This window comes from Granulicatella seriolae (assembly GCF_024543085.1).
GTDB lineage: Bacteria > Bacillota > Bacilli > Lactobacillales > Aerococcaceae > Granulicatella > Granulicatella seriolae.
The window spans coordinates 1-57,671 of record NZ_JANHNZ010000001.1; the positions used below are offsets into that span (position 1 = coordinate 1).

The 57,671-nt window shown below is 37.2% G+C and carries 50 protein-coding genes; 6 read left to right on the plus strand and 44 right to left on the minus strand.

Annotation, left to right across the window (positions count from 1 at the left end; genetic code table 11):
- Positions 1-286 precede the first annotated feature (286 nt).
- From NPA36_RS00005 to lspA, 16 genes are all read right to left on the minus strand, one after another.
- A complete protein-coding gene (locus NPA36_RS00005; RefSeq protein WP_256944067.1) occupies positions 287-622 on the minus strand; it encodes a GNAT family N-acetyltransferase in 336 nt (111 codons plus the stop codon).
- Positions 623-810: 188 nt separating this feature from the next.
- The gene (lacC, locus tag NPA36_RS00010) at positions 811-1,749 is read right to left on the minus strand and encodes a tagatose-6-phosphate kinase (RefSeq protein ID WP_256944068.1); all 939 of its coding nucleotides are present in this window, start codon (positions 1,747-1,749) and stop codon (positions 811-813) included.
- 102 nt (positions 1,750-1,851) lie between these two features.
- Positions 1,852-2,148 carry an ArsR/SmtB family transcription factor gene (locus tag NPA36_RS00015; protein ID WP_256944069.1) on the minus strand — a complete coding sequence of 99 codons (297 nt, stop codon included), beginning with the start codon at positions 2,146-2,148 and terminating at the stop codon, positions 1,852-1,854.
- A 10-nt stretch (positions 2,149-2,158) separates the two neighbouring features.
- Positions 2,159-2,977: a Cof-type HAD-IIB family hydrolase gene (locus tag NPA36_RS00020; protein WP_256944070.1), complete on the minus strand. Its 819-nt coding sequence runs from the start codon at positions 2,975-2,977 to the stop codon at positions 2,159-2,161.
- A gap of 269 nt (positions 2,978-3,246) precedes the next feature.
- A complete protein-coding gene (locus NPA36_RS00025) occupies positions 3,247-4,089 on the minus strand; it encodes a GNAT family N-acetyltransferase (protein ID WP_256944071.1) in 843 nt (280 codons plus the stop codon).
- A 316-nt stretch (positions 4,090-4,405) separates the two neighbouring features.
- Positions 4,406-5,686 (minus strand): dihydroorotase, encoded by a 1,281-nt coding sequence (locus tag NPA36_RS00030; protein ID WP_256944072.1) that lies wholly within the window; start codon positions 5,684-5,686, stop codon positions 4,406-4,408.
- A 32-nt stretch (positions 5,687-5,718) separates the two neighbouring features.
- Positions 5,719-6,357, minus strand: a complete 639-nt coding sequence (locus tag NPA36_RS00035; RefSeq protein WP_256944073.1) for a YrrS family protein — start codon at positions 6,355-6,357, stop codon at positions 5,719-5,721.
- 172 nt (positions 6,358-6,529) lie between these two features.
- Positions 6,530-6,730 (minus strand): cold-shock protein, encoded by a 201-nt coding sequence (locus NPA36_RS00040; protein ID WP_256944074.1) that lies wholly within the window; start codon positions 6,728-6,730, stop codon positions 6,530-6,532.
- Between the two features lie 386 nt (positions 6,731-7,116).
- Positions 7,117-7,458, minus strand: coding sequence for a DUF2187 domain-containing protein (locus NPA36_RS00045; protein WP_256944075.1), 342 nt, complete (start codon positions 7,456-7,458; stop codon positions 7,117-7,119).
- Positions 7,459-7,565: 107 nt separating this feature from the next.
- Entirely contained in the window at positions 7,566-8,939 is a 1,374-nt protein-coding gene (locus NPA36_RS00050; protein ID WP_256944076.1) for an Nramp family divalent metal transporter, read from the minus strand.
- A 154-nt stretch (positions 8,940-9,093) separates the two neighbouring features.
- Positions 9,094-9,780, minus strand: coding sequence for an orotate phosphoribosyltransferase (gene pyrE, locus NPA36_RS00055; protein WP_256944077.1), 687 nt, complete (start codon positions 9,778-9,780; stop codon positions 9,094-9,096).
- A complete protein-coding gene (gene pyrF / locus NPA36_RS00060; protein ID WP_256944078.1) occupies positions 9,770-10,522 on the minus strand; it encodes an orotidine-5'-phosphate decarboxylase in 753 nt (250 codons plus the stop codon). Before pyrF ends, pyrE begins: the two co-directional genes overlap by 11 nt.
- Before the next feature lie 33 nt (positions 10,523-10,555).
- Positions 10,556-11,479: an aspartate carbamoyltransferase catalytic subunit gene (locus NPA36_RS00065; protein WP_256944079.1), complete on the minus strand. Its 924-nt coding sequence runs from the start codon at positions 11,477-11,479 to the stop codon at positions 10,556-10,558.
- A gap of 160 nt (positions 11,480-11,639) precedes the next feature.
- On the minus strand, positions 11,640-12,179 hold the full coding sequence (gene pyrR, locus NPA36_RS00070; RefSeq protein ID WP_256944080.1) for a bifunctional pyr operon transcriptional regulator/uracil phosphoribosyltransferase PyrR: 540 nt from the start codon (positions 12,177-12,179) through the stop codon (positions 11,640-11,642).
- Between the two features lie 310 nt (positions 12,180-12,489).
- Positions 12,490-13,407 carry an RluA family pseudouridine synthase gene (locus tag NPA36_RS00075; protein ID WP_256944081.1) on the minus strand — a complete coding sequence of 306 codons (918 nt, stop codon included), beginning with the start codon at positions 13,405-13,407 and terminating at the stop codon, positions 12,490-12,492.
- Positions 13,397-13,861, minus strand: a complete 465-nt coding sequence (lspA, locus tag NPA36_RS00080; RefSeq protein WP_256944082.1) for a signal peptidase II — start codon at positions 13,859-13,861, stop codon at positions 13,397-13,399. The genes NPA36_RS00075 and lspA overlap by 11 nt, the downstream gene beginning before the upstream one ends.
- 314 nt (positions 13,862-14,175) lie before the next feature.
- Here lspA and NPA36_RS00085 point away from each other — a divergent pair, with 314 nt between their 5' ends.
- From NPA36_RS00085 to NPA36_RS00100, 4 genes are read left to right on the plus strand one after another with little or no spacing between them, the layout of a single operon-like run.
- Positions 14,176-14,814, plus strand: coding sequence for a YkyA family protein (locus tag NPA36_RS00085; RefSeq protein WP_256944083.1), 639 nt, complete (start codon positions 14,176-14,178; stop codon positions 14,812-14,814).
- Positions 14,815-14,827: 13 nt separating this feature from the next.
- Entirely contained in the window at positions 14,828-15,640 is an 813-nt protein-coding gene (locus tag NPA36_RS00090) for a polysaccharide deacetylase family protein (RefSeq protein ID WP_256944084.1), read from the plus strand.
- Positions 15,637-16,857, plus strand: coding sequence for a putative glycoside hydrolase (locus NPA36_RS00095; protein ID WP_256944085.1), 1,221 nt, complete (start codon positions 15,637-15,639; stop codon positions 16,855-16,857). Before NPA36_RS00090 ends, NPA36_RS00095 begins: the two co-directional genes overlap by 4 nt.
- Positions 16,857-18,149 (plus strand): putative glycoside hydrolase, encoded by a 1,293-nt coding sequence (locus NPA36_RS00100; protein WP_256944086.1) that lies wholly within the window; start codon positions 16,857-16,859, stop codon positions 18,147-18,149. The genes NPA36_RS00095 and NPA36_RS00100 overlap by 1 nt, the downstream gene beginning before the upstream one ends.
- An 81-nt stretch (positions 18,150-18,230) precedes the next feature.
- Here the strand turns inward: NPA36_RS00100 and addA are convergent, their stop codons facing one another.
- The 15 genes from addA to truB all read right to left on the minus strand — a co-directional run bounded on the left by addA (position 18,231) and on the right by truB (position 41,697).
- Positions 18,231-22,043 carry a helicase-exonuclease AddAB subunit AddA gene (gene addA, locus NPA36_RS00105; RefSeq protein ID WP_256944087.1) on the minus strand — a complete coding sequence of 1,271 codons (3,813 nt, stop codon included), beginning with the start codon at positions 22,041-22,043 and terminating at the stop codon, positions 18,231-18,233.
- A complete protein-coding gene (locus tag NPA36_RS00110) occupies positions 22,033-25,686 on the minus strand; it encodes a PD-(D/E)XK nuclease family protein (RefSeq protein WP_256944088.1) in 3,654 nt (1,217 codons plus the stop codon). Before NPA36_RS00110 ends, addA begins: the two co-directional genes overlap by 11 nt.
- Positions 25,687-25,854: 168 nt before the next feature.
- Positions 25,855-26,922, minus strand: coding sequence for a recombinase RecA (recA, locus tag NPA36_RS00115; protein WP_256944089.1), 1,068 nt, complete (start codon positions 26,920-26,922; stop codon positions 25,855-25,857).
- Between the two features lie 133 nt (positions 26,923-27,055).
- The gene (locus NPA36_RS00120; protein WP_256944090.1) at positions 27,056-28,303 is read right to left on the minus strand and encodes a competence/damage-inducible protein A; all 1,248 of its coding nucleotides are present in this window, start codon (positions 28,301-28,303) and stop codon (positions 27,056-27,058) included.
- 157 nt (positions 28,304-28,460) lie between these two features.
- The gene (pgsA, locus tag NPA36_RS00125; protein WP_256944091.1) at positions 28,461-29,036 is read right to left on the minus strand and encodes a CDP-diacylglycerol--glycerol-3-phosphate 3-phosphatidyltransferase; all 576 of its coding nucleotides are present in this window, start codon (positions 29,034-29,036) and stop codon (positions 28,461-28,463) included.
- 13 nt (positions 29,037-29,049) lie between these two features.
- Positions 29,050-29,949, minus strand: a complete 900-nt coding sequence (locus tag NPA36_RS00130; protein ID WP_256944092.1) for a helix-turn-helix domain-containing protein — start codon at positions 29,947-29,949, stop codon at positions 29,050-29,052.
- A 291-nt stretch (positions 29,950-30,240) separates the two neighbouring features.
- A complete protein-coding gene (lepA, locus tag NPA36_RS00135) occupies positions 30,241-32,070 on the minus strand; it encodes a translation elongation factor 4 (protein ID WP_256944093.1) in 1,830 nt (609 codons plus the stop codon).
- A 77-nt stretch (positions 32,071-32,147) separates the two neighbouring features.
- Positions 32,148-33,479: a magnesium transporter gene (mgtE, locus tag NPA36_RS00140; protein WP_256944094.1), complete on the minus strand. Its 1,332-nt coding sequence runs from the start codon at positions 33,477-33,479 to the stop codon at positions 32,148-32,150.
- Between the two features lie 90 nt (positions 33,480-33,569).
- Positions 33,570-34,745, minus strand: a complete 1,176-nt coding sequence (gene dnaJ, locus NPA36_RS00145) for a molecular chaperone DnaJ (protein WP_328516865.1) — start codon at positions 34,743-34,745, stop codon at positions 33,570-33,572.
- A gap of 152 nt (positions 34,746-34,897) precedes the next feature.
- Positions 34,898-36,721 carry a molecular chaperone DnaK gene (gene dnaK, locus NPA36_RS00150; RefSeq protein WP_256944096.1) on the minus strand — a complete coding sequence of 608 codons (1,824 nt, stop codon included), beginning with the start codon at positions 36,719-36,721 and terminating at the stop codon, positions 34,898-34,900.
- 49 nt (positions 36,722-36,770) lie between these two features.
- Positions 36,771-37,325 carry a nucleotide exchange factor GrpE gene (gene grpE, locus NPA36_RS00155; protein ID WP_256944097.1) on the minus strand — a complete coding sequence of 185 codons (555 nt, stop codon included), beginning with the start codon at positions 37,323-37,325 and terminating at the stop codon, positions 36,771-36,773.
- Positions 37,326-37,338: 13 nt separating this feature from the next.
- Positions 37,339-38,385, minus strand: coding sequence for a heat-inducible transcriptional repressor HrcA (gene hrcA, locus NPA36_RS00160; RefSeq protein ID WP_256944098.1), 1,047 nt, complete (start codon positions 38,383-38,385; stop codon positions 37,339-37,341).
- 187 nt (positions 38,386-38,572) lie between these two features.
- Positions 38,573-39,706, minus strand: coding sequence for a radical SAM family heme chaperone HemW (gene hemW, locus NPA36_RS00165; protein ID WP_256944099.1), 1,134 nt, complete (start codon positions 39,704-39,706; stop codon positions 38,573-38,575).
- Between the two features lie 11 nt (positions 39,707-39,717).
- Positions 39,718-40,665 (minus strand): riboflavin biosynthesis protein RibF, encoded by a 948-nt coding sequence (gene ribF, locus NPA36_RS00170; RefSeq protein WP_256944100.1) that lies wholly within the window; start codon positions 40,663-40,665, stop codon positions 39,718-39,720.
- Positions 40,666-40,791: 126 nt separating this feature from the next.
- Positions 40,792-41,697 carry a tRNA pseudouridine(55) synthase TruB gene (truB, locus tag NPA36_RS00175; protein ID WP_256944101.1) on the minus strand — a complete coding sequence of 302 codons (906 nt, stop codon included), beginning with the start codon at positions 41,695-41,697 and terminating at the stop codon, positions 40,792-40,794.
- Between the two features lie 205 nt (positions 41,698-41,902).
- On the opposite strand from truB, the gene NPA36_RS00180 reads away from it, so the two are divergent.
- Positions 41,903-42,751 carry a DegV family protein gene (locus tag NPA36_RS00180; protein ID WP_256944102.1) on the plus strand — a complete coding sequence of 283 codons (849 nt, stop codon included), beginning with the start codon at positions 41,903-41,905 and terminating at the stop codon, positions 42,749-42,751.
- A 266-nt stretch (positions 42,752-43,017) separates the two neighbouring features.
- On the opposite strand, the gene NPA36_RS00185 is transcribed toward NPA36_RS00180, so the two are convergent.
- The 11 genes from NPA36_RS00185 to ulaG all read right to left on the minus strand — a co-directional run bounded on the left by NPA36_RS00185 (position 43,018) and on the right by ulaG (position 52,835).
- On the minus strand, positions 43,018-43,908 hold the full coding sequence (locus tag NPA36_RS00185; protein WP_256944103.1) for a YitT family protein: 891 nt from the start codon (positions 43,906-43,908) through the stop codon (positions 43,018-43,020).
- Positions 43,905-44,807: a VOC family protein gene (locus NPA36_RS00190; protein ID WP_256944104.1), complete on the minus strand. Its 903-nt coding sequence runs from the start codon at positions 44,805-44,807 to the stop codon at positions 43,905-43,907. The genes NPA36_RS00185 and NPA36_RS00190 overlap by 4 nt, the downstream gene beginning before the upstream one ends.
- Before the next feature lie 108 nt (positions 44,808-44,915).
- A complete protein-coding gene (locus NPA36_RS00195) occupies positions 44,916-45,845 on the minus strand; it encodes a manganese-dependent inorganic pyrophosphatase (protein ID WP_256944105.1) in 930 nt (309 codons plus the stop codon).
- Positions 45,846-46,563: 718 nt separating this feature from the next.
- On the minus strand, positions 46,564-46,812 hold the full coding sequence (locus NPA36_RS00200; RefSeq protein ID WP_256944106.1) for a DUF3781 domain-containing protein: 249 nt from the start codon (positions 46,810-46,812) through the stop codon (positions 46,564-46,566).
- A gap of 373 nt (positions 46,813-47,185) precedes the next feature.
- Positions 47,186-47,899, minus strand: coding sequence for an L-ribulose-5-phosphate 4-epimerase AraD (araD, locus tag NPA36_RS00205; RefSeq protein WP_328516863.1), 714 nt, complete (start codon positions 47,897-47,899; stop codon positions 47,186-47,188).
- Entirely contained in the window at positions 47,892-48,749 is an 858-nt protein-coding gene (locus NPA36_RS00210) for an L-ribulose-5-phosphate 3-epimerase (RefSeq protein ID WP_256944107.1), read from the minus strand. Before NPA36_RS00210 ends, araD begins: the two co-directional genes overlap by 8 nt.
- 43 nt (positions 48,750-48,792) lie before the next feature.
- Positions 48,793-49,431 carry a 3-keto-L-gulonate-6-phosphate decarboxylase UlaD gene (locus tag NPA36_RS00215; RefSeq protein ID WP_256944108.1) on the minus strand — a complete coding sequence of 213 codons (639 nt, stop codon included), beginning with the start codon at positions 49,429-49,431 and terminating at the stop codon, positions 48,793-48,795.
- 12 nt (positions 49,432-49,443) lie between these two features.
- Positions 49,444-49,734, minus strand: a complete 291-nt coding sequence (locus tag NPA36_RS00220; RefSeq protein WP_256944109.1) for a PTS sugar transporter subunit IIB — start codon at positions 49,732-49,734, stop codon at positions 49,444-49,446.
- 36 nt (positions 49,735-49,770) lie between these two features.
- Positions 49,771-51,267 carry a PTS ascorbate transporter subunit IIC gene (locus NPA36_RS00225; RefSeq protein WP_256944110.1) on the minus strand — a complete coding sequence of 499 codons (1,497 nt, stop codon included), beginning with the start codon at positions 51,265-51,267 and terminating at the stop codon, positions 49,771-49,773.
- 14 nt (positions 51,268-51,281) lie between these two features.
- Entirely contained in the window at positions 51,282-51,746 is a 465-nt protein-coding gene (locus NPA36_RS00230) for a PTS sugar transporter subunit IIA (protein WP_256944111.1), read from the minus strand.
- A gap of 18 nt (positions 51,747-51,764) precedes the next feature.
- Complete coding sequence (gene ulaG / locus NPA36_RS00235; RefSeq protein ID WP_256944463.1) at positions 51,765-52,835, minus strand: L-ascorbate 6-phosphate lactonase; 1,071 nt, start codon at positions 52,833-52,835, stop codon at positions 51,765-51,767.
- A 146-nt stretch (positions 52,836-52,981) separates the two neighbouring features.
- Between ulaG and NPA36_RS00240 the strand changes: the two genes are divergently transcribed.
- The gene (locus NPA36_RS00240; RefSeq protein WP_256944112.1) at positions 52,982-53,761 is read left to right on the plus strand and encodes a DeoR/GlpR family DNA-binding transcription regulator; all 780 of its coding nucleotides are present in this window, start codon (positions 52,982-52,984) and stop codon (positions 53,759-53,761) included.
- 282 nt (positions 53,762-54,043) lie between these two features.
- Here NPA36_RS00240 and NPA36_RS00245 read toward each other — a convergent pair whose 3' ends face one another.
- Together NPA36_RS00245 and NPA36_RS00250 are read right to left on the minus strand one after the other, a co-directional pair.
- Positions 54,044-55,834 carry an ABC transporter ATP-binding protein gene (locus NPA36_RS00245; protein ID WP_256944113.1) on the minus strand — a complete coding sequence of 597 codons (1,791 nt, stop codon included), beginning with the start codon at positions 55,832-55,834 and terminating at the stop codon, positions 54,044-54,046.
- Complete coding sequence (locus NPA36_RS00250) at positions 55,834-57,588, minus strand: ABC transporter ATP-binding protein (protein ID WP_256944114.1); 1,755 nt, start codon at positions 57,586-57,588, stop codon at positions 55,834-55,836. Before NPA36_RS00250 ends, NPA36_RS00245 begins: the two co-directional genes overlap by 1 nt.
- Between the last annotated feature and the right edge of the window lie 83 nt (positions 57,589-57,671).

Below are 57,671 nucleotides of genomic sequence, written 5' to 3' on the forward strand. Positions count from 1 at the left end.
CACCAGGTAGCTAAAAAGAACTAAAAAACTGACGCCTTTTGATTTTTGTGCATTCGATTTTCTAGCAATAGCTGATGCATTAAAGCGTTTGAAAAAATGATCGATGGATGACGAAATATCGTTTTTATTTGAGTTATTTGATGGTATAATAGACATGGCATGAACACTCCTTGGTAGATGGTTTTTGAACAACTCTATTTTACCAAGTTGGAGAGGTTCATGCTATTTTTATGGCGTAAAAGTTAGGTATATCAAGGGTTAGACACGCTTTTTGATGTTTCAAGTTTTAGTCACTAATTAATATGCTTCCCAATTTTTGTCCTCGATAAGACTTCAAAATAGCAATATTTAATTCCGGTGTATTGGTATCAATATGCCCATAGCCCTTAACCAATCTCACCCATACTAAACCAACAATAGTATCTCCGTCTAAAACTCCGATTGCATAGTCCCCTTTTTGCTCGCCAAAATTATCAATATACTTTCTCAAATCTGGTTGTTCTACAATTGAAAAAGGAATGATATTTTTAGGATCAGGTTGAAAAATTGCTTCATATAAAAATGTTTGAAGAATATCATAGTCAAGTTGGTACAAGCGTTCTATTGAAAATTTTTTGTCCATAAATACTTTACTCCTAAAGTAACTGAAATTATCTAAAAATTTAGTCTGAGTTTAACTGATAAGTCGTTTAAGTAGTTTAAGTATATCATAGAATGAAAGAGAAATTTCATCTAAGTAAACTGAAGATGTTAAAAAAATACCCAGCTCTTAAGTCCACAAAGGAAACTTTAAGAGCTGGGTACAATCTATTAATCTAAATAATCAACCACATCAATAAGTTGATAATATTCATCAAACTTACCTTTATTGATGTGTCCTGTTTCTTTTTCCAAGGTATTTAGAATTCCTGTTGTCATTCCGTACTTGAATACGTCAGTAACATCTAAATCATCATAGATAGCTGCTGCTAGACCAGCTACTGTTGAATCACCTGAGCCTACCGGATTGACAACTTCAATAGTAGGTATATTGGCTTTATAGAACTTATCCTTGTGTTTTATAAAAGCACCATCAGCACCTAGTGACACCACAATCCATTCCACACCATCAAACAACGGAGAATTCAAGTCTGCTTTTAACTCCTTATAATCTGAAGCAATATTTTTGTGGAGAAGTTGACTAATTTCTTCTTGATTAGGTTTGATTAAGAATGGTTTATTATTATTTTTTAAACTCTCCTCCAAAGTAGTGCCAGAAGTATCTAGCAGTACTTTTTTACCCGCATTATCCGCTAAATCAATTAGATGAGCGTAAAAATCTTTGTTTAAGCCATTTGGCAAACTTCCAGAAATGGTGATGACATCCACCGTATCCAATAAGGAAGTGAAGTGCTTTAAAAAGCCAGCAGCTTCTTCTTTGGAAATTGTTGGTCCCCCTTCTAGAATTTCTGTCTGCTTGCCATCGTGTAAAATAGCGATACAATTTCTAGTTTCTTGACTGATTTGATAAAAAGAGTGGTTAATATCGACCTTTTCTAAGGCATTTTCTATGAACTTGCCTAAGTATCCTCCTAGAAATCCTGTTGCAAGAACTGGTTTGTCTAATTCTTTCAAAACTCTTGTGACATTCAAGCCCTTTCCACCAGCTGTTTTTGATACACGGTTGGTTCGGTTAACGGTGTCTACCTTAAATGAGTCCATTGGATAAGAAATATCAATGGATGGATTCATTGTAATTGTTAAAATCATGGTTTATCCTCCTAAAATTTATTATACCCATGATTAAGTATAGCATATGACTTGAAATGATAATGTGAAAATAAAAAAAAGAACCACTTAAAGAAAAAGTGGTTAAATGTCTTCTGCAACGTGCTCTCTTGCTTGAGACAACAATTCAAAAATGTGGTGGTCCTTTAAGGAATAGATCACTTGTTGGCCTTGTTTACTACTAGAAACGATTTGATGGTCTTTTAAAAGCTTTAATTGATGTGAAACAGCTGATTGTGTCATCTGAGTTAGTTCCGTTAATTCACCTACCGAACGTTCTTTTTCAAAGAGAAAATGTAAGGTTTTGAGTCTGTTCTCATTGCTGAGAATTTTAAAAATTTGGCTCATTTTAAGTAATTCTTGACTAGTAATACTTTGCATGGCAGACTCCTTATTCTTTTTCTAATTGTAACCAGTCAACAATGGCATTGGCGACTCCATCATTATCGTTTGAGCTTGTCTGCGCTTGGGCGATGGCTTTTAATGCAGGAACAGCATTTTCCATAGCTACTCCATACCCGACTTCTTTAATCATCTCGATATCATTCATACCGTCTCCAATGGCCATCATGGAGGATAAAGGTATTGAGAGGTAGTCTCCCAGTTCTTTGAGTGCTTCTGCCTTGTTTATCCCCTGGTTCATCATTTCTAAGAGATTTCCTTGGCTACGAACGATGTAGAAATTTTCTCTCCAAGTTTGAGGTAGTATCTGTTCAAAAGCATCTAATGTTTCTGGGGTCTCTATAAAGAGTAGTTTATGGAATTTGGTTTGCAATGCTTCTTCTAATGAAAGTTCAATCAGTGGTGCGTCTACAATTCTTGCTTCTAGTACCATCATGTCAGTTGGAACCATAGCAATACTATAGCAAGCTGCCTCTCCTACTCCCATAAGCCCAATATGGTGTTTTTGAGCTAGTTCTACTATTTCCGAAAGTTTAGTCGTATCCAAAACTTTTTCAGCTAATACTTGTTTGGTTTTAGATTGAAAAATATAGGCACCATTTTGAGAGATTACATATTCATCTTTATCAGTTAACTGTAATTCTTCTAGATACGGGAGAATCCCTGTAGCCGGACGTCCTGTACATAAAACGATGGACACCTCTGGCAGCGTTAAAGCTTTAGCAATAACAGACTTATTCTTTTGCGAAATGGTGCGGTCACTGGATAATAGTGTCCCGTCCATGTCTATTGCGATTAGTTTGATCATCCAATTTGTCCTTTCTTGCTTCTATTTGGTGAATGTATTATTGGCAAAAAAATATTGATATTACGCCTTATTGTAATGTACTCTATATTGTACCAAAAATGTATCTCTTATTCCATAGACGTAAAGAAGCCGTATCACAAGGATACGACTTGGATTTTTCTTGAGATGAACTTTTATTTCTCAAGTTATACTATTTTCCTGGATTATTCACAGCATTCAAAATTACACAAAAAAGTCTACCCATCACTAGTCAGGATTTTTCCTAGCTATTATTCAAGTCTATCGAGTAATCGAAACATCTCATATTGCTCTACTTCTTCCTTCATAAAATTCAGTTTCATTAGAAAATCTCTCATATCTATATTGTCTGACATCCCTATGTTCAATTTTTCAGGTTTGAGCTGGTAGATAGAAAAATTCAAAAGGCTGCTGGCAACCATTTTTCTTCGATATTTTTCAACCACAAACAGGTTATATATCTTACCAGATGTTGTGATAACTAACGTACCCACCAAATTATCTTTGTTGTAAGCAGCAAAACAACGAGCTTCCTTATCCAAGGAAAAATAATCTGTCTCATTCTGCCAATTGATATGGAGATTTGAAATTTCATCACGTAGCTTTATAGCAGCCAAACAGTCCGTTTCTACTATTCGAATATTGTCGTTTAATGCTAAGCAGTTTAAGACATCGGGTGTATTTGCACTGTAGTAAAGCAGCTTGTTTTTCTTTTCAAATCCTCTTTTTTCATAAAAGCGTATCGCTCGTTTATTATGGGATAAAACTTCCAAACTAAGCCGTTCACATTTATTTTTTACTGCATTTTCTAAAAAAAGATCAAATAGCTTTCCACTAACTCCGCTTCCCCTATGTTTTGGTGATACACATAAGGTTCCACATCTCATGTTTTTATATCCGTCAAATTGCCGAATTCCACCTAATATTAACCCTATAGGCTCTTCATCTTCAATGGCAATGACGGAATGTTCCAATCTGTTTCCCTCTAATCCAAAAAATCGTTCAAAAAAAGAATCCATTCCAAAATTTATTGGCACTGAGTAATCTGAAAACCCAATTTTAAAGGCTTCATAGATTTGTTCTTTTTGAATCATTAAACAGCTTTTGTAGTACATTTTTCCTGACCTTTCTATTAATATCTCAACTTCTTTTGTAAGCAATGTATCACAATCTAATGTTCAATTCTTATCGGCAACTGTATTTATCTTTTTTTATCTTGCTCAACATTAGCCTGATGGTCCTAAGCGCAGACAAATTTCTCACTTATTAGCAGTAAAGTTAACTCCCCTAAGCACTCTTTGGACTATCGTAGGAAACTAATCATTTATCGATTACAAATAGTTTAACGATACAAAAAAGCTTTCCAGCAAATGTGATATACCCTTAATTATTAATTATAATAGTGATCTTTTAGGCACGATAAACCACGCAACCATTCACCATGGTTAAAAGCGTCTTCCCATAAACAGTTTTCCCTTTGAATGGTGTGTTGTTCGCTTTAGACATGAATTGATCTGGATCAATCTCATATGAATCATTCAGATTAAAAACAGCAATATCTGCTACAGAACCGACTTGCAAGCTTCCATAAGGTAACTTAAACAACTTTGCAGGAATGCTACTTAACCAGTCAACCAGCTGTTGCAAAGTGCAAATGCCATTTAAAACTAATTCAGTATAAAGAAGTTGAAAGGCCGTTTCACTACCCACAATGCCAAATGGCGCTCCAACCATTCCACCCTCTTTTTCTTGGTCAGAATGAGGAGCATGGTCGGTTGCGATACAGTCAATCGTTCCATCCAGTAAGCCCTCTAATAAGGCATCTCTGTCCTGACGAGAACGTAAAGGCGGATTCATCTTCCATTGTGCGCTATCGCTAGGAATATCGTCTTCTGACAGCAATAAATGATGTGGAGAGACTTCCGCTGTAACATTGATACCTGCTCGTTTTGCATCACGGATAACTCGTACACTTTCTTTTGAGGATACATGACAGACATGGTAATGAACCCCTGTAGCTTCTGCTAGAAGAATATCACGTGCGATTTGGGTAGACTCTGTTAAAGCCAGCATACCAGGTAGGCCTAGCTCTTTAGCACGGTAGCCAGCATGCATAACGCCATCATAGAGTAAGGAATCCTCTTCCGTATGCGCCACAATAGCCATATCAAGTTTAGCAGCCTCAAACATGGCTTCATACATAACTTTTGCTGTCTGCACGCCAACACCATCATTGGTAAAGGCAAAAGCGCCATGTTCCTTTAAAGCCTTAAAGTCAACAAGCTGTTCACTACGCAAACCTTGCGTAATGGTTGCATAAGGTAGAACACGAACATGCGCACTTTCTTCAATACGTTTTTGAATACTGTCTAAAATTTCTGTGTTTTGAGGACATGGATTTGTATTTGGCATTGCACAAACCGTTGTAAAGCCACCCCTTGCCGCAGCCGCACTACCAGTCTCTATGGTTTCTTTATACTCAAATCCTGGTTCCCTTAAATGGACATGAACATCTACTAATCCAGGACTTACAAAATGTCCTAGGCAATCAATCACTTGATCAACATCATTAGAATTGTTTGTGTCTGGAAGTGAAATGGACGCAATTAAATCCTCCTCAATGAGGATTTCTCTTAGCTCTAATTGATTATCCGCCACTAGTATAGCTGCATTCTTTAACAATATTCTCATGTGTTCGCTCCTTATCTAGAATATTTACTAAATTAGTCGATTTTTTTATACGATTCTGGTTTCCAACCTTTCCCATCAACCCACTGCATGAAAACAATATACTTATTCCCACTTCTGGTATCCGTTACGGTAGCTTCTACACGATTGTCACCACCATTACCAATCCAATTCTCAAAAACGGTATCAGCTGTAACTCGATTACCTAAAGCAGCTAGATAAGCTTTCTTAATCTCAATACGATCTTGAGAGCCATCTTCGTAATTGGTTACATGTTCACCGGTTTGGGCTGTTCCCACTGGGGCTATGTTTAATGAACTTGCTTCTGTTGCAGATGAGGAACTAGAAGAACTATGAGAGCTTGAAGAACTAGATTCCTTACTTGATGAACTTTCTATCTGAGCTGAACTAGAACTACTACTACTTACTTCTTGAGCTTGACTTGTTGAACTAACATCAGCTTGCCCCACTTGAACCGTAGCTTCCGCTTCACTAGATGTAGAGCTTACAGATTCTTCTACAAGTGAACTACTACTTTCTTCTTTGGCTTTTCCTTGCGAAACGACACGCTGATAAAAAACGAATGCAATGGCTATCGTGCATAAAAATAATAAGACAATCAGCCAGTTATTCAGTTTCTTTAATTGCTCTTTATCGTTAGGATTGCTAGACATGTCATACCTCCTTAATTAGATTACATAAACTTTATACCTGTTTATTTTACCATGAAAAGAACGTGGTATGCATGATTATGACTAGTTTTCTTAAATTTATTGCTAGGAAAAAGTACAAAAAAAGAACCGAGAAAATAAATTCTCGATCCTCTAAACTTTTAATTTAAATGAATTATAGTTTAACTACGTTAGCAGCTTGTGGTCCACGAGCTCCGTCTTCAACTTCAAATTCAACCGCTTGGCCTTCTTCTAAAGTTTTGAATCCGTCACCTTGGATAGCTGAGAAATGTACGAATACGTCGTCTCCGCCTTCACGTTCGATAAATCCGAAGCCTTTTTCTGAGTTAAACCATTTTACTGTACCTTGTTCCATGTTTGTTTCCTCCTCGTGCCGAAGCACTAAATTATTTTGATATTCTTGCTTACGGTTCGAATTGGAATGTTGCAAAAAACATTTTTCTATACCTAACAAAAACACTAGAGTAAGTATATCATCTATATTCACCTATTGCAAGTGATTTCAAAAATTTTATGAAAAAAACTTAACAAAAAAGTTAAATCGTTCTAATTCATGGCTATTTATGGATGTATTTGCGCAAAAAATAGGTTAGATAGTTTATTGATGATCAGTGTGGGGTGGAAAAATATTACTAGCTAATGAAATTAGTTTCAATTCACTACCTTGATTTCTGATTGATAAATTGAGGACTCAAATACCATAAGAAAAAAGGACTTTCTACCAAGTCCTTTTCCCTATTGCTATTGCGTAATTTGAATAAATTCTACGATGTCTTTAAAATTAACAATTGTTTTTTCTTCACAAATATCGCGCATGGTTTCGTTGGATTGTTCCCAGTTGATTTTAACAACTGCACTATTGGTTAATAGCTTATTAATCTCTCCTACCATTTTTTGTTCGCGAAAAGTAAACCGAATTCGATCTCCTACATCAGGCCGAATCGATGCTTTGATTTTGTCAATAATTTGGATAGCTTCATCATAAGAAACACCTAAGAGATGAGCTATACGAGATTTACTGGTTCCTTTTCTTAACTCGGTCTCAACTGTACTCTTGATTTCTTTCGTGACTTTTAATGTCATTCAATCGCCTCTTTCTGTGCGCTTGCCAATTTCCAACAACCAACTTTATATCAGTATACCATATTATGAATAAAAAGTCTTCAAATCGATACACCACCTTGGTTTCCCTATTTAGATGTAAAAAAAGATGACATGGTTTCGATAATTAATTGAATGTTTAAGATGGTTAAGGCAATGGAACAAACCCACCCAAGGAGGGCAATCCATAAGGAATTTTTAAACCGTTCCCCCATGATTTTTTTACTACTAGTAAATATAACCAATGGAATCATGGATAACGGTAAAGCAATACTTAGAAATACTTGTGTATAGATGAGAAGGTCATCAAGAGCTGATTCACTACCTTGAAAATAAAAGGCACAAATAAGTACAGGAATCACTGAAATGAGTCGAGTGACTAATCTTCTGGTCCATTGAGGGATTTTTAAATGGATGAAGCCTTCCATAACAATCTGACCTGTCAAAGTACCTGTAATGGTTGAATTTTGACCAGAGGCAAGCAGAGCAACAGCAAATAAGGTACTTAATACTGGGCTAGCCACGACTCCGGCCAGTGTTGGATCTTGCAGAGCGTCATAGAGTGACTTGAAAGTTCCTAAACTCTCACCTTTACCAAGAAATAAGGCACTTCCTAAAATTAAGAGTAAGCAATTGACGATAAAAGCTGCTGAAAGTTGAATATTAGAATCCCAAGTTGTGTATTTTAAAGCCAATGCAATATCATCATCTGTATCTCGTTTAAAGTTTCTCGTTTGTGATAACGAAGAATGCAGATAAAGATTATGAGGCATCACAGTTGCTCCTATAATCCCAAGAGCCATAACCAACTGACCTTTGTTTAAAATTTGTTCTTGAGGGATGAATCCAATAAGTATATCTGCCACGTTTGGCTGGGCAATGATGACCTCATAAAGAAAGACTAAAAAGATAAGTATAATTAAGCTGACAACAATGACCTCTATTTTTCGAAAGCCTAACTTCATCAAAAATAAGAGTAAAAAGACATCAAAAACGGTAATAACGACTCCAACTGTTAAAGGAATATTAAACAGTAAATTTAGTGCAATTGCACCACCGATAACTTCAGCAATATCGGTTGCCATAATCGCCAATTCTGTAACAATCCATAAGGCAAATCCGACTGGTTTACTAGTATAGTGCCTTGTTGCTTGGGCTAAGTCCATTTGTGTTACGATACCTAGTTTTGCGGCCATATATTGTAAGAGCATAGCAATCAAACTAGAAATTAGAATAACGGATAACAAGAGATAGCCATATTTGGCACCACCATTAATAGAGGTAACCCAGTTTCCTGGGTCCATATACCCTACAGCAACCAACGCACCTGGTCCTGAAAAAGCAATGAGATTTCGCCAAAAGCTCTTGGTTTGAGGGATATCAATGGTGCTGTTAATCTCCGATAGGCTTGTGCCTTTTTGACTAGTTGAATTTCTATCTAAGGTATGGTTTTGATTATCCATTCCTATCCCCCCCACTATTCTATTATTTCTACTTTATTATCATATAGCTAACCCATGAGATATTCAAACGATAAAAGCTAAATAACAAAATAAAGACACCTATCAAAAACCAACTATGATTTCTGACAGGTATCTTTTCTAGCCTGAATGCTAGTTATTTATTCTCATAATAATCTTTAAACCATGTTTCGGGTGAGTTTTTCCATTGGGTCAAAACCTGTGCTTGGTCTTCATTAATTGCATCATTGTCTTTAGCCACCTCAATTAAGGTAGAATAATTGGTTAAAGTTTGCAAATCAACATGATAGTCTTCAAAGCGTTTTTGCCCCTTAGGGAGTTGGTAGTTGAAAATAGCAACTACACCTTGAACATCACCGCCAGCTTCTTTGACAGCCAAACTTGCATCAATGACACTGCCACCTGTAGAAATTAAGTCCTCTACCATGACAACTTTTTGACCCGACGTCAATAAGCCTTCAATTTGATTTCCTCTTCCATGGTCTTTGGCTGATGAACGTACATAAATCATTGGTAAATCTAGTTCTTTAGCAATCCATGCTGCATGTGGTATACCAGCAGTTGCTGTTCCTGCAATGACTTGACAATCAGGATAGTTTACCTTAATTAGTTCTGCTAAACCGTTAGCTATCTTGTTACGTACAGCAGGAAAACTCATGGTCATACGATTATCGCAATAGATTGGGCTTCTCATGCCACTTGCCCATGTATAAGGGGCATTGGGGCTTAAGGTTACTGCTCCGATTTGTAAAAGATCCTTGGCAACCTCTTTTGCAAGGTTGTCTTGTACTTTGTTATTGATTAGGTCTGTACTAGTTGACATCGTTTTTCATCGCTCCATTCCACTGATCTTTTATCTGATGATAGACCTGAACTGGGTCATTGGCCAAGGTGATTGGTCTCCCAACTACAATGTTTGAAGCTCCATTTAATCTGGCGAATTCTGGTGTTGCGATACGTTTTTGATCTCCTGACGCTCCCCCACTTAAACGGATACCTGGTGTAACACACATAAAGTTCGGTCTGGTTACCTGAAGGATATCTTTGGCCTCTAAGGCACTACAGACTACGCCATCTAAGCCTGCATCCATCGTTAACTTTGCATAATGAAGAACACTATCTTTCAAACTGTGTTCGATCAGTTGCTCACTTTGCATCTTGTCCTCTGTAGTTGACGTTAGTTGGGTTACAGCGATAAGTTTAGGTGGATTTGACCCATTTGGAGTCCCTTCGTTTACCCCTTCTAAGGCAGCCTGCATCATACTAGTTCCTCCTGCGGCATGGACATTGATTAAATCAACATCCAGTCCCGCCAAACCTTTCATTGCACGATATACAGTATTAGGAATATCATGGAGTTTCAAATCTAAGAAAATACGATGCCCACAAGCCTTCATCCATTTAACAATTTCTGGACCATTTTGGTAATACAGTTCCATACCTACCTTGACATAAAGTGGTTCATCTTTAAACAGTAAGAGAAAGTTTTTTATTTCTTGAGTCGTTGAGAAATCCAAAGCCACAATAGGATAGTTCAAAGGATTTTCTGTAGAATTATGCTTCATAAAAGATAGTGACACTCCAATCTAGCAATAGTTTTAGTGGTTCAAGACAGCTTCTAAGATAGCCATGCGGGCGTATACACCATTAGTCATTTGTTGAACGATACGTGATTTGTCACATTCAACTAGGTCGCCTGCCATCTCTGCATCACGGTTAACCGGTGCTGGGTGCATAATAATTGCATGTTCTACTAGTCGATTCGCTCGTTCAACAGTCAAACCATAGTTACTGAGGTATTCTTCCTTAGTGAAGTGCTCATGCCCAATATGGCGCTCGTGTTGCACTCTAAGCATCATCATAACATCTACATGTTCAACTAATTCATCGATGACTTGATAAGACCCATACTCTTCAAAAGAAGGATCATACCATTCCTCAGGACCAGAAAAATAAAGCTTAGCTCCTAAACGCTTTAAGAGTTGCATATTTGATTTGGCAACACGGGAATGCTTCAGATCTCCTACAATGGCTACTCTAAGATCTTTAAAATAGCCAAATTCTTCATAAATGGTCATTAAATCTAATAAGCTTTGAGACGGATGTTGACCACTGCCATCGCCACCGTTAATTATTGGAATATGAATGGTAGGACTCTCAATAAGCTCCCTGTAATAATCATTGTCTCCATGACGAATAACCGCCACATTAATTCCAAGCGCCTGCATGGTTAAAACAGTGTCATAGAGTGTTTCTCCTTTATTAACACTACTAGTTGCCACTTCAAAATCAATCACATCAATATTCATTTTCTTTTCAGCCATTTCAAAGCTTTTATGAGTTCTAGTTGAATTTTCAAAAAAGAGATTGACGGCATAAAGATTTTTGTTGTTAGACCATGTAGCTCCGTGCTTAAATTCTTGTGCTCGGATGATTAAGGACATGACTTCTTCTTGGCTAAGACTTTCTACACTACAAAAATGGTTCAATGTTAAGGGCTTGGTTATTAGATTTGTTTGCATAATTGATTCCTCCATCGTTTTGTATTTGATGGTGAATGCTTATGACAATTCAATAGCTGTTATTTTTTGATTAGACTATTTGAAAAGACCATATAAGAGCACGCACGCTTTTGAATCTCTCTGGATTCAATTAAAGTGAAGTATTTTATCTTCTTGCAACTTACGGTTTTAAAATAGAAACATTATCCATGCCATCCATTTCAGTAACTTTGACACTAATTTGTTCATTTAAAGCTGTCGGAATATTTTTCCCAATGTAATCTGGTCGAATAGGCAATTCACGGTGACCGCGATCAACCAATACGGCTAAACTAATCTTTTTAGGTCTACCATAATCCATGATAGCGTCCAAGGCTGCTCGAACAGTTCGACCGGTGAACAAGACATCATCAATCAAGACAACATTCTTTCCCTTTATTTCAACTGGGATATTAGAAGAGTGTAAAGTAGGCTCTCGATCTATATCAGCAATATGAATGTCATCTCGATACAAGGTGATATCCAATTCTCCAACAGGGACTGTTACTCCTTCGTTTTTTTGTAACTTGCTGGCAATTCTTTCCGCCAAGTAAATCCCTCGTGATTTGATACCTATCAATACCAAATCTTCAATCCCCTTATTCTGTTCGACAATTTCATAGCTGATTCGAGTTAGTGCACGGTTCATGGCAGCTTGATCGACAATTACGATTTCATTCATAGTTCAATTCCTTTCTACAGATTGATTAAAGTCCTTTATCCCCAATGACTACAAAAAAAGCTCCAAAGTCGCAGAAATAGACTAAGGAGCTTACTAATAAGCAGTTAATGGGGTCTTCCTTATGGTCTCTCTGGACACGATTAAAGGATATTTAATTGAATTCATCATACTTAAAATGACTGTCTAAGTCAAGTCATTGTTAAGGATTAGACATTTTTTAGCAGATAAGAGTCTCCGACCGACCAGCTGGAGACTCTTGTGCTTAGAAAATTACTATATTCATCTATAGTTTTTCAACTAAGAAACATATTTATAAGTCGTCGAACCTTAATTCTTCAAGCTTATCCAAAAACTCCCTTGGTGGTTCTACTTCAAAAGACATAGTTTCTTGACTAGTAGGATGTACAAAACCAAGTGTTTTTGCATGTAAATATTGTCCAAAGGAAGTAGCTTGTTTGCTAGCTGGATGGTACATAGGGTCGTTAAGGATAGGGTGTTGAATGTAATCCATGTGTGCCCTAATCTGATGCGTTCTTCCGGTTTCTAATTGTAAGGATAAAAGACTTGCATCCCTTAAAGTTTCTATAACAGTAAAATGGGTAACAGCTGCACGACCATTTTTTTGCACACTTCTTTTCAAGCGATTGCTGGTGGAGCGTCCTAAAGGAGCATCAATCGTTCCACTCTCATGGGCAAAATGTCCTTCAACAATTGCCAAATATGTTCGTTGCATGGTGTGTTCTTCTAACTGCTTAGACAATGCTAAGTGAGCTTTAGGTGTTTTAGCTACCACTAGAAGACCAGATGTATCTTTATCAATACGATGGACTATGCCTGGTCGAAAACTTTCCCCTTGTGTAGATAGATTGCCAATGTGATGAAGTAAGGCATTGACCAAAGTGCCACTAGAATGTCCCTTAGAGGGATGAACCACCATACCTGAGGGTTTATTAACTACCACAAGATCAGCATCTTCAAAAATAATATCTAAAGGAATATCTTCGGCAGCAACAACTAGTTCCTCTTCTTGAGGAATAAGAATAGTGATTTGGTCACCAGTGCGAACCTTATAATTGGCTTTAACAGGCACCTCATTCACCCTAACCGCTCCTTGTTTTAACCATTGTTGGATAACAGAACGAGTATAGTCCCTAAACTGTTCTGATAAGACCTTATCTATCCTACCTGTTTCTTGACTAATTTGAAATGTTAATTGGTTATTTGACACTGGCATGCTCCTTTCCTTCTATAAATAGGGTATAAATAAATAAGAGCGCTACACCTATCGACAAGCACATATCCGCCACATTAAAAATCGGAAACTGCATAAAATCTAGTCGGAACATATCCACAACATAGCCCAAACGAAGACGATCAATGAAATTTCCTAAAGCTCCCGCTAATATCAAAGCATATGCTAAGGAAGCAAGAGCAGATTTTCCACGGTCCTTAAAAATAAGATATGCCATAGCAGCTACAGCAATGAAGGTAATAACATAAAAGATAAGCATTTGCCCTTCTAAAATTCCCCAAGCAGCACCTGGATTCTTGATATAAAAAATATTGACGATGCCAGGTATTAAATCCTGACCCTGCCCTTCAGAAAAATTAGCTACCGTCCACCATTTTACAGCTTGATCTACAATAATAGCTATTACACTGATTACAAAATAAACAATCATATTGAATATTCCCTCTCTTTCCTATTCTTGATTATAACTTTCCCCTGTCTAGATTGCTAGTAGCAAGTGGGCACATCTTGACTGACCAAACTGCACCAAAATCCATACTAATATTTCACAAGGTTACAAAAATGTTTCAAAGTGGTGAGTTGTACCCATAAATTATCAAAAAATGATACCTTTTTGTAATATTTAGACATAAAAATCATCATTTTTTAAGAAAAGTTTGTATATCTAGAAAAAAAACCTTATAATAACAAGTGACTATTCTAGTACTGTTTATTATAGATAAATATATATAAAAGGAGACTCGTATGAAAAACCTGAAATCTAAGGTTGTACTATTGGGGGCAAGCTTGTTACTTTGGGGATGTGGTAATGCGACCAGTCAAGTCAATACCACCCTACAAAATGTACAAGATACCTTACCAACCGTTATTCAACATCTCAACGACATACAAAGCGTTGAAGCTCAGCTACAAAGTGATTGGGAAGCCGAAATTTCACAAGACTTGGAAATGAAAACCTTTGAAACTGGTAAAGGTGCCGTTTTTGAGAACATTGCTAAAAGAAAAGAGTCTTTTAAGCAACTCAAAGAGCAAACTAAGAAATTGGCTACATTTGCAGAATCTTTAACCAAAGAGAAAGATGAAAGCTTGCCTTTAGCCGAGTTGCAAATTATTACAGGTACTTTGAACCAAATTGTGACTGCACTGAATGACTATATAACTATGGCAGAACCACAATTAGAAAGTGAATTAGTCTTCTTTAAATCACTTTCTGGGAAAACTATTACCTATGATAGTTTGAATACTGAAATTGTGAATATAAACAATCAAGCTATGGAAAGACAAGCTATATTGGAAAAACTCAACGAACCACTGAAAAATATTGACAAACCTATTCGAATTGCTAAAGCAAGATTAGCAACTCAATTAGAAAGTTCAAAGTAAGGAGGAGAAAACTTTGAATAAAAAACAAATATTGTTAGGATTAGTTACTAGCGCAAGTCTCTTACTGGGTTGTTCCAATTCAAGTACCCAAGAAAACCAAACCGTAAGCTCTTCAAGTCAAGAAGTGACAACTCAAGACACATCAAGTCAGGTAACTTCAGGACCAGAAGTTACCAAAAAACTTTATCATATGACTAGTGATTTTCGAGTTCAGGCCAATGACCCAAGTTCAGAAACGTCATCTTTAGTGTTTTTAACCTTTGACGATGCACCTGATAAGCATGCATTACAAATTGCGAAAACCTTAAAAGACAGAGGTGCGCATGCCCTATTTTTGGTTAATGGTCATTTCTTAGATGCTGAAGGAAAAGCCGTATTAAAAGAAATTTATGATATGGGATTTGAGATTGGCAATCATACGCAAACTCACCAAGATTTAGCAACCTTAACTTATGAAGAACAATTAAAAGAAGTCAAAGAAACGTCTGATTTAATTGAAGAAATCACAGGTCAACGTCCTAGATTTTTCCGGCCACCATTTGGTAGTTACAATGATGATACCCTTAATGTTATGAAAGAAGAAAATCTTTATCTCATGACGTGGACTTTTGGCTATGATTGGCAAGAAGACTACCAAACTTCACAAGCTCTTCAACAAATTATGATCAATGCTCCTGAACTTTCTAATGGTGCTAATATTTTGATGCATGACCGTTCTTGGACGGCAGAGGCAATTGGCCCAATCGTTGATGCCTACAAAGAAAAAGGCTACATCAGTGTTGACCCTAAAGCTATTGAACTACCTTTAGTGGGTGAAAGCCGATGAAGCTTAAACCAATACTGAAAACAATATCCCTTACATTAGGTGCATTAGCGCTTTTCAGTTTCTTTCGTTCAGATTTCAGCATAATCTCTGCCGAAGAATACTCCAATGAGGTACCTAAAATTAATTTAAGAAATTCAAGCCTTTTAAAAATACCCAAAAACTTACCACAAAAACTTTTTTATGACAGTGGCATCACCATTCCCTACCCATCAGAAGGTGTTAAGGGAATTTACGCTCAAGCTTCAGCTATGGAAGGTAATTCTCTTGTGTCAATTATTGATTTATTGGACAACAGTGCCCTTAATTCCATTGTTATTGACGTTAAAGATGACCATGGTGATTTAACTTTAAGCCTACCAACAACTAATCAGACGATTAAGCAAAATACCTATATTGAAATTTCCGACACTGATGCATTAATGAAGACTCTCGAGAAACACCAAATTTATCCTATTGCACGTGTTGTGGCATTTAAAGACGGTAGATTGGCTCATCAAAGGCCAGATTTATCCTTTGCTTATTCAGATGGGACTGTCTGGACAAATCCAGGCGGCGAAGCTTTCATTAACCCTTTTATGAAAGCAAATTGGGACTATCTATCAGAGGTTGCCATATCTGCTGCTAAAGCTGGGTTTAAAGAAATTCAGTTGGATTATGTTCGTTTTGCTGAACAATTTGACGGTATTTCAGACTCCTTGACCTATAGTCTTGGAGATTTCGCTTCCTATCAAGATAAAGGACAAGCTCAAATCGCGGCTATCACTGAGTTTGTTGCCTATATTCGCGATAAATTAAAACCGTTTGGTGTAAAACTATCTGTTGATATTTTTGGCTATGCCGCAACTGTTGGAGAAGAACCAGGAATCGGTCAAAACTTTTCTAAGATGGCACAACATGTAGATGCTGTATCATCAATGATTTACCCTAGTCACTGGGGCGAGGCCTATTTTGGAGTTTATCAACCTGATCTACACCCCTATGAAATCATTTATGCCTATATGCAGATTGAAAATGAAATCTTAGCTGATGTCAATCCAGCACCAATCACAAGACCTTGGTTACAAGCATTTACTGACTACAGCTTGCCTTATGGTAATTATCAAGAATACGGACCAAAACAAATTGCTGAGCAGATTAAAGCTTTAAATGACTCTGGAGTAACGGAATACCTCTTATGGAATCCCGCATCGACTTACCCAAGAGGAGCTGACTATTAATGAATACTAAACGTATCAGTTTCAGCCGTTTACAAGTAACACTCATTACCATCTTACTAGGTACTATCGTAGTTTTAGGTTGGGTTTTCTTTCGGCAGTCACAAGAAACACCAAGCCAGACAAGTGAAGCTACTGCAAGTAGTTTAGGGAAACCAGTTACAGAAGACGGTGTCGATTATCTTAGTTATCATATTGATTACCGCCCTAGTAACTATATTACCTTACCTAATCAACTACCTAAGCGACTAACCTTTAACAGTTCTATAACAATCCCCTACCCCTCAGATGGCGTTAAGGGGATTTACGTTACCGCTAATTCAGCTAATTCAAGCTATTTTAACCAACTCATAGATCTACTGGATAAAACAGCTCTTAACAGCATGGTAATTGACATCAAAGAAGATTTGGGAAATATAACCTTAGACTTCCAATCACAAAATGAATTGATTAAAGCCAATACGGATGTGACTATCACAGATAAGGATGCCATGATGAAATCTTTAGAGAAACATCAAATATATCCTATTGCACGTATTGTGGTTTTTAAAGATAGCAATTTGGCTATGAAACATCCAGAGATGTCATTTGTTAACCCAAATGGTTCTGTCTGGTTAGATAATAACGGGCACGCCTTTGTAAATCCATTTCTCAAAGAGGTTTGGGATTACAATATTGAAGTGGCAAAAGAAGCGGCTCGTTTAGGGTTTAAAGAAATTCAATTCGACTATGTTCGTTTTGCTGAAGGTTTTGAATTGATTGAAGACCGTCTAACCTATAATCAAGGTGATTATGCCAATTTAGATATGGATTTAGGGCAAAAAAGAGTTAAAGCTATTACTGATTTCCTAGCTTATGCTAAGGAACAATTGAAGTTCTATAATGTAGAAGTGTCAGTTGATATCTTTGGATATACAGCAACCTTAGACGAGGCAACAGGGATTGGACAAAACTTCTTAAAGATGTCTCAACATGTAGATGTTGTTTCCTCAATGATTTACCCAAGCCACTGGGGAGAAGCCTATTTTGGAATTGTTAGTCCCGATTTACACCCTTATGACTTGATAGCTGCCTATATTCAGGAAGAAAACAAACTATTGGCTACTTTAGAAAAAGCGCCAACGACTAGGCCATGGCTGCAAAACTTCACAGCTTCCTACCTACCAGACGGAACTTACCAAGTTTATGGACCATTCCAAGTTTCTCAACAAATCAAGGCTTTGAAAGATAACGGAGTTAATGAATACCTATTATGGGATGCTGGAAATGAATATTTTGAGAATGCTGATTATTAGGTAAAATGAATTAAACAAAAAATAAGTATTAAAAGCACATAAGGTCAAGTTTCTAAAAACTTGACCTTATGTGCTATTATTCTAGCTATCAATCACAATATTTTCTCCAATGGTTAAAAGACACAGAACCTTTCTAATAACGGGCTTTCCTAGGCTCAATTCTAAGGCGTCTGCATATACAGCTAATTGACCTTGGTACTTTTTGACCATACTATCAATTTGCTCTGGCTTTGCTTGAAGATAATCTGTTTTGAAGTCATACAATACGATGCCCTCTTCCAGTTCGACGTAACCATCAATAATCCCATGGACTAAGATATGATCACTTTGGTCGGTATGCAATTCTTGGAACAATTGACTGGCTGGTAGAACATAGGAAAAAGCTTGTTCTTTTTTAACACGGTTATGCTCTTTTAGTAACCATTTGCCAAAAGTGGTGTGATAAAAGGCTATGACTTGGTCAATTGATATGGATGCTGCAAGAGCTTGACTGAATATACCGTCAGCTGTCAAATTATTCAAAACTTCTTGAACATAGTCCTCACTTATTTCTTGGCTTAAATCAAGTTTCTGCATCAATAAATGCATAGCTGTTCCTCTTTCGCTTGCCTTGACTTGTACCTCTTCTTGTAAAAAACGTGGTCGTTTTAAGCTTGGAGATAGGTAGATAGATGGTAATTTATTTTCAACCGGACTTTCTCTTACAAGTATACTATCTGGTCTAGGCAAATCTAAATCTCCTGGTTCTTCAAAAAGTCGTTTTATCTCCGTAACACTTTGAAAAGAAGTTGTTTGGCTACTTGCTTGATAAGGATAGGTTTTCGACAGGTTATCTAATTGACCTTTTAAGTCATAAAACTGAACATCTTTAGGATCTATTCTCTCAAGAACAGATTCTTCTGTAATGATTGTATCGTTATTGCGGTTAGCAATCCATTCCCTACTTTTCATTTGTAATTGATCCATTGGGAAATATTCCAAGTAATAGGAAAACGGTCTTCCTAAGATAGTATGATGGGTTGCTGTATCAGAATCAGCTTTCGCTCTGGCTAAACACAGGCCTATCCAATTTAAAAAGCCTTTATTGGCAATCCGGTAGGTTTCCGGCACAACCCAATCCGTCTCGCCTTTTACATATTCCCAGTCCGATTCAAAATTTTGACGATTCGTTACTGTTCCAACTATCACTAATTTATCCCTAGCACGAGTTAGGGCAACATACAGCTTACGCATTTCTTCTGATAGCTCACGGCGTAACCGTTGGCTGCGAATGGCGGTATGAATCAGTGATGGATACTCTATTCGTTTATCTAAGTCCAGATAACGACTACCGACTCCATATTGATCCGAGAAAATATACCGTTCGTTTAGGTTGCTGAGATTAAATTTTTTGGCAGCATTTATTAGGAATACCAAAGGAAACTCAAGTCCCTTACTAGCATGGATGGTCATAACCCTTATAGCATTCTCCCCTTGTGCCAAATCAACTGGCTCTGCTAAGTCTTTGTCTTGCTTTTGCATCTGTTCAATAAAATGGATGAATGACCTAACGCCCTTGAACGAAGAGGATTCATACTGCTTAGCTCGTTCATATAAGGAATGTAAATTCAAGGACCGTTGTTTCCCATTGCTTTGACCTTGAACGTACTCTAAAAATTGTGTATCTTGATAAATCTTCCATATCAAACGTGAGATTAGCTGCTTGTTGGCAAAGTCTCGCCAAGACATTAAGTCTTTTAAAAACTGATCAACCTTATCGTGAAGTTCTTTAAGCTGTTGAGCCGTGAAGTAATCAACCACTGCATCCTCTTGCAAGTTCTGAAAATCAAGTAAGGATTGGAAATAGGATTGTTTTTTATTGTCTTTCCGAATATGGGCTAAATCAACCTCATTCAATCCAACCATTCCCGAACGCAAAACACTTACTAAAGGGATGTCTTGGTAAGGGTTGTCTATAATTTTTAGTGCAGAAATCATTGTAGTAATCTCTGTCCGTTTAAAGTATTGGTCTGTTTTTTGTAGCATAACTGGCAAGCCATATTCATCAAAAACTTCACCTATTAAACTATTGTAGGACTTGGTTGGTGTTAATATAACAATATCTCGATAGTCCACGTCTCGCTCTTGACCTGTATCTGGGTCCATAATTTGAAAGCCATCTTCTTGATATTGCTTAATTTTCATGGCAATAAGATTAATTTCAGCTTCTGCTGCTGAATCAAAGCCTTCTTGCCCTAAATCATCTAGTATTATTTCGTCGTCATTGTCTTCTTTTAAGTCTGCTTTCTCCACAATTAGAATCTCTGTAGCCTTATCATGGGCCTGTGAATACGCGGTATTTCCAACAATTAATTCCGCATCTTCATCATAATCCATCTGGCCAAGTTTGGTATTCATCAATTGCTTGAAAATAATATTGGTAAAGTCTAAGACATCTGAGCGAGAGCGGAAATTCTCCGCTAGTAATATTCGCTTACCACCCTCTTTTTTACCGAATTTATTGTATTTGCCTAAAAATAAGGTTGGGTCAGCTAAACGGAAGGAGTAGATAGATTGCTTCACATCCCCTACCATAAAGAGATTATCTCTTCCTTCCTCATGGCGCGTTACTGCTTGCAAAATGGATTCTTGTACGCGGTTCACATCCTGATACTCATCCACCAATACTTCAGTAAATTTATCTTGGTAATATAGGGATGCTGCTTGTCGACCATTTTCATCTTTTGTAGCTAAGATATCCAAGGTCATATGTTCTAAGTCTGAGAAATCAACCTTATTTAAGTGAAGTTTTTCCTTTTGGAGCGTCTCATAAAAGCGTATGGCTGTTTGGCTTAAGGTTTCAATAACAGGAAGAATGTTTGATAATTGTTCCATCTGAACTTGTGGTGATTGCCAAAAGTATGTCTCTTTTAGGGAGATGACAGTCTCTTTCAATTGTGTTCTTTTGTCTTTGATAAGATTCACCTGATCCTTGCTGTCAGCAAATGCCTTATTCAAGGTAGGCCATCTATCAAAAGTAAGGTTATTGAGGGTGTCAAAGACAAGATTGTAGTCAATAACTTTAGATAATTCCAGAAGATTGGAAATTTTTTTTGACTCATCTAATAAGAGAGCAAAATGTTTTTCGGCACCAGCTATCAGTTCTACATCCCTTAACAAGATGTCATAACTATCTACAATAGTTTGGAGACTTTCTTGAATTTGTGGATGAAGATAGTCTTTTACTAACGGATGATTTCCCCAAGTCATGTCACTCTGATAAATCTGTGGCAATTTTTCCAACCACTCTTTTGGATTCGGGTTGGCTCTAGAAAAGTCAAACAACTGATACATCAAATTCGTAATGCCATCATCGTTTCGATCATTAGAATAGAAACGACATAAACGTGCAAATGATCCATCTTGATCTTCTAAAAAAAGTTGGTCTTGGAGTTCCCGCCAGACTTTTTCACGAAGCAGTAAATCCTCTACGCCATCACTCATAAGAGAAAAGACTGGATCAAGATTGGTAATATAAAAGAATCTCCGAATAACCTTTAAACAAAAGGCATGAATGGTAGAAATATTTGCTTTACCCATTAGCTGAGTTTGTTGTAGATAGTGCTGTTTGAGCTCTTGGTCTTGCGTACTATTCACTTCATTTTCTAGAGTTTTACGGATACGCTCCTTCATTTCCTTAGCAGCTGCTTCGGTAAAGGTCACAATTAATAGCTGGTCAATCGAGTCGCCACTCTTAATTCTTTCAATAATACGTTGTACTAGAACCATGGTCTTTCCGGAACCAGCAGATGCAGAAACCAATATATTCTGATGACGTTCCATGATGGCTTCCCACTGATGCTCTGTAGCACGTAGGTTAGCCGGTTTTGGGGGAATTACATAGTTATTGGTCATTGGTCTGGCCTCCCTTCTTAAATGGCTCATCGTCTTGTGTAGCACGTAAGGTTTCCTCTATTTTTTCAAGCCCATCTTGCATAGAGATCTGCTCTAATTTACGATAAGAATTTTCTGGATTACTAGCATCAAATTGTGAAATCGACGCATACGCACCTGATACAGATGGTGTATAGCCCTTATCAAATGGTGCAAGACGAGTATCTCCATTCAAAATTCGGCGCCCTGCTTCGATAATGCACATTCTTACATAAGTAATCATATTTTCCATGGAGCCTGGGTCAATAACTTTTGATTCTGCTGCAAAAGAACCATCTTTTTTAAACTTAAAAGGAAAGACATCTGAACGAGAAGAATCTTCTGCTAAAGGTGCAATATTCCTGATTGTTTCTAGCTCATTTATCATCAAGCCCTTATAGCGGAAAGCGTTGAGCCATAAGTCTTCATAATCTTTATTTTCTAAATTCTTACTAGCAAAGGTTGGGTTCTGAACACGTACATAAAATGCTCCAAATGGCTTTGCTTGCTTGTGTGCTGAAACTGTAGAGTCCGCTTGCTTCAGATTGACAAGTTTCCTAGCAATATCCAAATAAAAGAAGAGCTGCAACTGTAAGCCTTCCAAAAATTGATTCATAGCAAAGTCTTTTGTACCTGATTTGTAATCAACTATCGTAACATAAGGTGTTCCATCAACCAGAGCTTGGTCAATACGGTCAATCTTTCCTCTCAAATGAATCGAATGGCTATCATCAATAGGATAAGTGACATGGATTGACTGTGCCTGATCTGCTAGATTTCCAAAGACATATTCGGTTTGATACGGCTTGTTCATGGTCCAGCCAGCTTGCGTTTTAATCGCTTTTGCAGTTTCTATAATGGTCTTTTGAAGGAGTGATTTCAGGAATTTCATACGTTCTGATGAAGATAAAATAATAAAACGTGCATCTTGGTCTTGAACTTGGAAGAGCTTTTGTATGAGTTCTTCTAAGTGACTATCACTTATCTCCATAAGATTAAGACCCTGCTTGTTCATTTCCTTTAAAAGCAAGTCTAAGGACTCATGAAAGTAGTCTCCAGCATTAGCAGCGGTTAATTCAAACTCTACCCTTTCTTTTAAAGCTAAGCCATAGCGTAAGAAATGACTAAATGGATCCGCAAAAAATAGCTCCACTTGTGATACAGATAGATAAAGATTGTTTCCATACAATTGATTGGCTAATGAAAGAGGTAATTGTTGAGGGATATTCATACGAAAGACACTTGCTATCAACTTCTGGTAGGAATCTCTGTAGTCTGGATGATTCTTTAATAAATGAGCAAAAAGAATCCACTCTGTTTGGTTCTCTTCAGGTTGGTATTTATTTTTCCTGAATTCGATTAACAGTTGCTTGAATAATTCTGCCTGACTTTTGAATTGTCTATGACTCAATCGTTCGTTCAAAAGCGTTGTTCCATCTTCCACGGGTACTGAAAAGAAGTTCGCAATTCTTTGTAGATAGGAAGATATTTCTTGAAGGGAGTTCGAATCTGCTTGTGTTTTTGAATAAGACAAGTAAAGATTGTCATAGGCAGACGTTAGGATTTTATAAAAAACATAAGGTTCAACTGATTGGTTTTGGCTAGAATTTGGTCTTAAAAACCGTCCAGAATCCAGTTCTTGTGTCAAAAGGTCTCTTTCCTCGTCTGTAAAAAGACTAGTATTATCAACCGTCCGTGGTAAGACACCTTGTGACAAACCAATAGCAAAAGTTATCTTTTTGCTCTCAAAGCGTATCGAATCAATTCCTGTACACAGAACTTGGTCTAAAGTACTTGGCGCCATTTTGTAGGATATTTGTTCAAAAGCAGCTTGAATCATTTGTTGAAATAGAAGTTCGTTAAATGTATCTTGTCCAAACAGGTCTACATATTCATCTAAGATGTTGAGAAATTCTCCCCAAACTTGTTCTTGTTGCCGAGCTAACTGTACTTGTCCGTTTTGAGCATACCAATCTCGCCAATACAAGATAGCCTGATCGACCCCTAAGTCTTCCAATAAAGTATATAGCAGGGTCACTGCTTGTCTACCTGTTTTAGCTTGGCTGAAATGTTTGTAGAATTCAGTTAGTGAGCTACTAACCATTTCTTTTAGCTGAATGGCTACCTGCACATCATTGATTACCGTTTCTTCAAGGACCTGGTCAGCATCACCTTCCTCATCTTGGCTTGGTGGGCTGTAGGCCCATCGACTGTTCTCTAACCAGTCAGAACCTTGGTAGCCATTTGCTAGTATGATTGTTTCACTGGTGTCTACCATCTGTCTAAAGGCTACCAGAGTTTCTCTACTTTGCTCTAGCGAATCTTCCTTAGTAACAGATTTTGGCCAAAAACAATATTCTGTTCTTAGAAGGTTAAGAATATTGTCTGCTCTCCAGTAATAATTCTTTATTGCAAAGATACTTTCTAAAACTTGAAATAAGGGATGTTCTTGTACGGACTCACTTGAATCAAGGAAATATGGAATCTTGAATTCTTCTAAGATTGGTTCTAAAAGCAATCTATCTTGGTCTAGGGTACGTGATAAGATTTGGATGTCTTTGTAACGATAGCCTTCTTTTAAAACCTTATCCTTTATCCTAGCAGCAAGTGCTTGAATTTCTTCTTGTTTGGTGACATAAGAAGCAAGATGCAGTCTATCTAAAGGCTGTGATTCTACTGTAACCTTGCCAGAAGGATAGGCATGGCTCGTCTGCAACCAATAGTCTTCTAGTAGATAAAAGTCTAAATGATATTTGCTATTTTTATCCAATATTTCTAAGCTAGAGTCTATTTCTAAGCCAAAACTAGCTAAAAAATCACTTACTCGTTTGACCAATTGACTATTTGAGAAAAATAATGATTGTGGATTATTGCCATTTTCTATGAAGGAATGGCGGGTTAACGTGATTTGCAAATCTACCGTATGAGCCTTTTCAACTAAGGATTTAATCACCATTTGTTCTTGCGCCCTAAAGCTATAATAGTGGTCAATAATCACTAACGTATGCGATAAATCTGTTTGTAAAATTTGATCAGCTAAAGCAAGTAGAAGTTCTTCTGATTGTATATAGGCTCTCTTTAACGCTTTTTGAAAATAACCATAAAGAATACCGAATTCCTTCAGTCTTTGCATGAAATCACTAGATGTTTTGGTTTGATCTACTTGTGCTTCCATAAATGTTTGAAAATCTTCTGGTTCGATGGCTCCTTGACGAAACTCTTGGAAAAGGTCAACCAATTGCTCAACAAATCCCTTATGATGTGCTTCTGCTCGAAAAAGAAGTAGCTCTTCTTGATGTTCTACCAATATTTTTTGAACTAACATAGCCAGACCAACTTTACTTAGTCCTGGCCTCGCTATAATAGCTTTGTCTTTTAAAAGATACCAAGCCAGACGTGTAAAAGAGAAAACTTGAAGTTTGGTCATTGCTATTTTTGCCTCTGACCCAGCCTGTAGACTCCCAACCTCTTTTATCATGGAAAGTTCCGCATCAAATTTGATATGGTCTGGCACAATATAAAAAACTTGATTATTTTTATCAGCATCAAGCCAATGTCTGATTCGTTTAGCAGTTTCGTGTTTAGAGTCTGCTGTTTCTTTCATAAAAATTCTTTGTAAAGGCATATGAGAATTCCCTCTCTTCGCTTAAAAATAAGAAATGCTTTTCACTACTTCACTCTTCTCTATTGTACCCTTGAATGACCTTAGGGTAAATGAAAGATACCAAGTCTGCATAAAAAAGTTGCTCCCATCACTAACTGATAAGGAGCAACAAGTTGAAAAACTATTCTTCTATACTAAATCTTCTTCAACGAGTTCGAGGTCTGGACTTACTTCTACAACAGTTTCATCCTCTTTGTATTCCTCACCGATATTAAAATGTGAACGGACTTTACGTTCAATAATATCTTTCACTTCTGGGTTCTCCATTAGATATTTTTTAACATTTTCGCGCCCTTGGCCAATACGATCATCACCATAGGAATACCATGAACCACTCTTCTTGATAATATCAACATCGGCAGCCATATCAATCAATTCACCAACCTGAGAGATTCCTTGTCCATACATAATATCTACTTCAGCCACTTTAAATGGTGGAGCAACTTTATTTTTAACTACTTTAATCTTGGTACGGTTACCAATCACATTGGTGCCATCTTTGATTTGTTCAGCACGTCTGACTTCTAAACGTATCGTCGAATAGAACTTCAAGGCACGCCCTCCAGGTGTCACTTCTGGGTTACCAAACATAACCCCTACTTTTTCACGGATTTGGTTAATGAATAAAGCAATGGTCTTAGTTTTATTGATAGTTCCAGAAAGTTTACGTAGAGCTTGAGACATTAAACGTGCTTGCAAGCCTACATGTGTATCTCCCATTTCACCATCGATTTCTGCACGAGGGACAAGGGCAGCAACAGAGTCAATAACAACAATATCCACCGCACCAGAAGACACTAAGGCTTCTGCAATATTCAATCCTTGTTCACCAGTATCAGGTTGAGATAACAAAAGATCATCAATGTTAACGCCTAGATTTTGGGCATAGTCAGGGTCTAACGCATGTTCTGCATCGATAAATGCCGCAATCCCACCAGCTTTTTGAACTTCTGCAACAGCATGTAAAGCAACTGTTGTTTTACCGGATGATTCTGGCCCATAAACTTCAATAATACGACCTCTTGGATAGCCACCCACGCCTAAAGCCACATCTAATGCTAACGAGCCAGATGGAACAGTTTTAATCTTGGTATCGGCTTTTTCGCCCAATTTCATGACAGCACCTTTACCGTAATTTTTTTCTATGTTTTTTAAAGCTTCTGCTAAAGCTTTCTCACGACTTTCACTAATTGCCATTCTATAACCTCCATGGGATGATTCCCTTTTCTTTTCATTCTTAATACTACTCTTTTTTAATTAAAAAGGCAAGTAAAATACGAACAAATATTCGTATTTTATTTCTTAACAAACAAAATAGCCCATTAATCTATTATCTACGACGCGAAAGTAGCCATCTTCTTAATACATCTAAACCTTGTTGGACAGCAAACTCTCGATTACCATTTCGATTTCTAGCAAAATGAAATTCAAAGTTCGCACTAGTTTGTCTATCAACAATACCAATAAATACTGTCCCTACTTCTTTTCCTTCCAAAGGCTCTGGGCCAGCAACACCAGTAAAGGATATGGCAATATCGGAATCAAATAGTTTACGAACATTTTCAGCCATTGCATGAGCGCACTCTTTACTGACCATACCAAATTCATCTAGCAAGTCTTTTGGAACCTGTAAAACAGATTCTTTAGCACTTCTTTGATAAGAAACGATACCGCCTTTAAAGACAGATGAAATCCCGGATTGTTCCACTAGGCTAGCTTGAAATAGACCCCCAGTTAAGCTTTCCGCCACTGATATTGTTTCATTGGTTTCTTCCAAAAGTTTAGCTACTTCTTCTACTAGACTACCATGTTCTCCATAGCCGTAAAAATATTCCCGAACGTCAGCCATTATTTTTTCTTCAAGATTATCTAGTAGAACTATACACTCTTCTTTGCTTTTACCATTTGCTGTTAAACGTAGGACAACTTCATACTTGCCGGCATAAGGAGCAATTGTGGGATTGGTCTGTTGATCAATTAATGGCGCCAAGACAGTTACCAGTTTTGACTCTCCTATACCAAAGAATCTTAAATAGCGTGACTCAAATTGAATTGTTTGACCAAATTCATTTTCTAACAAAGGTCTAGCTTCTTCTTCGAACATCAGTCGTAATTCACTAGGTGGTCCAGGTAAAACTAAATAAGACTTAGAATCCTTCACAAGATAGCTACCAATCGCCAACCCATTGTGATTAGCTAGCACTTGTCCATTTTTAAAAGTTAGAGCCTGTCTACGATTGTTCTCAGGCATATCTCTGTGAGATTGAACATGATAAGCAATAATCTTGTCTAAAGCCGATTTATCCTCCACTAGCTCTTCTCCTAAGTAAGTTGCAAGAGCCTGTTTGGTAATATCGTCTGTTGTAGGCCCAAGTCCCCCAGTTAGAATAATGATATCAGCACGACTACTAGCTAAATCAATGGCATCAATTAAGCGAGCCATATTATCCCCCACAACCTGCTGGTAGTAGCTGGTCAAAGATAGAGAAGCCAACTCCTTCGCTAAATAGGCACTGTTGGTATTAATAATCTGCCCCATTAATAGTTCTGTTCCAACCGCAATGATTTCTACGTTCATTTATTTACCTCCTCATACTATAGATACGCAAAAAAAGTCAAAATTATTTTATTTTCTTGAAGAAATTTAAAAAAATCGCTCTTTTAGCTTTTTCCACTTAGAAAGCCATTCAAGCTTCTAAGGTATTGACTAAAAGAGCGATTTTTTATTCACTTCCTTAAAAAGAGTCTGAAAACACATGTTTATTTTTTACAAAATAATCTACTCCCGAATAGATGGTAAAGAACAAACAGATATAAAGTAAGATAGTTCCTAGTGGAAATCCTAAACTTTTAACTGGTAGGTCATCCAAGAGCAAGAAAATAATGGCTAACATCTGTGTAGCTGTTTTTATTTTTCCTGGCCAAGCGGCTGCCATAACTTCTCCATCCGTTACCAATAGAATCCGTAAACCAGTAACGGCTAATTCCCTACAAACAATAATTGAAACCACCCATGCCGGTGCAAGGTTCAAAGAAACTAAGCTAATAAAAGCAGTCATAACAAGCATTTTATCTGCCATTGGATCAGCAAATTTACCAAAGTTGGTGACCAAATTATACTTTCTGGCAATCACACCGTCCAAATAATCGGTAAAGCTTGCAATAGCAAATACTAGGGTAGCCAATAATTGTAAAACTGGAATTTGAGAGCCTAATAAGCTGATACTTGTATGGGAAGGGATGGCAACTAGAACAATAAAGACCGGGATTAGTAATATCCGAGCTATGGTTAATTTATTCGGTAAATTCATTTAGAACTCCTTTTTAGTTTACGATAGTAATGTAGTAAGATGTCGCATAAGAGTCACTTGGTATCTTGAGTAAAGTACCGTTAATATAAACATCAGCTGTAGGCGCATAACCAAAACTGATACCAATAGAACTAGAGCCTTGTCCCACTGTGGCGGTTATGCTCTCACCAGAGGTTAAAACACCATCGACCTGAGCAACATCGTCTGCACTGATGCTAGACCATAAATCAAGGTCACCACGGTTATAAACCTCTACTCTGATTGGGAATGTTTCGCCAGATAAGTTGTAAGATAAGCTGTCACCATTGTTGCTAACTAAGGTTAAGCCTTTTGGTGTTTGACTAGAGCTTGAAGAGGCTACACTACTCTCAACAGATGATGAAGACTCTGCTTGAGAACTTACTGCGGATGAGTTAACAGTAGATTCTACAATACTGGACTCTACTTGACTAGATGAAACTTGACTAGAGCCTGCCGGAGTTTCTTTCTTATTGTTAACAAAAGCATTTACGCTAGCATAGATAATAGCAACCACTAAAAGCCCCATTATAATAGCAGGAAAGTATGCTCGTACTACTGAGAAAAGATTCCCCCAAAATGAATTATTGCTCATCTTCAGATCTGTTCGTGAGCGATTGATTGGAGAAGTCACTTCACTAACAGGTTCAATAGGTTTTTGAGGGATAACATCAGCATACTCTGCTAACAGTTGTTGCCCATCTAAACCTACCGTTTCAGCAATTTGTTGAATAAAAGCTCGAGTATAAAAATTACCTGGTAAAGTGTCGAACTCATTATCTTCTATCGCAATCAGGTAGCGTTTTTGAATTTTTGTAATTTGTTGTAAATCGTCAAGGGTATATCCTTTGCTTTGACGAGCCTGTTTTAGACGTTGTCCAATTGTTTGATCCATTTCATCACCATTTCTATTATTTTCATTCAAAAATAGTATACCACAGATTAAAAGCTATCTGTAAAAATTGCGAATTTTAATCGAAAAAACTTCTTACAAATGTGTAACAGAGTTTTTGGGTATTGTTTTTTCTAGGCTTTATAGCGATGTTTTTAAAAATGATACTGTTGGCATAGCTGTAAGCCAAATTATTCAGGCTGTACCCTGCTCTTCAATATTAAGGCAAAACCACTCCAAGTGAAAAACCACCTCTCAATCTTTAATGGTTGAGAGGTGGTTTTATTACTCATTTTATTTTTCATCTTCACCAAGGTTCAATACAGACATAAAGGCTTCTTGAGGAACTTCTACAGATCCCACTTGCTTCATCCGTTTTTTACCTTCTTTTTGTTTTTCTAATAGCTTACGTTTCCGTGAAACATCCCCACCGTAGCATTTTGCCAAGACATTTTTTCTCAAGGCTTTTATGTTGGTTCTGGCAAGAATCTTATTTCCAACAGCTGCTTGAATCGGTACTTCAAACTGTTGTCGCGGAATTAGGGTACGTAATTTTTCCGTAATGGCTTTTCCTCGTCCATAGGCAAAATCTTTATGCACAATCAGACTTAGTGCATCCACGACCTCACCATTTAACATGATATCCATCTTAACCAAATTGCTTGGGCGATAACCAATCAATTCATAGTCTAGGGATGCATAGCCTTTGGTACTAGATTTTAAGGTATCAAAGAAGTCGAAAATAATCTCAGACAAGGGCATATCATAGACCACGTTGACGCGGTATTCATCTAAGTAATCCATCGTCACAAATGAACCACGTTTTCTTTGACAAATCTCCATAACCGCTCCGACATATTCGTTAGGCACCATAATAGAAGATTTTACGTAAGGTTCTTCAATAGCTTGAACGGATGATAAATCAGGCATTTCAGCAGGGTTAGATACCACAACTTCACTACCATCTGTCTTTTTAACATGGTAAATAACCGATGGCGCTGTCGTAATAAGGTCTAGGTCGAATTCTCTTTCTAAACGTTCCTGAATAACATCCATATGCAACAGACCAAGAAAGCCACAACGGAACCCAAAGCCAAGTGCTTGTGAAGTTTCTGGCTCAAATTGTAAAGCTGCATCATTGAGTTGTAGTTTCTCAAGAGCTTCTCTTAATTCAATATACTTGGATGAATCGATTGGGTAAAGTCCACAATAGACCATTGGATTCATCTTACGATAACCTTCTAAAGGTTCAGAGGCAGGATTATTAGCTAAGGTCACCGTGTCCCCCACACGAGTATCTTGAATGGTTTTGATGCTAGCGGTAATATAACCGACATCTCCAACCATTAGGAAATCTCGTGAAATTGGTTTTGGCGAAAAAATCCCTACATCAACAACATCAAAGGTTTTTCCATTACTCATTAACTGAATTTTATCTCCAGGACGTACAATCCCATTCTTAATTCGGACATTTAAGATAACGCCACGATAAGCATCATAGAGCGAATCAAAGATTAAGGCTTGTAATGGCGCTTCTAAGTCACCGGTTGGAGCTGGAACTTTTTCTACGATTTGTTCTAGGATTTCATCAATCCCAATCCCAACTTTTGCACTAGCCAAGACTGCCTCAGAAGCATCAATTCCAATAACATCTTCAATTTCTGTGCGTACACGTTCTGGGTCTGCTGCTGGTAGGTCAATTTTATTAATAACCGGCAAGATTTCTAAATCATTGTCCAAAGCTAAATAAACATTGGCCAAGGTCTGTGCTTCAATTCCTTGAGCAGCATCCACCACTAGAATAGCACCCTCACAAGCCGCCAAACTACGAGAAACTTCGTAGGTAAAGTCCACGTGTCCCGGCGTATCAATCAGATGGAAAATATATTCTTGTCCATCCTTGGCATCATACGTTAACTCAACAGCATTTAGTTTAATGGTAATGCCACGTTCTCTTTCAAGATCCATGGAGTCCAATAACTGTGCCTGCATTTCTCGTTCAGCAACTGTATCTGTTGATTGTAAAATACGGTCAGCTAAAGTTGATTTACCATGGTCTATATGAGCAATAATCGAAAAGTTCCTTAATCGCTTTTGTCTTTCTTTCATTTCTTGTAAATTCATTAATTTTATCTCACTCTCTATCCAGAAATTTCCATCCCCTAATTATAGCAGATAGAAGCCTAGACTGTCATCTTCTATTATAAAATTAGTGGCAAAGCCAACTGAGCCAAACTTAAAAATATAAAAAATCCAAAAACATCTGTTGCGGTCGTAACGAAAATAGTTGAAGCCAAAGCTGGGTCCATATTGAGGTGTTTTAAAATAAGTGGAATAAAATAGCCAAATATAGCTCCTACCACCAAGTTACCCATCATAGCCAAAATAACAATTAGTGACAAATAGAAATTTTGATATGGAATATAAATACATATAGCAGCTATTAAACCTGTAATGAAACCATTTGTTAGTCCTAGCGAAATCTCTTTAAAAACATATTTTTTATCGTCTTTTAAATTAATTCTACCTAAAGCAATTCCTTGTATAACCAAAGCTAGGGTTTGAGAAGCTGAATTTCCGCCCATACCAGTAATGATAGGCATAGCAACAGCTAAAGCGACTACTTGTGAAATGGTATCTTGAAACAGACCGATTACAGCAGAGGCTAAAAAAGCAGTAGCTAAATTTATAACTAGCCAAGGCGTTCTGCGACGAAGTGAGTCCCAAAAAGAGCCACCAATCTGTTCGTTTTCCTGCACCCCACTCATCAGCAACATATCTTCATGATACTCTTCTTGCAAAACATCCATAATATCATCAATAGTAATAATCCCCAACAATTTATTACGAGAATTAACTACCGGAACTACTGATAAATCATATTTAGCCGATAATTGGGCCACTTCTTCTTGATCGACTTCGGGTAGTACACTAATAACATTTTTATGCATAATGGATTGAAGCGTATCAGTCATTTTATTAATAAATAAATCACGGATATCTAGCCAGCCAATTAGTGTGTTGTCTTTGGAAGTCACGAATATGGTATTAATCACTTCTGTATTTGGTGAAATATCACGAATCTTATAAAATGCCTGTTCCACGGTCAGCTCTTCATTGACAGTAATAAATTCCGTCGTCATAATCCCACCAGCTGATTGTGGGTCATAATCAAGCATTCTACGAATTTCATTTTGCGATGCTTGTTTCATCATATTCAAATAACGCTTGCGAATGCCTACAGGTAGATTCCCTAAAATATCCACAATATCATCATTAGACATATGTTGAAATAAGGAGCTGACTCTTCTGAATGGTAAATTTTCCATCATCCGTCTCTGAGTATTTACATTGGCAACCTCTAATATAGAGGCAAGACGTTTATCTGAAATGCCAAACATAAAGGCTTTTAAGGTTTCTTCATCACAATTTTCAAGTCCTAGGGCTATATCAATCGGATAATTCTGATTGATTAGTTCTAATATTTTTTTAGCATCTTTACTTTCAACAGCCTGACGAATCCATTCCTCCATAAATACTCACATCCTCTATTCAATGTCTAGGGCTAGCCATGCTACCAGTATAGCACAAAAAAGACCTGCAACAGCAGGCCTAAGTTAGACTTATTTAAAATTATCTCGAAAAGCATCCTTTACCTTATCAAAGATATTGCTATCTTCTGTAACAGTTTCGCCTGCTTCTTTAGCAAACGTTCGTAAGGCTTCTTTTTGCTTATCAGTTAGGTGTTTTGGTGTCACAACTTCAACTTGAACTTGTTGATCACCATTACCGCTACCACGTAGTTTAGGAGCACCTTTACCACGTAATCTAAAGACTGTTCCACTTTGCGTTCCTGCAGGTACTTTCAATTTGACCTTACCATGAACGGTAGGCACATCAATCTCATCTCCTAACCCAGCTTGCGCAAAGTTAATTGGAAGTTTGTAGAAAATCTCAGAACCTTGGCGATCAAAAATATCACTCTTTTCAACACGGAAAACAACATACAAGTCTCCATAAGGACCGCCGTTACTACCAGCTTCACCTTGTCCTCTTAGAGGCATTTGGTTGCCGTTTTCAACTCCGGCAGGTACATTTACGGTTAATTTATGTGATTCAGTGACAGTGCCTTTACCATGACAGGTTGGACATTTTTCTTTAATTTCTTTACCGGTACCATGACAAACATCACAAGTAGCTTGAGTCATCATACGACCAAATGGTGTTTGACGCTCCACTTGAACCACACCTGAGCCATGACACTTAGAACAAGTAACTGGTTCTGTTCCAGGTTTAGCTCCTGACCCATGACAGGTGTGACATTCAGCATTTCTTTGATAATGAATGGTTTCTTTCTTCCCAAAAATAGCTTCTTCAAATGTTAAATCCATGACATATTGCAAATCAGCACCTTGACGAGGAGCATTAGGACGTTGTGTTCTCCCACCACCACCAAAGAATGACTCAAAAATGTCTTCAAAGCCACCAGTGTATTGAGCGCCACCGAAACCACCTTGCCCACCAAAACCTTCAAATCCGCCAAAGCCACCGAAACCACCTGCATTAAAGTTAGGGTCGTTGGCCGCATGCCCATATTGGTCATAAGCAGCTCTCTTTTGGCTGTCACTTAAAACTTCATAGGCTTCAGCAATCTCTTTAAACTTTTCTTCCGCACCAACTTCTTGATTGATATCAGGATGGTATTGTTTTGATAATTTACGGTATGCACGTTTTATTTCATCCTCTGAGGCATCTTTGGAGACACCAAGGACATCATATAAGTCTCGTTTTGCCATAATCGTCTCCTCCTAAGTTTCTTAGTTTGTGATAGTTGTTTATTGTCAAACGATTCATATACATCTGACTCTCACCCACTATCATAAAACAAAACAAAAAGTTAGGCAATGCCTTTACTTTTTGTTTTTGTTTTACTTTGCTTATAGAAGAAAGATTATTCGTCTACTTCTTCAAAGTCAGCATCTACTACGCCATCTTGAGGTTCACTTGCTTGTGCTTGTTCACCACTAGCAGCTTGTTGTGCTGCAGCTTGTTCATATAATTTTACAGTAAGGTTTTGCACGATTTCATTCAAAGCATCACGTTTTGTCTTCATGCCTTCAAGGTCATTTGCTTCTACAGCAGCTTTTAATTCATCACGAGCTGCTTCTGCTTTAGCAACATCTTCTTGATCTACTTTGCCTTCTAATTCTTTCAATGTTTTGTCAACAGTGAACAATAGTTGGTCAACTTCGTTACGTAGATCTACTTCTTCTTTACGTTTTTTATCAGCTTCTGCATTTGCTTCGGCATCTTTTACCATACGTTCGATTTCTTCATCTGATAAACCTGAAGAAGATTTGATTGTGATAGCTTGTTCTTTTTGAGTACCTAAGTCTTTAGCACGTACATTTACGATACCATTTTTGTCGATATCGAAGCTTACTTCAATTTGTGGCACACCACGAGGAGCTGGTGGAATATCCGTTAATTGGAATCTTCCTAATGTTTTGTTATCAGCCGCCATTGGACGTTCACCTTGTAGTACATGTACATCTACTGCTGGTTGATTATCTGCTGCTGTTGAGAACACTTGTGATTTTGTAGTTGGGATAGTAGTGTTACGATCGATTAACTTAGTGAAAACACCACCCATAGTTTCAATACCAAGAGATAAAGGAGTTACATCAAGTAGGACGATATCTTTTACGTCACCAGAAATAACACCAGCTTGGATTGCTGCACCCATAGCAACTACTTCGTCAGGGTTAACTGATTTGTTTGGTTCTTTACCAGTTTCACGACGAACAGCTTCAACAACTGCAGGAATACGAGTTGAACCACCAACTAAGATAACTTCATCAATATCAGATTGTGACAATCCAGCATCTTTTAGAGCTTGACGAACTGGTGCTTTTGTACGGTCAACTAAGTCTTCAGTTAATTGATCGAATTTCGCACGAGTTAAGATAACTTCTAAGTGCAATGGACCTGCAGGACCTGCTGTGATAAATGGCAAGCTAATTTGTGTAGATGAAACACCTGAAAGATCTTTCTTAGCTTTTTCAGAAGCATCCTTTAGACGTTGCATAGCCATTTTATCTTGTGATAAATCAATTCCGTTGTCTTTCTTGAATTCAGCTACTAAGTAGTCGATAATTTTGTTGTCAAAGTCGTCCCCACCTAAATGGTTATCTCCTGCTGTTGACAATACATCGAAAACACCATCGCCTAATTCAAGAATAGATACGTCAAATGTACCGCCACCTAAGTCAAATACTAAGATTTTTTCTTCGTGGTTAACTTTGTCTAAACCATATGCTAAAGCAGCTGCAGTTGGTTCGTTAACAATACGTTCTACTTCTAAACCAGCAATCTTACCAGCGTCTTTTGTTGCTTGACGTTGTGCATCGTTGAAGTAAGCTGGAACAGTGATAACAGCTTTATCAACTTTCTCGCCTAAATATTCTTCCGCATAGCCTTTTAAGTATTGAAGAATCATAGCTGAAATTTCTTGTGGTGTATATGTTTTTCCTTCCATTTCAACTTTATAATTAGAATCACCCATATGACGTTTAATAGATGATACTGTGTTTAAGTTAGTTACTGCTTGGCGTTTTGCCACCTCACCAACTTGGATTTCACCATTTTTGAAAGATACAACTGAAGGTGTGGTACGGTTTCCTTCTGGATTTGGAATAATTTTTGCTTCTCCACCTTCTAAAACAGCTACAGCAGAGTTTGTTGTACCTAAGTCAATACCAATAATTTTACTCATTTTCTTCACTCCTATTTCATTAATATTTAAAAATTTTAGAGAATATACATTATTGTGAAACAATAACCATCGCTGGTCTTAAAACACGGTCATTCAAGAGATACCCTTTTTGGAATACTTGAACAACTTGATCTGGCTCTTGTCCTTCTTGAACAGGAACCGTTTGAACAGCATGGTGTCTTGTTGGGTCAAATGGTTGATTGAGTGCTTCAATCTCTACGATACCTTCTTGCTTCAACGCATAGAGAAGACTTTCATAAACCATCTCAATTCCCTTCTTCAAACTCAATGCTTGTTCTTGGTCAAGCTCTGTATCCAGTGCACGTTCAATATTATCAATAGCTGGTAATAGATTTTGAGCTAAAGATTGTGAACGATACTTAGCAGCATCTTGCCTTTCTTTTGCATTGCGTTTTTGAATATTGGAAATCTCAGCGGACAAACGATAGACTTGATCTTGTAAGTTGGTCACTTCTTCTTCCAATTGACTAACTTGATCGTTTTGATCTAAGATTTCTTCTGGACTTTCTTGATTAGTAGTTTGATCAATTTCTGTTGATTCATCAACCGTTTCTTGTAATTGATCGTCTGCATGATTAGTCAAATGCTCATCTCCTTTATTCTTTCCTATTCTTATAATAGTCAAACATTGTTTTTGACAACTCTGTTTGCAAGCCATTTACAATGGATATAACCTTTGAATATGGCATATTAACTGGTCCTAAAAGAGCAATAAACCCTTTTTCTAAACTTGGTGTTTCGTAGCTAGCAGTAATTAAACTATAATCCTTTAAAATAGGATTATTCATCTCGCTACCTAACCTAATTTTAACACCACTTTCTTGAGTTGCAACTAATTGATTTATGACATGAGAGTCATCCATCAAACGATAGATATCTTTTAGTTGGCTAACATTAGAATGGGTATCTAAATAGTTTAGTAAATTTCTTTTTCCGGAAACATGCAATCGATCCTGCTCAAATTTTTGAAGAATTTGATTCATAGCAGAGATAACATGTAGCTGAGACCTAAAGTATTTCTGAATTAAATTTGGTAATTCATATTGAAGTTTTTGGACGACTTGTGGTAATGGTAGTCCTACTAGTTCGTTATTCATTACAGTTACAATCTGATGCAATTCATCATCTCCTACCTCTTTTGAGATAGAAAAAACTTTATTCTCAACATGTCCTGTGTCTGTTACTAGAATAACCATCAATTGTTGGTCATTCAATCGAACAAGCCGAAAACCAGTTAAGTGACTTGAGCTAAGTTCTGGTCCCAAGGAAATGCTAGTATAATTAGTCAATGTCGCCAATATATCAGCAGACAAATGAAATAATTCTTGCATTTCAAAAGTGGGGTTTTGAAATTTAGCTTTGATGTGCTCTCTCACCTGTTGCGGAAGATGACTTGGCTGTAATGGTAAAATATTGTCTAAATAATACCGATAGCCTTGATTAGAAGGAACTCGTCCTGAAGAGGTATGATACTTTTCAAGAAAGCCTAAATCTTCTAAGCGCATCATCTCATTGCGAATGGTTGCAGAGCTGTAAGGCAAACCAGCAACTTTTATGAGTGTGTTTGAGCCAATTGGTTCAAGTGACTCTGTATAGTGCTGAATTATGAGTCGTAGGATTAGCATTTGTCTCTCGGTTAACATGATTCGTCACCTCTCTTTAGCACTTGACAAAGATGAGTGCTAATCACATTAATAATTTACCATGAAGGTCAAAATATGTCAAGAAAAAACCCATGAGACTTTAGACCGATTTTTTCTAACTAAAATAGCTAAAAAAAGCAATGGTTATCAGTATTCTGACGACCATTGCTTTTGTATGTTCATTCTCTTAATCCAATAAAAACGATTGGAAAACTTCATTCCCTAAAAATTTACCTTGATTTGTCAAAGCTATTCTTTTTTCATCAAGTGAAATTAATTTTCTGTAGCTTAGGTCGCTTAATACCTCTTGATAATAATCCGTAACCTTAGAAGAAAAACGTCTTTCAAATTCTTTAAACGTTACACCGGACATTTTTCTTAAACCCAAAAACATGAATTCTTCTATCAAAGCTTGTTGGTTTAAGGGTTCAGTTTGTAAAATGGGTAGTTGTCCTTGTCTAAGTGGTTCTAAATAATGTTGAATCGGACCAAAATTTTGATAGCGACTCCCATTGACATAGCCATGTGCTCCAGCTCCAAAACCGTAGTATTCATCGGCATTCCAATAATGAAGATTGTGTTTGGATTCATATCCTGGCAAGGCATAGTTACTGATTTCATAGTGCATTCTACCATTGCCTTGCATGGTATCCATCGCCATTTGAAACATATCTGCCTCTTCGTCTTGACTAGGTAATGGCAATTTTCCTAAACGCATCAAATTATAAAAAATGGTTTTTTGTTCCAAAATCAAGGAATAAACAGAGTAATGTGGTAAATCCAAGGCAATGGCTTGCTCTAAACTGTCTTGAAAATCAGCCATTGTTTGTTTTGGCAATCGAAATATCAAATCAATCGAAATATTATCGAATCCAGCACGTCTTGCAGCATCAACAGTTCTATAAACCGTTTTAGCCCGATGTTTGCGGCCGATAGCTTTTAGCAAATTATCATTAAAGGATTGAACACCCATGCTAATTCGGTTCACTCCATAGTCTTTGAGTGTTTGCAATTTTTCTATCGAACCATCATCTGGGTTTAACTCAATGGTAAATTCAGCCTGATTTTTGATAGGCAAATATCGATAAATACCCTCCAACAGTCTTGACATTTGTTCTACGGACAAAGTCGAAGGTGTCCCACCACCAATATAGAGGGTATCCAGTGCTTCTATCTGGTCTCGTTGAGAAACCAAAGCCATCTCTTTTATCAATAGATCAACATATTCATCTACCGGTTGGCCTTCGATAAATACTTTATTGAAGTCACAGTAGTAACAAATGTGAGAGCAAAAAGGGATATGAATGTAGGCTGATTTCATAGTGGTCTACCTTATCCTTTCTTTGAGAAGTACTCCTCAGTTGCCATCTTATCTTGATCTAATTGTTTGATGAGTGCATCAACAGAATCAAATTTTAATTCTGGTCTTAGATAGAAATACCACTTTGTTTCAATCACTTGTCCATAGATGTCTTGGTCAAAACCTAGGATATTCACTTCTATCGTTACTTGTTCTTCAGGAACAAAGGTGGGGTTAAAACCAATAGATGACATAGCAGGATACCAGACACCATCAATCTTTGCTTGACAAATGTAAACACCCCTTGCTGGTAGAAGAACTTCTTTATCCACTTTCAAATTGGCTGTTGGGTAACCAAGTAAACGTCCTCCTCTTCCATGTCCATGTACAACCTCACCAGAGAATTGATAGGTATATCCTAGAAGTTTATTAGCCGAATGCATTTGACCACTTTCAAGGGCTTGGCGGATAGCAGTTGAACTAATCTTTCCATGTCGATTGCGTTGTTCGGGTATGGTAACAATTTCAAAACGATTTTGGCTGTATGTTTGTAGCAATTCCATATTGGCAATTTCGTGAGGGCCATACGTATAATCGAAACCTGCAACTACAACTTGTGTATGTAAAGCAACTATATACTGGTCTACAAATTCTTGTGGTTTTAAACTGGCAAAGTCTTTGTCAAATTGAACGACGTAAAAATAGTCTACTCCTAAGTTTTCTAGTAGTTCAATTTTTCGTTCCATCGGTGAAATGTATTGAATATCTTCAACTTTTGCATTTCCAAAGACAACTGAAGGATGGTGGTCGAATGACATGACGGCTAGTTTATAGTTGGATGCCTTCGCAATTTTTGCGGCAGTTGTGATAACTTTTTGGTGTCCTTTATGAATGCCATCGAAAAAGCCTAATGCTAGGACAATATCTTCTTTAGGGATTTGATTTTCTTTGTAAGGGTGTGTTAATTGTATGACTTGCAAAATTTTTCTCTCCTTTAATCTTGGGACTAGGCAAAAGTCTTTGTTTACCTTGTAAGTGCCACTCCAACTGATTTGCCCTCAAATCTAATTCTGTTCATCAGTATTTTTGCCCTGTTCTTAGAGTGGTTAAAACATCTTATATGGTTTTATTAACCCTTCTTTTTGTGCATGTTTATGATATAAAGCAATGAGATTTCCTTGGTAGTAAAAAGCGACTGGCCATGTTAATTCTTCTTGAAATAGGCTTTCTTCTAGTAATGCACCATGTTTTACTTTATCAAATAATTCCGAACTTAAATCAACTTTTTCAAAACTATCTAGCGCTGTTTCAATAGGTAAGATAGCTTCTTTCACTCGGTCACTAGCAACCAATTCTTTTAACTGTGCCAAAGTAAGGCAATCCTCTTTTTGGTAACTTGCACTCTTAATACGTGTTAATTGCGACATATGGGCTGGAAACCCTAATTTCTTGCCTAAATCAACTGCTAAGGTACGGATATAAGTTCCTTTAGAACAGTGTACTTCAAAAGGCCATGTGACCGTCTGGTTATCTGCATGGTATATTGGTTGACCTGTTCTTACAAAAGAATAGATCTCAACTTGACGAATTGGTCGGGTAACTTCTTGACCCTTTCTAGCATATTCGTAGAGTCTCTTGCCATCTACTTTGACTGCTGAATACATAGGTGGGACTTGTTGAAGTGTCCCCTCCATATCTTTCATTAAGTCATCGATCAGGTCAAGTCTTAGAATATTGTTAAGAGCGACTTGTTCTACCACGTCACCATAAGCGTCCTCCGTTTCCGTAGAAATTCCAAGACAAATTTCTCCTTGATATGCCTTTTCAGACTCTAGTAAAAACTCAACTACTTTAGTAGCTTTTCCAATACAAATAGGCAAAACACCATCGACTTGAGGATCTAGTGTACCAGAATGTCCCACTCGTTTCATCTTTAAGAGCTTTCTGACTTGAAAAACACAGTCAAATGATGTCATTCCCTTCTCTTTCCATAATGGAATGATGCCATCCATATAAAAACTCCTCCATATTCCTAATAATCTTCACCAGTTTCAAATATAATCCAACTAGCTTCTTTGCCATGATAGTATACCATAATAGAGGGGCTACTGTTTGCGATTTGCAATGATTTTCAAAAAATAAAGTGAATTTTTTAGAGACTTGTTCAAGAATATGATATGATAACTACAAATAAAAGTGTAATGAAGGAGTGAAAGTATGACAACTATTCGCTTGGTTACTGATTCTACTTCAGATTTAACCCCTGAAGAGATAGAGAAATACAGCATAAGTGTTGTGCCTTTAAATATTTCTATTGATGAACACCATTATGTAGACGGTGTGACCATAAGTAAGGAAGAATTTATAAAACAAATGAGACAAAGCGCCAATCTCCCAAAAACAGCTCAGCCGGCTATTGGTAAGTTTGTTGAGGTTTATGATGAATTAGGTAAAGAAGCTACCCATATTATTTCTATTCACTTAATGAAATCTATCAGTGGAACTGTTGATTCAGCCAGACAAGCAGCTGATATCACGGAAGCTTCTGTTACGGTTATTGACTCACAATTCACCTCTAGATCCATGGGCCAAATTGTGCTAGAAGCTGCTAAAGCTATCGACGAAGGTAAATCCTACGAAGAAGTATTAGACGTGATAAATAAAGCTATCGAAAATACAATTTTATACTTGACTGTTTTGGAATTGGATAACCTAATCAAAGGTGGACGGATCAGCCGCTTGATGGGGGCTTTTTCAAACCTTTTAAATATTAAACTTTTTTTACAAGTGATTAACGGACAAATAGAAATCATCCAAAAAGGTCGAGGCTTAAAATCTTTGCAGAAAAAATATGACCAAGTCTTCCAAGAAATGCTTGAAGTTCCACAAGGTATTAAAGCTATTTCTATCATGCATGCTGGGCTTAATGAGTTTAACCAAGCTAACATTGATATTCTTAGAAAACTTTTCCCAAATGTGCCTCTAACAGTCGTTGTGACTTCCCCTATCATTATGAGCCATACTGGTGAAAATGCTATGGCCTTAACTTATTTGATGAATGAGTGAAAGTTAAAGGAGCAGGCCAAAACTTCGTAAGGTTAAAATCTCTTTCTAAATCACAAAAGAGTTCCCGAGAAACATATCAGAAATCGAAACGGTGGCACCGCCGTGAGCCTTGGTCTCACGGCTTAGCTGTCTACGTATCTGTAATCGACTAAAGTCGAAACAGCTACTGTGCGTCAGCTATGCTTTACACCGCTATTTTCTGATATGTTTCTCGGGAACTCTTTTGTTTTGTTATAGTACGAACTCTATGCTAAGTCCTTGAACATTCACTCTGGTTCGCGGTAGAATCTTCCATAAAAATTTATTGTAGATAGTTGGTTAATAATAATGTGTGGGTCCGCATCCTTTAAAACTTGAACAGCATCCATAACTTCATAGGAAGATAAAACCGTATGCAGCAGGTACATCCTTTCATGACTATAACCGCCCACTGCTTCAACACAAGAAATTCCATGTCTAATTTGTTTAAGATAGGCATCCATAACAGTATCAGCATGCTTAGTCGTAATCTGCAAAGTAACTCGTTGATAGCGCCTGTGGAAGGTGCTAATAACCTTAGTCGAAATATATTGAAAGATGATGGAATAGCCAGCATGCTCCCATCCAAATAAGGCACCAAAGATTAGTAAAAGTACAATATTGAAAAGAAACACTTGTTGCCAAATTGTTTTACCACTCTTATTGGATACATAAAGCGCAATAAAATCTGTTCCTCCTGTTGATGCGTTTCCCTTTAAAGCCATGGTAACCGCAAGCCCATTCAATACCCCACCAAAAATCACATTCAAGATAATGTCATCACTGATGGGTTTGAAATTCAAGGTAGAGATAAAGAAACTTGAAATAAATACCTGAAGGATAGAAAAAATGGTGAATCGAGGACTAATTCCTTTAAAACAGATAAAAGCAACTGGTATGTTAATTAGAATCATTAACGCTGCAATGGGAATAGTTATGCCAGAAAGTTTTGCTATTTGATTGACTAGAATAGAAATTCCCAAAAAACCACTTGACAAGAGGTTTGAAGGTTGAATGAACATTTTTAAAGTTGCTGCTTGAAGAAAACCTGATGCTGTAATAGCAAGGAGCGTTACCATGGTTCTTAATTTTTTGTGTTTTCTTAGCCGTCGTTCATTCACGACATCTAATACACTCATGCTTTATCCCTCACAGTTATTTGAATTGGAATGTGATTAGGATCTTTAAAGAAAAGATCCCCATCTTTATAATCATATACATAATTTGCTTCTTCTAGGCGCTCCGCTAACATCTGCATGTCACGAATAGACGGTGCCATAAGTGTCAAACATTGAACCTTTTGATCACCAGGGAAAACAAAATCTTTGTCTGCCAACCACTCATTAAAACTAAGACTATAGTGATTATGGTTCATAACTAAATTTTTACGCTTGAACAAATAATCTAAGGTTGTTTTAAAAGGCAAGATTGATGTATAAAAACTTTCAGACTTTTCCAGAGATGTCACTGATAAATGGACTTGCCCTAATATTGTCCCTTGTGGAATAGCTTGGTAAGGCTCTCCTCCCAGCTTTAGAAAATAATCTAACTCAATTTGAGTATTAGTCCCCTCGCGATAAGCGGGATCACTAGACTTGTGCTGTGCTTGAGGCTTATCCCAGTAAACTTTGACACGATTTCCTTCTGGGTCTAAAAGATATATCGCTTCACTATAGCCATCATCACTACTGGCATTGATGACCTTATCTTCTAACAATAAATGGTTTACTAAGCTCCCCATTTGTTTTTGTTTTGGTAATTTAAAAGCGAATGAGTATAGATTGCTTTCACTACTAGTAAAAACTTGCTTTGAACTTCTTTTAACCAATTTGAGTAAAGGCACACTTCCATTGGCAATGCCTAAAAGAAGCATATCGTTATGCTGTTGCAAGACTGATAAGCCTAATATTTTTGTATAAAAACGTTTCATTGTATGTAACTCTTGGACAGATATACTCAACAAACCAAGTGTCCATTCAGTATCATCTGACACATTCACATGAAATAAATCCTTAAGATAGTCAATCAACGATTTCATAATATTCCTTTCTTCTCGTACAAAAAACTCAGGCTCTAGCCTTTTATCGTAAAAAAAGACCGAGGATTTCTTAGTCTTTCATAAGAAATCCTCGAAAGAGAGAGTCACTTATTTGTCAAATGCTAGTGTTAACGGTGGTACAACTTGTTTCTTTCGAGAAACAACGCCAGGTAAGACCAATAATCCATCAAGATATTCAGATTCAAAGGCTTGGGCCACAAGTTCTAAGTCTTGACCAACTACTAAAACAGTAGATTCGCTCGTTAAGATATTGGTAATGACTAAAACAAAGACATGATAGCCTTCCTGTTGATTTTCGGTTTCCATCACTGACTCTAATAATCCTCTTCTACTCAATAAATCAGCAGTATCAACCGTATTCACTTGAGCAATACGGACTGTTTTTCCACCCATTGGAAATGACTTAGCATCCATGTTTAACAATTCTGCTTCCGTTTTAGTTGCTAAATTAGTTCCAGCTTTCAGCATTTCTAAGCCATAGGTATTGATATCTAAGCCAGCAATTTCAGCTAACTCTGTAGCTGCTTCAATATCTTCTTGAGTGCATGTCGGTGATTTGAAAAGTAGGGTATCAGAAACAATAGCTGAAACCATTAAACCTGCAATATCTGCTGGAATAGCGATATGTTTTTCTTTGAAAAGTTTGTAAATGATCGTGTTAGTACAACCAACTGGCTCCGCACGGTAGAATAAAGGATTAGCTGTTTGGAAATTAGCAATTCGATGGTGGTCTACCACATAATCTACTTGCACTTCCTGGATATCCGATACGCTTTGTTGTGCTTCATTGTGGTCAACAAGTGCCACACGGTCAGTTTCGTTTGCTGCTGTTTCAATGACACGTGGCGCTTGTTTATGGAAGTAGTCTAACGCAAATTGTGTTTCTTCACTGACTTCTCCTAAAGCCACTGCCTCAGCTTCTTCTCCTAATTGATTTAATAAATATGCATACGAGATAGCCGATGTGATGGCATCTGTATCAGGGTTTTGGTGACCAAAAACTAGTAATTTACCCATGTGTTAAAACCTCTCAATCTAATGTTATGTAGTTATAGTTTATCACAATTGGTTTCACTTACCAATGACTTTATCAAAAGTTTACTTGGTTTTCATGTTTTTATGAAACCTTTATCAGAAACTAATCATGCATAAGCGTTTTATGTTTTTTATATGGATGTGTTTTGATAAAAAAATTTGAATCTCCAGACAATCGGTCAGAAATGATGGTGTAAAGTATAGCTGATGAATAGTGATTGTTGGGGCTGGGCAAAAACTCTGTAGTAAAATAAAAGCATTTTAAATCATAAAATAGTTCCCCAAAAATCTATCAGAAATGGGAACGGTGGCACCGCCGAAAGCCTTGGTCTTTCGGCTTAGCTGTCTACGTGGCTGTAAATCGGCTAAAGCCGAAACATCCACTGTGCGTCAGCTATGCTTTACACCGTTATTTCGGATAGATTTTTGGGGAACTATTTTATTTGGTTACCATTTGGACTTTTTGTCCAGCCCCATCTCAGGTACATAGACAGCTGAGCCAGAAGACCTTGGCTTACGGTAGTGCCACCGTTCTCATTTCTGACCGATTGTCTGGAGCTTCAAATTTGTTTAATGGCTGGTCGGTGAGGAATGACCTTGATATTCTGTTTTCATGGGGTCACGTCCTTTCAAAATTGGGTGAAAAATAGACACCTTTTTTGAAATGTCTTGCCAAAAATAATAGGAAATGTATGAAAAATTATTTTCTCTTGTGAGCAGTAATTATTGTATAACTATTTGCGTTAACAGTAATAGTGCAGTCTTTGTTTTGAATATACCAGTTTTTACCCTTTCGACTAATGACGCTTTGATTAGATTTAATGATTGATTCACACCAATTAACAACATCATCAGTATTTAAGGACAAATTTCGTTTAATTCTCATTATACCTAATTCTGTTGTATGTAACTTTTCTAAATGATCAATCAACTTATCCTTTTGTTCCATATGTCTATTCACCTTTCAAACTATCTTTGATTTAACTATATCATTCTCTCACAAGAATAGACACCTCATTTTTGAAGTGTCCCCCTTTACAAATTCAGCTTTGATTGGAAGTGTCTTTGTTTCCTCACGTTTCAAGGGTAAATCGTCGTATCGAAGCTCATCCATAAGTATTGAAATAGTAATGATTTGATTGTTAATCTCCTTAATAAACTCGAATAAGTCCAGTGTTTATGTGAATAATCAGATTTCCAGCCTATTTTTAAATTAAAAACTGCTACAAAACTCAAAGGTGAATTTTGTAGCAGCTTATTTAAAATGAAATTATTTTTTCTCACAGGGTCATTTCAAGATATAAAAACCTTTTGTTTCTTTTTTACCCTTGTCCATAATAAGCGCCTGCTCCATGTTTACGGAAGTAGTGTTTGTCCAAAACGAATTGTGGTAGTTTATTTTCTTTTCCGCCAATTTGCTCTGTTTGTGTTGCCATATCAGCTACTTCATCCAAAACATAGGAATTTTCAATAGCTTTTGCTGGTGTCTTGCCCCAAGTGAATGGGCCATGTCCATTGACTAGAACAGCTGGTATCGCATCTGGGTCGATGCCTCTTTCTTTGAAGGTCTCCACAATGACTTTCCCTGTGTTGACTTCATAAGCATCTTCTACTTCTTTTTGGCTTAACTGCCTTGTGTTGGGCACAGGGCCATAAAAAGTATCTGCATGGGTCGTCCCATATACTGGAATATCTCGACTTGACTGTGCCCACGTTACTGCGTGCGTGCTGTGTGTATGAGCAACAGAGCCGATTGACTCAAAACCTTTGTAAAGAATAACATGTGTTGGTAAATCAGACGAAGCTTTAAGTCCACCTTCCTCTAACAGATTTCCATCCAAATCAGTGACCACCATTTGGTCTGCTGTCATGCTTTCATAAGGAACACCACTTGGTTTAATGACAATGACGCCTAATTCACGGTTAATCTCACTAACGTTACCCCATGTTAACTTTACAAGCGCCCAATCTGGTAATTGTAGATTGGCTTGGTAGACACGTTCTTTCATGGCGTGAATAGTTTCTTCTCTAGACACGATATCCCGCCTCCTTTAAGATTGGTAACATAAATTCTTTAGCCCCTTTAATTTCTTCATAGGGATTATCAGACGTTTCGCTCCACATTTCTAGCAGGAATGTGCCTTCGTAGCCTAAGCGTTTCAAAGTTTTTAAGGCTCCAAGAAAATCAACATCACCTTGTCCCCATGGTACTTCCTTAAACTTTCCAGGAAACGTAGCCGTCACATTTTGGGTATCCTTCAAATGAACAGCCACAATGGAATCAATACCTCTTTCCAATTCAACATTAAGGTTATTCTCTGGCCATGCAGAAATGTTACCAATATCTGGGTAAACCTGTAACCATGGTGAAGGAACTTGTTTTTTTATCTGATTGAATTTGGTAATGGAGTTGATAAAAGGGTCATCCATAATTTCTATGGACAGCATGACTTGCTTAGCCGCTGCCATATTTACAGCAATTTTTAAATTTTCGATAAAATATTCGCGTGTTAGAGGTGATTTTTCTTCATAATAAACATCGTATCCTGCTAATTGAATATTTCGTACACCCAAATCACTTGCCAAATCAATGGCTTTTTTCATAATCTCTAACGCTTTTTCTCTGATACTTTTGTCTAAAGAACCAAATGGGTATCTACGATGACCACTTAAGCAGATTGAGAAAATATTTACCCCACTTGTCTGTATAGCTTGGACCAGTTCTTGTCGTTCTTTAGTTGTCCAGTCTAGCCTTGCTAAGCGTTCATCCGTTTCATCAATAGACATTTCAACAAAATCAAAGCCTAATTCTTTAGCCATGTTTAGTCTTTCAATCCATGTAATATGTTTCGGAAGTGCTTTTTCATATATCCCTAAACTTGTCACTTTATCCCACCTTTCTCTATATTTCAGTAGGTGTCACACATTTCTATCCCCAAAGTTCTTTGATTTTATCTTGGAAATCTTGTGCGGCTTTAGCCGGATTTTCTGCTTGGGTAATGCCTCTTCCTGTAATAAAGGTATAGACATTGACACCTTTAAATAAGTCTAAGGTGTCTACATCTAATCCACCTGTTACGGATACTTTGAAGCCCATATCAATCAGTTTTTTTACTTTATTGAGATCTTTATCGCCCCAAGTTTCTCCTGCTAAGAGTGCATCACGACTTTGGTGATAAATCGCTTGATCAATCCCTGCATCTAACCAAGCTTGTGCGTGTTCGTAGGTCCAATCACCATAGAGTTCAACTTGTACTTGGTCAATCTCTTTTGCAGCAGCTTTCATGGTTGCCACCGTTGCTGAACAGATACAAGTCATGTAATCTGCTCCAGCTTTTCTAATATTGGCAGCGACTGTTCCACCAGCATCAGCACACTTAGGGTCGGCAACAATTAATTTGTCAGGATAAAGTGCTCTGAAACATTTGATGGCTTCATCTCCTACTTGTAGTAAGAGCACAGTACCAACTTCAAGAATATCAACAATATCTCCAACAGCCTTAATGTCGGCTAATGCACTTGGTAAATCACTATGATCGCAAGCAATTTGTAGTTTTGGTAAGGTCATTTTCATTCTCCTTTATTTGACAATCTCGTGTTCAACCATTCTTTCTTCGATTTCTTTTTGAGACATTGGATTTTTTACACCCACAACTTTGACCCCTTTTTGTGCAGCTTGGTCAAACATGCTGACAAAGTTGGCTGGCGTGAACACTACATCAAAATTCTTCGCAATACTTTTCCCTTCAGAAATGGCGCAGTGATGAATGTTGGTAATGCGAACATCTTTAGCTTTAAACGCTTTTTCAACGGTTCTCCGAATCATTAGACTAGTACCAGACCCATTTCCACATGCTACTAAAACTCTCATTATTTTATTCCTCCGTTCATTTATTTACTATACTACTTACTCAGCGTGCATGATATCATCAGATGGTGAAAATTTTTCTGCATAGGCTTCATAGTCTTTTACAATCAAGAAATAGCCTTCTTTGTTGGCACGGTATTGGAGTTGTGGAATGATAATTAAGACAATCGCTACAACCACGACACCAATAATGCCTAAGAATTTCATGATAACCGTAAACATTGGCCATACTGTTGCCCAGTCGGTCATACCTAGATATCCACCAAAGCCTGACAAACCTACCCATGTCGCAATCAAAGCAGAACCAAATACTTGAATCAAGCCGTTTATGAATGGGAAGATAAAGGCATACTTAGCTCCACCACGGTTATTGGCAAAAACTGAAATAACGGCATTATCAAAGAATAGTGGGATAAATCCAGCTACAACGATGGTTGGTGAGTTGAATAACAGTAGAATTCCAATAGCTAAAAATTGTCCAATAGCTCCAGAAATAAATCCGATTGTTACTGCATTTGGTGAACCAAAACCAAATGTTGCTGCAACGTCAATACCGGGTACAGAATTTGGCAAGAATGAAGTTGCAATCCCTTGGAAGGATTCTGTTAGTTCGGCAACGAAAGTTCTAACCCCTAACTGTAAGATAGCTAGGTAAACTGCAAAGTATAGTGAGGTTTGCAAAATGTAAAAGAAGAAGTTATCCTTTTCAGCCATGAATTCCGCACCAACAAGATAAGGTTTACCAAGTACTAATAGAATTGCTCCAAAGAAGAGGGTCATTAAGATACCTGTAGCAACCATGTTTTCATTAAAGATGGATAACCAACCAGGTAATTCCACATCCTCTAAACGGCGGCCTTGTTTTTTACCTTTTGCTTCATCTCTTTTTCTCATCTTTTCTGCTAATTTAGCAAAGAAGAAAGTTCCAAACATTTGTTGATGGGCAATAGCAAAACCTGCACCTTCCGTCAACTCTTGTGTGATGTCAACGGTTAAGTTAGAACCAACTGCCCAGTACAAGCCTAGAAGCACAGCCATAACTGCTAAGATTTCCCATCGACCTAAGTTAGGAAAACAGAAGAAGATTAACCAGAAAGCTGTAGCGGCTTGTTGGATTTGAACGTTACCTGTTGTAAAGACAGCACGTAACTTGGTATATCTAGAAAAACGAACCAATAGAATATTCACAATATAAGCAGTTAATAAGAGAATCATCACATCCCCGAATGACTTACCCGCCTTTTCCATGGCAGCTTGAATAGCATTTTGCCCAAAATATGGGTCAATAACCATCGCATCTAGTTGAAATCTTTCTCTTAATCCAACAATAATTGGACGGAAATTTGTAATCAAACCGCCAGACCCTACTGTCAGAATCAAATAACCAACTGTCGCCTTAATAAATCCAGCTAAAGATTCATACCAAGGACGTTTCAAAAGCATATAACCAATAAATACAATTAAACCAATTAAAAAATGTGGCTTTGTTAAAATGTTTGTAACGAAAAACTCCCAAATGCCAACTAAAAATTCCATATTAACCTTCCTTTCTATTTACCCTCTTCTATTAGTAGTTTGTCAAAATCTTCAAGTGTTTTTGTAGCTAACATAGCGTCAACATTTTCTTCTTCCATCAGTAAGTCCATTAATTGTGTAATATTATTTAAATGAGCCTCAGCATCTTCAGCAGCTAAAGTGAAAAATAAGGTAGCTGGTCTGTCTTCTCCAGTTTCTGCATCATGAAAAATAACTTCATTAGGAAATTTAGTGTAAGCTATGGCTGTCCCCTTAACTCCTGGGCTATTCCCTTCTGCATGCGGCATAGCTATTTGATCTGCAATGATAATATAAGGGCCAAATTTAACGACATTTTCTACAATTTCTTCTATATATTCTTCAGTGATATACCCTTGATTTACAAGTTGTTGGCAACTAACTCGTATAGCTTCTTGCCAATCTTTGGGTTGCTCAGTCACATAATTGACTAAGTGGTTTTCTTTAAAATATTTCAGCATAGAGCTTGCTCCTCCTAATTATAAGAACGAAGGGAAAGGTAGGTCATTTTCACCTTCAAAAACATCATGAAATCCTCTATCAAACATGAAACGAATTTTGTTCTTATCTTGTGGGTAATTGTATTGGCCGCCCACTTGCCAAATAAACGGTGTGAAAGCATATTGTAATCGATCTTTTTTGAAATTCCATAAAGTAACGATTTCTTCTGGGTCTGCCATGAAGTTCGTCCAAATATCATGATGCACAGGAATAACGACTTTTGCTTGTAAGGCTTCTGCCATACGCAAAACATCTACTGAAGTCATTTTGTCTTGAATTCCTGGAGGGTTTTCTCCATAGTTAATTAAGGCAACATCAATATCATGTTCTTTACCGTGTTTTGCAAACATAACAGCATAATGTGAATCTGCTCCATGGTATATATTTCCGCCACTAGTTTCAAACAAGATATTAACGGCAATATCATCCATGTCGATAGGCATTTTTCCTGCTAGTTTTTCTTCTGGGTCATTAATGGTCACCAAAGCTGTTCTATCAAAGGATTCCAATGCAACAACTTCAACACTTCCAACAGTAACTCTGTCATTAGGTCTAACCACAATAGTTCTCTCTTCAGGCACACCCCATTTAATCCATGTGTTGACTACTTCTTTAGGTCCAATAAATTTTGCTTGGGGACAATTCTTTGCCACTGAGGAAGCAGTTACGATATCCAAGTGGTCAGAGTGTATATGAGAAACAACCAAAGCATCAACATCTTTTAATTCAAATGGGTCAACGACAAAAGGTACATTTCTTAAGTTTGGTTGCATGTTGCTTACGCCACCAATTCGTTGCATCTGATGACCTTTCTTCATCTTGCCATTTCCATGAGTCTGCTTGCCAGTACCGTTCCACATGTCCATGACAATGTTTGTTCCTTCATGTGTTTTCAACCAAATACCAGTACAACCTAACCACCACATAGCAAATGACCCTTCATCCACTTCCTTTGCAGCTATTTCTTCATTTAACCAAGTTCCCCATTCAGGAAATGTTGCGGCCAACCATTTTTCTTTTGTGACTTCATTAATATTTTTCAATCCAATCACCCTTTCTCTTTGGTAGCCCTATCATAAATGATATAGTAAGTGCTTACAACCCACGTATATGTTCTTTTATACTTGTATACGTTCGTTTATTGTGTATAATAGACTTATATGTTAATTAATTCTTACTAAAGGGGTAAACGAACATGAAAAACTCTCTCGTTAATGTCAACCAACGTCGTGAAACAATCATCAATTATTTGTATCACCAAGATGACCTAAGCATGTCAGTCAATGACTTATCTGGCATTATGGGTGTCTCCTCAATGACCATTCGCCGAGATCTTGATATTCTAGAAAAAATGGGTAAAATCATTCGAAATCACGGCGGTGCCACTATTAATACGCAGCAAAAAAATGAAGGGGATACAGAAAATAAATCCCTTGAACTGATTAAGCAAAACATAGCCAAACAAGCTGCTAGATACGTAAAGGATGGGATGACTTTATTTATCAATTCATCATCCACTGCCTTAAGAGCTTTTGACTATCTGGAAGACCGTATTCTTACCTTAGTGACTAATAATTTGCGTGTTGATCGCAATAACGTTCATTTAAATACCAATATTATTCTACCCGGTGGTGAGATTCGTTTTCCAAAAAAAGCTTTAGTTGGCGATCTATGTGTCACTAATCTAAGTGTCATACAGTCAGATATTGCTATCATTGGCTGTTCTGGTCTTAGTGCTGAAAAAGGTATTTCTACCAACAATATACATGAGCACAGGGTCAATAAGGTTATGATAGAAAATACCAATGATTTAGTCATCCTCGTTTGTGACTATCGTAAAATCGGCAATGATAGTACCTTTATGGTAGCAGATATCACATCCGTAGATATCCTTATTACCGATGAATACGCCAATCCCAAAGCCCTCAAAGCCATTGAAGATAAAGGTGTGACAATAGTTCAAGTAAATGCTTAGGCATTGGAATTGAAGACTAAACAATTAGATGAATAGGTTTTGAATGCCATACAAATTAGAATATAAAACTATTATGAATTTTTCAAGAAAAAATCGAATAAAATCTATTTCAAAATTACAAAAAGAGTTTCCGGGGAAGAATCAAAAATTGCGGTATCACCGTTCTCACTTCTGATTCTTTCTCGGAAACTCTTTTGTTTTATTATTAGTAAAACTTCTTGCCTAGCCTTTTTATCTAGAATAACTTTTCCTATTCTACTTAAATTACGATTTAAATACCAACTACTTCTCTCTCGCCTCCATAGATTGTAAACGATACATATCATAGTAAGTTCCTTGCAAGGCAATCAACTCATCATGTGTACCTCTTTCGATAATTCTACCTTTGTCTAAGACAAGAATTTGATTCGCATCATGAATGGTCGATAATCTATGGGCAATAGCGATAGTGGTGCGGTCTTTACGCATATTTCTCAAGCTATCTTGAATGAATTCTTCTGTTTGGGTATCGATACTTGCTGTTGCTTCATCAAGCACTAAAATCTTAGGTTCGCGAATAATGGTACGGGCAAATGACAGCAGTTGCCGTTCCCCACTTGAGTATGATGCCCCACGTTCTATCACCTTTGAATGATAACCATTATCCAAAGCTTCAATAAACTGGTCAGCATGAACAAATTCAGCAGCATGTCTAACATCATTATCTGTCAAATCCTCATCCATTAATCGGATATTGCGGGTGATATCACCATAGAACAAGAATGAATCTTGTAGGACCAGCCCAATATTTTTGCGAATTTCTTCAATTGGGTATTCTTTGATAGAATGCCCATCAATTAAGATATCTCCTCGCTCAAATTCATAAAACCGCATGAAGACATTGATGATCGAACTCTTACCACTACCTGTATGTCCTACTAGAGCGATCGTTTGTCCTGGCTCTACTGTAAAAGAAATATCCTTTAGAACATCATTTTGCCCATCATAAGAAAAGGATACATGTTTAAACTCAATTCGTCCATTTTTGATTTCCAATGGTTGAAGAGCATCTTGTTTTGGTGCCATTTCCATGTTATCTAAAAGGTCTAAGACGCGAGAACTAGAGACGACACCATCTTGTAAGACACTAAGGTTATCCATCAGCATACCCATTGGCCTAAAAAAGTTTTGGATATAGGAAGTAAAAGCATAAACAACTCCGACTTCAATTGGGCCAACGAGAGACTGTAATCCGAACATATACAAAACGATAACCAAAGCAATCCCTTGCAATAAGTTAATGAGTGGCATGAGCAAGAGTGCATTCATTTTAACCATTCGAATCTGGTTTCTATTGTAACTATCATTGATTCGATTAAATTCATCTTGAACTCGTTTTTCCTGTCTAAATTGTTGAATGATTGACATGCCCGAAATAGATTCATTGAGCTTAGTATTTAATTGCGATAGACTTTCCCGCATAGCTCTATATACTTTAGAGCTATATTTTTGGTAATACCAAATAGCCCAAACCATCACTGGAGACAACAATAAAAACACTCCTGTTGCCTTAGCATTTAAAACAAACATGGCTATTGAAACGGATACCATACCAAAAGAACTTTCCATTAAAGCGAGGAAAACATTCCAAAATTGTTTAATAGTTTCTGTATCATTTGTAATGCGTGATACTAAGGATCCTGCAGGCGTTTGGTCAAAGAAACGCATACCTAGTTGATTAATCTTTTCAAAAAGATGATTACGGATATTTTCTACTGTTTGTTCTGAAGCCAGTGAGAAAAAATAACGGCCATAATATTGAGCTAACATTTTGCCAAAGGTTCCTAGCAGATATGCGAAGGCAAAATAAATAGAAATAGTTAGAGTGATATTTCCTTTAATTAGATAATCATCCATATAGACCTGCAGTACACGAGGGATTAAGATATTAAAGACTGTTAGAACTAGAGTCCACAAAACTGCAATCAAAAATTGTTTGCGGTAAGGTCTGGTAAAAGATGAGATTCTACGGGTGATAGTGACTTGTTCTTTAAAGGACATTGTTTTCTTCCATCCAGATTTACTTGCTTCCATTAGTCAATCCCCTCCCCGTCCAATTTTAATTCCAGTTGTTGTTTGTCATACATTTCTTTATACCAACCATTTAAGGAAAGCAATTCCTGATGATTTCCTCGTTCGACAATACGTCCTTGGTCCATTACAATAATTTCATTGGCATGCATCACACTGGAAATTCGGTGAGCCGAAATAATAGTGGTTTTGCCTGAACGAAATTCTTTTAAGTTAGACAATATTTTTTCTTCAGTCTTTGCATCTACTGCTGACAAAGAATCATCCATAATCAATAGCTCTGGTCGAGTAATTAAGGCTCTAGCAATAGAAATCCGTTGCTTTTGTCCACCAGACAAAGAAACTCCACGTTCACCAACTAAGGTTTCATACCCTTGAGGAAAGTCCAAAATGTCTGAGTGAATTGCGGTCATTTTCGCAACAGAATGAACCTCTTCCATAGAATAATCTAGATTCGCAAAACGAATATTCTCACTAATGGTGGTCGAAAACAAGAAGTTGTCTTGCGGAACATAGCCTATTCCCTTCAAATAGGTATCTAACATGTAATCCTTAACCGCTATATTGTTGTATACAATACTCCCCTGATAGTTGTCGTATTCTCTCAATAAAAGCTTGAAGATGGTGCTCTTTCCAGACCCTGTTTTGCCAACTATACCTAAAGTCTCTCCCTGTTTAAGGGTAAAGTCTAAGTCCTCAACAACAGGAATCGTCGCACCAGGGTAAGTAAAAGATTGGATAGAAACCGTCAAATCACCTGTTAAAGCCTGGTCTACAGGATGATCTGCTTCGTAAATGGAAGATTCTTGAGATAAAAGCTGTTCTATTCGATCATAAGAAGCACTGCCTCTTTCTAATACATTAAACAAACTACCAACAGCTAGCATTGGCCAAGTCATCATACCGATATATGAAATAAATGAAACTAGTTGCCCAATGGAAATGACGCCAGTCACCACAAAGTTTCCACCAAAGATAATGGTTAAGGCAAAGGTGATACCTAATATTAAATTAATTGCTGGATTGAAAAGAGCATCTATCTTAAATACTTTTTTATTCGCATCAACAACTTCTTTGGTAATCGTTTTAAAATGCTCAACATCTTTTTCTTCTTCCCCAAAAGTTTTAATAACTTTAACACCTGAAATACTTTCTTGGGTCTTGTTATTCAGCGTTGAAAAAGCTTTTTGGGCTTGCTTGAATTGTGCGTGCATTCTGGTTCCTAAAATTCGGGATACCAAAATCAATAAGGGTAAAGGAAGAACCACCAATAGAGTTAGCTTCCAATCCACCACCACAGCCATAGAAATTAAGGTTAACCCACCTGTTGTCAGGGAATCGGCAAATGTCAATATACCTGCAGCTGCAACCTGTCTGACGGCATTCAAGTCATTAGTTGCATGAGCCATTAAGTCCCCCGTTCGATGTTGGTGAAAAAATACCGTATCCATTTGAGTAAAATGATGGAAAAGTCGTTCACGTAAAATTTTTTCCAATTTTACGGAAGTCCCAAAAATATTGACCCTCCACAAATATCGGAAGACATATTGTCCAACTGCTGATCCCAACATTAAGGAAAGCCAAAAAACCATGGAGTTCATCGTTATGCTTTGATCAGCAATTTCGTCAATTAATTTCCCCATCATCCATGGATTGGCTACCTGTAGCAAGGCAACCAGGACTAATAATGTGATTCCTATCCCATATTGTTTCTTTTCCTGTTTAAAAAACCAAGATAATTTTTTAAAAATTGCCATTATCTCCCAGCACCTCTTTCTGTTTAACTATCTATCTATTGTATCAGTCTTTCAGACAAAAATAAAAATAGACACTCTAAAGT

Coding starts and splice junctions, on each gene's coding strand:
- NPA36_RS00045 (WP_256944075.1), bottom strand. CDS start 7,458: ATGACATTAAAAGTCACGAAAGAAATCAAGAGTACAGTTGAGACCGAG.
- NPA36_RS00215 (WP_256944108.1), bottom strand. CDS start 49,431: ATGACCTTACCAAAACTACAAATTGCTTGCGATCATAGTGATTTACCA.
- pyrR (WP_256944080.1), bottom strand. CDS start 12,179: ATGAATGAAATCGTAATTGTCGATCAAGCTGCCATGAACCGTGCACTA.
- NPA36_RS00100 (WP_256944086.1), top strand. CDS start 16,857: ATGAATACTAAACGTATCAGTTTCAGCCGTTTACAAGTAACACTCATT.
- mgtE (WP_256944094.1), bottom strand. CDS start 33,479: ATGGAGGAATGGATTCGTCAGGCTGTTGAAAGTAAAGATGCTAAAAAA.
- NPA36_RS00015 (WP_256944069.1), bottom strand. CDS start 2,148: ATGCAAAGTATTACTAGTCAAGAATTACTTAAAATGAGCCAAATTTTT.
- NPA36_RS00005 (WP_256944067.1), bottom strand. CDS start 622: ATGGACAAAAAATTTTCAATAGAACGCTTGTACCAACTTGACTATGAT.
- NPA36_RS00240 (WP_256944112.1), top strand. CDS start 52,982: ATGAAAAACTCTCTCGTTAATGTCAACCAACGTCGTGAAACAATCATC.
- lspA (WP_256944082.1), bottom strand. CDS start 13,861: ATGATTGTTTATTTTGTAATCAGTGTAATAGCTATTATTGTAGATCAA.
- NPA36_RS00225 (WP_256944110.1), bottom strand. CDS start 51,267: ATGGAATTTTTAGTTGGCATTTGGGAGTTTTTCGTTACAAACATTTTA.
- NPA36_RS00185 (WP_256944103.1), bottom strand. CDS start 43,908: ATGAGTGTATTAGATGTCGTGAATGAACGACGGCTAAGAAAACACAAA.
- NPA36_RS00095 (WP_256944085.1), top strand. CDS start 15,637: ATGAAGCTTAAACCAATACTGAAAACAATATCCCTTACATTAGGTGCA.
- recA (WP_256944089.1), bottom strand. CDS start 26,922: ATGGCAATTAGTGAAAGTCGTGAGAAAGCTTTAGCAGAAGCTTTAAAA.
- pyrE (WP_256944077.1), bottom strand. CDS start 9,780: ATGTCAACTAGTACAGACCTAATCAATAACAAAGTACAAGACAACCTT.
- NPA36_RS00230 (WP_256944111.1), bottom strand. CDS start 51,746: ATGCTGAAATATTTTAAAGAAAACCACTTAGTCAATTATGTGACTGAG.
- NPA36_RS00085 (WP_256944083.1), top strand. CDS start 14,176: ATGAAAAACCTGAAATCTAAGGTTGTACTATTGGGGGCAAGCTTGTTA.
- NPA36_RS00040 (WP_256944074.1), bottom strand. CDS start 6,730: ATGGAACAAGGTACAGTAAAATGGTTTAACTCAGAAAAAGGCTTCGGA.
- NPA36_RS00180 (WP_256944102.1), top strand. CDS start 41,903: ATGACAACTATTCGCTTGGTTACTGATTCTACTTCAGATTTAACCCCT.
- NPA36_RS00030 (WP_256944072.1), bottom strand. CDS start 5,686: ATGAGAATATTGTTAAAGAATGCAGCTATACTAGTGGCGGATAATCAA.
- NPA36_RS00050 (WP_256944076.1), bottom strand. CDS start 8,939: ATGGATAATCAAAACCATACCTTAGATAGAAATTCAACTAGTCAAAAA.
- NPA36_RS00245 (WP_256944113.1), bottom strand. CDS start 55,834: ATGGAAGCAAGTAAATCTGGATGGAAGAAAACAATGTCCTTTAAAGAA.
- pyrF (WP_256944078.1), bottom strand. CDS start 10,522: ATGAAGCATAATTCTACAGAAAATCCTTTGAACTATCCTATTGTGGCT.
- hemW (WP_256944099.1), bottom strand. CDS start 39,706: ATGAAATCAGCCTACATTCATATCCCTTTTTGCTCTCACATTTGTTAC.
- NPA36_RS00025 (WP_256944071.1), bottom strand. CDS start 4,089: ATGATTCAAAAAGAACAAATCTATGAAGCCTTTAAAATTGGGTTTTCA.
- truB (WP_256944101.1), bottom strand. CDS start 41,697: ATGGATGGCATCATTCCATTATGGAAAGAGAAGGGAATGACATCATTT.
- NPA36_RS00120 (WP_256944090.1), bottom strand. CDS start 28,303: ATGAACGTAGAAATCATTGCGGTTGGAACAGAACTATTAATGGGGCAG.
- lacC (WP_256944068.1), bottom strand. CDS start 1,749: ATGATTTTAACAATTACAATGAATCCATCCATTGATATTTCTTATCCA.
- NPA36_RS00035 (WP_256944073.1), bottom strand. CDS start 6,357: ATGTCTAGCAATCCTAACGATAAAGAGCAATTAAAGAAACTGAATAAC.
- lepA (WP_256944093.1), bottom strand. CDS start 32,070: ATGAATTTACAAGAAATGAAAGAAAGACAAAAGCGATTAAGGAACTTT.
- NPA36_RS00195 (WP_256944105.1), bottom strand. CDS start 45,845: ATGGGTAAATTACTAGTTTTTGGTCACCAAAACCCTGATACAGATGCC.
- NPA36_RS00220 (WP_256944109.1), bottom strand. CDS start 49,734: ATGAGAGTTTTAGTAGCATGTGGAAATGGGTCTGGTACTAGTCTAATG.
- NPA36_RS00200 (WP_256944106.1), bottom strand. CDS start 46,812: ATGGAACAAAAGGATAAGTTGATTGATCATTTAGAAAAGTTACATACA.
- NPA36_RS00130 (WP_256944092.1), bottom strand. CDS start 29,949: ATGGATCAAACAATTGGACAACGTCTAAAACAGGCTCGTCAAAGCAAA.
- NPA36_RS00110 (WP_256944088.1), bottom strand. CDS start 25,686: ATGCCTTTACAAAGAATTTTTATGAAAGAAACAGCAGACTCTAAACAC.
- NPA36_RS00020 (WP_256944070.1), bottom strand. CDS start 2,977: ATGATCAAACTAATCGCAATAGACATGGACGGGACACTATTATCCAGT.
- dnaK (WP_256944096.1), bottom strand. CDS start 36,721: ATGAGTAAAATTATTGGTATTGACTTAGGTACAACAAACTCTGCTGTA.
- NPA36_RS00250 (WP_256944114.1), bottom strand. CDS start 57,588: ATGGCAATTTTTAAAAAATTATCTTGGTTTTTTAAACAGGAAAAGAAA.
- addA (WP_256944087.1), bottom strand. CDS start 22,043: ATGACCAATAACTATGTAATTCCCCCAAAACCGGCTAACCTACGTGCT.
- NPA36_RS00065 (WP_256944079.1), bottom strand. CDS start 11,479: ATGCAAACAAATCTAATAACCAAGCCCTTAACATTGAACCATTTTTGT.
- pgsA (WP_256944091.1), bottom strand. CDS start 29,036: ATGAATTTACCGAATAAATTAACCATAGCTCGGATATTACTAATCCCG.
- hrcA (WP_256944098.1), bottom strand. CDS start 38,385: ATGTTAACCGAGAGACAAATGCTAATCCTACGACTCATAATTCAGCAC.
- NPA36_RS00190 (WP_256944104.1), bottom strand. CDS start 44,807: ATGAAATCGTTGATTGACTATCTTAAGGATTTATTTCATGTGAATGTG.